At 37.1% G+C, this 57,671-nt stretch carries 54 protein-coding genes and 1 riboswitch (1 of these 55 running past the window's edge); of the genes, 8 read left to right on the forward strand and 46 right to left on the reverse strand.

Going from position 1 to position 57,671, the window contains the following annotated elements; all coding sequences use genetic code 11:
- Window positions 1–274: 274 nt before the first annotated feature.
- The 10 genes from BFJ97_RS19600 to BFJ97_RS19645 form a co-directional block, all read right to left on the reverse strand.
- The gene (locus BFJ97_RS19600) at window positions 275–3,355 is read right to left on the reverse strand and encodes an AAA family ATPase (RefSeq protein ID WP_068986331.1); all 3,081 of its coding nucleotides are present in this window, start codon (window positions 3,353–3,355) and stop codon (window positions 275–277) included.
- The gene (locus tag BFJ97_RS19605; RefSeq protein WP_068986332.1) at window positions 3,352–4,509 is read right to left on the reverse strand and encodes an exonuclease SbcCD subunit D; all 1,158 of its coding nucleotides are present in this window, start codon (window positions 4,507–4,509) and stop codon (window positions 3,352–3,354) included. The genes BFJ97_RS19600 and BFJ97_RS19605 overlap by 4 nt, the downstream gene beginning before the upstream one ends.
- A 67-nt stretch (window positions 4,510–4,576) precedes the next feature.
- Window positions 4,577–4,924, reverse strand: coding sequence for a hypothetical protein (locus BFJ97_RS19610; protein ID WP_068986333.1), 348 nt, complete (start codon window positions 4,922–4,924; stop codon window positions 4,577–4,579).
- A 152-nt stretch (window positions 4,925–5,076) separates the two neighbouring features.
- Window positions 5,077–6,015, reverse strand: a complete 939-nt coding sequence (locus BFJ97_RS19615) for an SGNH/GDSL hydrolase family protein (RefSeq protein WP_068986334.1) — start codon at window positions 6,013–6,015, stop codon at window positions 5,077–5,079.
- A 22-nt stretch (window positions 6,016–6,037) separates the two neighbouring features.
- Window positions 6,038–7,267 carry an aminopeptidase gene (locus BFJ97_RS19620; protein WP_068986335.1) on the reverse strand — a complete coding sequence of 410 codons (1,230 nt, stop codon included), beginning with the start codon at window positions 7,265–7,267 and terminating at the stop codon, window positions 6,038–6,040.
- Between the two features lies 1 nt (window position 7,268).
- On the reverse strand, window positions 7,269–8,417 hold the full coding sequence (locus BFJ97_RS19625; protein WP_068986336.1) for a DEAD/DEAH box helicase: 1,149 nt from the start codon (window positions 8,415–8,417) through the stop codon (window positions 7,269–7,271).
- Window positions 8,418–8,649: 232 nt separating this feature from the next.
- On the reverse strand, window positions 8,650–9,351 hold the full coding sequence (locus BFJ97_RS19630) for an aspartate/glutamate racemase family protein (RefSeq protein WP_068986337.1): 702 nt from the start codon (window positions 9,349–9,351) through the stop codon (window positions 8,650–8,652).
- Complete coding sequence (locus BFJ97_RS19635; RefSeq protein WP_068986338.1) at window positions 9,348–10,580, reverse strand: carboxylate--amine ligase; 1,233 nt, start codon at window positions 10,578–10,580, stop codon at window positions 9,348–9,350. The genes BFJ97_RS19630 and BFJ97_RS19635 overlap by 4 nt, the downstream gene beginning before the upstream one ends.
- A gap of 205 nt (window positions 10,581–10,785) precedes the next feature.
- Window positions 10,786–11,772 carry a C39 family peptidase gene (locus BFJ97_RS19640; RefSeq protein WP_068986339.1) on the reverse strand — a complete coding sequence of 329 codons (987 nt, stop codon included), beginning with the start codon at window positions 11,770–11,772 and terminating at the stop codon, window positions 10,786–10,788.
- Between the two features lie 221 nt (window positions 11,773–11,993).
- Complete coding sequence (locus tag BFJ97_RS19645; protein ID WP_068986340.1) at window positions 11,994–13,490, reverse strand: class I adenylate-forming enzyme family protein; 1,497 nt, start codon at window positions 13,488–13,490, stop codon at window positions 11,994–11,996.
- Window positions 13,491–13,805: 315 nt separating this feature from the next.
- Here BFJ97_RS19645 and BFJ97_RS19650 point away from each other — a divergent pair, with 315 nt between their 5' ends.
- Window positions 13,806–14,408: a metallophosphoesterase family protein gene (locus BFJ97_RS19650; RefSeq protein WP_068986396.1), complete on the forward strand. Its 603-nt coding sequence runs from the start codon at window positions 13,806–13,808 to the stop codon at window positions 14,406–14,408.
- Between the two features lie 52 nt (window positions 14,409–14,460).
- Window positions 14,461–14,616: a hypothetical protein gene (locus BFJ97_RS24895; protein ID WP_175401816.1), complete on the forward strand. Its 156-nt coding sequence runs from the start codon at window positions 14,461–14,463 to the stop codon at window positions 14,614–14,616.
- A gap of 84 nt (window positions 14,617–14,700) precedes the next feature.
- Here the strand turns inward: BFJ97_RS24895 and BFJ97_RS19655 are convergent, their stop codons facing one another.
- From BFJ97_RS19655 to BFJ97_RS19670, 5 genes are all read right to left on the reverse strand, one after another.
- Window positions 14,701–15,282 carry a DUF305 domain-containing protein gene (locus BFJ97_RS19655; RefSeq protein WP_068986341.1) on the reverse strand — a complete coding sequence of 194 codons (582 nt, stop codon included), beginning with the start codon at window positions 15,280–15,282 and terminating at the stop codon, window positions 14,701–14,703.
- A gap of 141 nt (window positions 15,283–15,423) precedes the next feature.
- Complete coding sequence (locus BFJ97_RS23865) at window positions 15,424–15,600, reverse strand: cysteine-rich CWC family protein (protein WP_083227108.1); 177 nt, start codon at window positions 15,598–15,600, stop codon at window positions 15,424–15,426.
- Between the two features lie 78 nt (window positions 15,601–15,678).
- On the reverse strand, window positions 15,679–15,876 hold the full coding sequence (locus BFJ97_RS19660; protein WP_068986342.1) for a hypothetical protein: 198 nt from the start codon (window positions 15,874–15,876) through the stop codon (window positions 15,679–15,681).
- A 15-nt stretch (window positions 15,877–15,891) separates the two neighbouring features.
- Window positions 15,892–16,101, reverse strand: coding sequence for a hypothetical protein (locus BFJ97_RS19665; RefSeq protein WP_068986343.1), 210 nt, complete (start codon window positions 16,099–16,101; stop codon window positions 15,892–15,894).
- A gap of 44 nt (window positions 16,102–16,145) precedes the next feature.
- A complete protein-coding gene (locus BFJ97_RS19670; protein ID WP_068986344.1) occupies window positions 16,146–16,379 on the reverse strand; it encodes a hypothetical protein in 234 nt (77 codons plus the stop codon).
- A gap of 157 nt (window positions 16,380–16,536) precedes the next feature.
- On the opposite strand from BFJ97_RS19670, the gene BFJ97_RS19675 reads away from it, so the two are divergent.
- Complete coding sequence (locus BFJ97_RS19675; protein WP_068986345.1) at window positions 16,537–17,031, forward strand: L,D-transpeptidase family protein; 495 nt, start codon at window positions 16,537–16,539, stop codon at window positions 17,029–17,031.
- A gap of 310 nt (window positions 17,032–17,341) precedes the next feature.
- A complete protein-coding gene (locus tag BFJ97_RS19680) occupies window positions 17,342–19,015 on the forward strand; it encodes a ribonuclease J (protein ID WP_068986346.1) in 1,674 nt (557 codons plus the stop codon).
- A 137-nt stretch (window positions 19,016–19,152) separates the two neighbouring features.
- Here BFJ97_RS19680 and BFJ97_RS19685 read toward each other — a convergent pair whose 3' ends face one another.
- Window positions 19,153–19,809, reverse strand: a complete 657-nt coding sequence (locus tag BFJ97_RS19685; protein WP_068986347.1) for a hypothetical protein — start codon at window positions 19,807–19,809, stop codon at window positions 19,153–19,155.
- 212 nt (window positions 19,810–20,021) lie between these two features.
- Here BFJ97_RS19685 and BFJ97_RS19690 point away from each other — a divergent pair, with 212 nt between their 5' ends.
- Window positions 20,022–20,411 carry a helix-turn-helix domain-containing protein gene (locus tag BFJ97_RS19690; RefSeq protein WP_068986348.1) on the forward strand — a complete coding sequence of 130 codons (390 nt, stop codon included), beginning with the start codon at window positions 20,022–20,024 and terminating at the stop codon, window positions 20,409–20,411.
- Window positions 20,412–20,583: 172 nt separating this feature from the next.
- Here BFJ97_RS19690 and BFJ97_RS19695 read toward each other — a convergent pair whose 3' ends face one another.
- From BFJ97_RS19695 to BFJ97_RS19715, 5 genes are all read right to left on the reverse strand, one after another.
- A complete protein-coding gene (locus BFJ97_RS19695; RefSeq protein WP_068986349.1) occupies window positions 20,584–21,459 on the reverse strand; it encodes a radical SAM/SPASM domain-containing protein in 876 nt (291 codons plus the stop codon).
- 345 nt (window positions 21,460–21,804) lie between these two features.
- Entirely contained in the window at window positions 21,805–23,208 is a 1,404-nt protein-coding gene (locus tag BFJ97_RS19700) for a SpoVR family protein (RefSeq protein ID WP_068986350.1), read from the reverse strand.
- A 57-nt stretch (window positions 23,209–23,265) separates the two neighbouring features.
- Window positions 23,266–24,423, reverse strand: coding sequence for a sporulation protein YhbH (gene yhbH, locus BFJ97_RS19705; protein ID WP_068986351.1), 1,158 nt, complete (start codon window positions 24,421–24,423; stop codon window positions 23,266–23,268).
- Between the two features lie 189 nt (window positions 24,424–24,612).
- Window positions 24,613–26,508 carry a PrkA family serine protein kinase gene (locus BFJ97_RS19710; protein WP_068986397.1) on the reverse strand — a complete coding sequence of 632 codons (1,896 nt, stop codon included), beginning with the start codon at window positions 26,506–26,508 and terminating at the stop codon, window positions 24,613–24,615.
- 213 nt (window positions 26,509–26,721) lie between these two features.
- Window positions 26,722–27,987, reverse strand: a complete 1,266-nt coding sequence (locus BFJ97_RS19715; RefSeq protein ID WP_068986352.1) for a saccharopine dehydrogenase NADP-binding domain-containing protein — start codon at window positions 27,985–27,987, stop codon at window positions 26,722–26,724.
- Window positions 27,988–28,149: 162 nt separating this feature from the next.
- Here BFJ97_RS19715 and BFJ97_RS19720 point away from each other — a divergent pair, with 162 nt between their 5' ends.
- Window positions 28,150–29,145, forward strand: coding sequence for a M23 family metallopeptidase (locus tag BFJ97_RS19720; RefSeq protein ID WP_068986353.1), 996 nt, complete (start codon window positions 28,150–28,152; stop codon window positions 29,143–29,145).
- Between the two features lie 266 nt (window positions 29,146–29,411).
- A complete protein-coding gene (locus BFJ97_RS19725; protein ID WP_068986354.1) occupies window positions 29,412–31,106 on the forward strand; it encodes a methyl-accepting chemotaxis protein in 1,695 nt (564 codons plus the stop codon).
- Between the two features lie 199 nt (window positions 31,107–31,305).
- On the opposite strand, the gene BFJ97_RS19730 is transcribed toward BFJ97_RS19725, so the two are convergent.
- The 3 genes from BFJ97_RS19730 to BFJ97_RS19740 form a co-directional block, all read right to left on the reverse strand.
- Window positions 31,306–31,989: a hypothetical protein gene (locus BFJ97_RS19730; RefSeq protein WP_068986355.1), complete on the reverse strand. Its 684-nt coding sequence runs from the start codon at window positions 31,987–31,989 to the stop codon at window positions 31,306–31,308.
- Between the two features lie 285 nt (window positions 31,990–32,274).
- Window positions 32,275–32,472, reverse strand: coding sequence for a hypothetical protein (locus BFJ97_RS19735; RefSeq protein WP_068986356.1), 198 nt, complete (start codon window positions 32,470–32,472; stop codon window positions 32,275–32,277).
- A 211-nt stretch (window positions 32,473–32,683) separates the two neighbouring features.
- Window positions 32,684–33,178 (reverse strand): DUF1456 family protein, encoded by a 495-nt coding sequence (locus BFJ97_RS19740; RefSeq protein ID WP_068986357.1) that lies wholly within the window; start codon window positions 33,176–33,178, stop codon window positions 32,684–32,686.
- Window positions 33,179–33,364: 186 nt separating this feature from the next.
- On the opposite strand from BFJ97_RS19740, the gene BFJ97_RS19745 reads away from it, so the two are divergent.
- Complete coding sequence (locus tag BFJ97_RS19745; RefSeq protein WP_068986358.1) at window positions 33,365–33,565, forward strand: alpha/beta-type small acid-soluble spore protein; 201 nt, start codon at window positions 33,365–33,367, stop codon at window positions 33,563–33,565.
- A gap of 423 nt (window positions 33,566–33,988) precedes the next feature.
- On the opposite strand, the gene BFJ97_RS19750 is transcribed toward BFJ97_RS19745, so the two are convergent.
- The 22 genes from BFJ97_RS19750 to pcrA form a co-directional block, all read right to left on the reverse strand.
- Window positions 33,989–34,375 (reverse strand): hypothetical protein, encoded by a 387-nt coding sequence (locus BFJ97_RS19750; protein ID WP_068986359.1) that lies wholly within the window; start codon window positions 34,373–34,375, stop codon window positions 33,989–33,991.
- 52 nt (window positions 34,376–34,427) lie between these two features.
- The gene (locus BFJ97_RS19755) at window positions 34,428–34,961 is read right to left on the reverse strand and encodes a hypothetical protein (RefSeq protein WP_068986360.1); all 534 of its coding nucleotides are present in this window, start codon (window positions 34,959–34,961) and stop codon (window positions 34,428–34,430) included.
- Window positions 34,962–35,388: 427 nt separating this feature from the next.
- Window positions 35,389–35,982: a hypothetical protein gene (locus BFJ97_RS19760; RefSeq protein WP_068986361.1), complete on the reverse strand. Its 594-nt coding sequence runs from the start codon at window positions 35,980–35,982 to the stop codon at window positions 35,389–35,391.
- A gap of 287 nt (window positions 35,983–36,269) precedes the next feature.
- A complete protein-coding gene (locus tag BFJ97_RS19765; RefSeq protein ID WP_068986362.1) occupies window positions 36,270–36,842 on the reverse strand; it encodes an imm11 family protein in 573 nt (190 codons plus the stop codon).
- Between the two features lie 318 nt (window positions 36,843–37,160).
- Window positions 37,161–37,838, reverse strand: a complete 678-nt coding sequence (locus tag BFJ97_RS19770; protein ID WP_068986363.1) for a hypothetical protein — start codon at window positions 37,836–37,838, stop codon at window positions 37,161–37,163.
- 594 nt (window positions 37,839–38,432) lie between these two features.
- The gene (locus tag BFJ97_RS19775; RefSeq protein WP_068986398.1) at window positions 38,433–39,395 is read right to left on the reverse strand and encodes a tRNA dihydrouridine synthase; all 963 of its coding nucleotides are present in this window, start codon (window positions 39,393–39,395) and stop codon (window positions 38,433–38,435) included.
- A 446-nt stretch (window positions 39,396–39,841) separates the two neighbouring features.
- Complete coding sequence (locus BFJ97_RS19780) at window positions 39,842–40,921, reverse strand: methyl-accepting chemotaxis protein (protein WP_068986364.1); 1,080 nt, start codon at window positions 40,919–40,921, stop codon at window positions 39,842–39,844.
- A 41-nt stretch (window positions 40,922–40,962) separates the two neighbouring features.
- On the reverse strand, window positions 40,963–41,676 hold the full coding sequence (locus BFJ97_RS19785; RefSeq protein WP_068986365.1) for a hypothetical protein: 714 nt from the start codon (window positions 41,674–41,676) through the stop codon (window positions 40,963–40,965).
- A gap of 44 nt (window positions 41,677–41,720) precedes the next feature.
- Entirely contained in the window at window positions 41,721–42,095 is a 375-nt protein-coding gene (locus BFJ97_RS19790) for a hypothetical protein (protein WP_068986366.1), read from the reverse strand.
- 143 nt (window positions 42,096–42,238) lie between these two features.
- Window positions 42,239–42,325, reverse strand: a riboswitch (cyclic di-GMP riboswitch).
- 430 nt (window positions 42,326–42,755) lie between these two features.
- Window positions 42,756–44,129 carry a 23S rRNA (uracil(1939)-C(5))-methyltransferase RlmD gene (gene rlmD, locus BFJ97_RS19795; RefSeq protein ID WP_068986367.1) on the reverse strand — a complete coding sequence of 458 codons (1,374 nt, stop codon included), beginning with the start codon at window positions 44,127–44,129 and terminating at the stop codon, window positions 42,756–42,758.
- Between the two features lie 220 nt (window positions 44,130–44,349).
- A complete protein-coding gene (gene cydS, locus BFJ97_RS25535) occupies window positions 44,350–44,472 on the reverse strand; it encodes a cytochrome bd oxidase small subunit CydS (protein WP_263297518.1) in 123 nt (40 codons plus the stop codon).
- Window positions 44,473–44,484: 12 nt separating this feature from the next.
- Window positions 44,485–45,510 carry a cytochrome d ubiquinol oxidase subunit II gene (locus BFJ97_RS19800; RefSeq protein WP_068986368.1) on the reverse strand — a complete coding sequence of 342 codons (1,026 nt, stop codon included), beginning with the start codon at window positions 45,508–45,510 and terminating at the stop codon, window positions 44,485–44,487.
- Window positions 45,507–46,853: a cytochrome ubiquinol oxidase subunit I gene (locus BFJ97_RS19805; RefSeq protein WP_068986369.1), complete on the reverse strand. Its 1,347-nt coding sequence runs from the start codon at window positions 46,851–46,853 to the stop codon at window positions 45,507–45,509. Before BFJ97_RS19805 ends, BFJ97_RS19800 begins: the two co-directional genes overlap by 4 nt.
- Before the next feature lie 315 nt (window positions 46,854–47,168).
- Window positions 47,169–48,083 (reverse strand): diacylglycerol kinase, encoded by a 915-nt coding sequence (locus BFJ97_RS19810; protein WP_068986370.1) that lies wholly within the window; start codon window positions 48,081–48,083, stop codon window positions 47,169–47,171.
- A gap of 100 nt (window positions 48,084–48,183) precedes the next feature.
- Window positions 48,184–48,744 carry a thioredoxin family protein gene (locus tag BFJ97_RS19815; protein ID WP_068986371.1) on the reverse strand — a complete coding sequence of 187 codons (561 nt, stop codon included), beginning with the start codon at window positions 48,742–48,744 and terminating at the stop codon, window positions 48,184–48,186.
- A 387-nt stretch (window positions 48,745–49,131) separates the two neighbouring features.
- On the reverse strand, window positions 49,132–50,559 hold the full coding sequence (gene gatB / locus BFJ97_RS19820; protein ID WP_068986372.1) for an Asp-tRNA(Asn)/Glu-tRNA(Gln) amidotransferase subunit GatB: 1,428 nt from the start codon (window positions 50,557–50,559) through the stop codon (window positions 49,132–49,134).
- Between the two features lies 1 nt (window position 50,560).
- On the reverse strand, window positions 50,561–52,024 hold the full coding sequence (gene gatA / locus BFJ97_RS19825; protein ID WP_068986373.1) for an Asp-tRNA(Asn)/Glu-tRNA(Gln) amidotransferase subunit GatA: 1,464 nt from the start codon (window positions 52,022–52,024) through the stop codon (window positions 50,561–50,563).
- Window positions 52,025–52,048: 24 nt separating this feature from the next.
- On the reverse strand, window positions 52,049–52,336 hold the full coding sequence (gatC, locus tag BFJ97_RS19830) for an Asp-tRNA(Asn)/Glu-tRNA(Gln) amidotransferase subunit GatC (protein ID WP_068986374.1): 288 nt from the start codon (window positions 52,334–52,336) through the stop codon (window positions 52,049–52,051).
- A gap of 270 nt (window positions 52,337–52,606) precedes the next feature.
- On the reverse strand, window positions 52,607–53,104 hold the full coding sequence (locus tag BFJ97_RS19835) for a hypothetical protein (RefSeq protein WP_139114490.1): 498 nt from the start codon (window positions 53,102–53,104) through the stop codon (window positions 52,607–52,609).
- 43 nt (window positions 53,105–53,147) lie between these two features.
- Window positions 53,148–54,281: a CamS family sex pheromone protein gene (locus BFJ97_RS19840; protein ID WP_068986376.1), complete on the reverse strand. Its 1,134-nt coding sequence runs from the start codon at window positions 54,279–54,281 to the stop codon at window positions 53,148–53,150.
- A 234-nt stretch (window positions 54,282–54,515) separates the two neighbouring features.
- Window positions 54,516–56,522, reverse strand: coding sequence for an NAD-dependent DNA ligase LigA (gene ligA, locus BFJ97_RS19845; RefSeq protein WP_068986377.1), 2,007 nt, complete (start codon window positions 56,520–56,522; stop codon window positions 54,516–54,518).
- Window positions 56,523–56,536: 14 nt separating this feature from the next.
- Window positions 56,537–57,671, reverse strand: the 3' portion of a protein-coding gene (gene pcrA / locus BFJ97_RS19850; protein WP_068986378.1) for a DNA helicase PcrA. Its footprint extends 1,118 nt past the window's final position; 1,135 of the gene's 2,253 nt are visible here — the last part of the coding sequence; the start codon falls outside the window, past its right edge — the gene reads right to left on this strand; the stop codon is at window positions 56,537–56,539.

Below are 57,671 nucleotides of genomic sequence, written 5' to 3' on the forward strand. Positions count from 1 at the left end.
GAAAATCGTAAGGTCTTTTAGTCGTGCGAAAATTTAGTTGTAGTTGGGAGGGGTACCCCTCCCAACTACAACTAAATCAAAAAACAAAAGAAATTAAAGAATTACACTTGACTGGAGGTAAGAAAAGAGGCTGGGATAGAACTCGATTATTTTGAAAAATAGCAAAAACAGATAATAACTTTTTCACTTCAATGAGTAGAGTGTTCCTTCCTAAATCAAAAAAATGTCAGACCAATTGCAATCGGTCTAACATTTTTTCTTTTTGTCTCAGCCTCTACTTTACTTCAAACCATGTTTGACTGTGACCATTCATTGTTTTTTCGACATGTAAAACTGCGGGCATTGTAGCTTTTAATTCTGCAACGTGTGATATGACACCAATCATGCGTCCAGAATCTTGTAAATCAATAAGCGTATCAATCGCCTTATTTAATGCTTCTTCATCGAGAGAACCAAAGCCTTCATCAATAAACATTGTTTCTATGCGGATATTCCCCTGAAAGCTTTGAATGACATCTGCCATACCAAGAGCAAGACTTAAAGATGCATTAAACTTTTCTCCACCTGATAATGTTTTCACATCTCGTAATTGATCCGTGTAGGCATCATATACATCTAGTCCAAGTCCACTTTGCTTAGCATGCTTTTCTAAACGATCTGAACGTCGGAGCTCAAATTGGCCATTGGATAAATGGTGTAGACGGATGTTTGCTGCCTCTGTAATTTTGTCTAAATAATTGATTTGAATATAACGCTCAAAGGACAGCTTTTTCGCATTCTGTCCATTTAACATTGCATAGAGCTCCTTCACTCGTCCTGCCTCTTTTTCAAGTAAGCGTATCTCTTGCTCCGCTTCCTCGACCTTTTCGATAAAGTCTGCGCAAGCTTGCGCAAATCCTTCCATCTGCTGCAAAACTTTAAAAGCTTCCTCATATGTTACACGAAGCATCTCTAACTTTTCTTCCATTACCGTTAAATCTTGTTTTTCTTGTCCTTTAAGATGCTTTGCTCCCTCAGTAATTTGTACCTGCAACGTATTTATTTGCAGAGCGTAATCACTACAAGCCTTCCGTAAAGTCTCTATTTGTAACACGCTACGCTTCGCCACAGCATACTCTTCGTAGCTTTCAAAGCCTGCTTCCTTCATACTTACTGAAAATTGCTCACGCTTTTCATCCATTTTCAGTTTTAATTCTTCGTAAGCTTGTTTAGTTATTCCTAGGGCCATTCTAGCATTATTTGTTGCTTCTTTGGCCGACTGTAAATTTTGCTGACTAGCATGCCAAGCAGTTTGTAAAGCCACCTTGTGGGAACCTATATCGGCAATCGCCTGCTTTAATGATTGTAACGTCTTAAGGTTTTCTGGAATTTGCTTTTGTTGCTCTTCCACAATTGCTTGTTGCTTTGTAAATTCCTTCGTCTTTTCAGCTAAATATTGCTCTAGCTTTATTTGCTTTTCTTGTAGCTGCTCCATTCGTGCACGATAATCCTTTTGTTGCACGCGTACATTAGCTAATTGATTGCTCACTACTTTTAAAATTGTAATTTGTTGCTCTATATTTTGTAAGGAAGCTACAATTTGCGCTTGATTCGCTTGATCAATCTCATTAGATGCTAACTGCTCTTGCGCCTCTTGTAAAAGTTGCTTTGTAGAATTTAATAAAGCTTCTTTCTCTAAAAACTTGCGCTCATCAGTAGCCGCCTTTACTCGTAAAACTTCTACTTGTGCTAATTCGATCATCTCTAATTGTTCGCGATGTGTTTCAAGATGTGTTGTACTACCACACACTGGGCAAGGCTCCCCGTCCTTCAGCTGCTGCGCTAAAATACTTGCCTGACTTGCAATCCATTGCTGCTCTAACTGTTGAAGAGCCTGCTTACTTTCTTGATAGTGGGCGTTAGTAGTGCTTACTTCGTGCTCCGCAGTCTCAACTGCTCTAGTGTATTTTTCAACTTGCGCTAGTAAGGATACTTGCTCTTTTAGCTTCGGTAGCTGTTCTAAATACCCCTCATATGGCTCCAATTGTGTTTCATATTGCTCCATTGTTGTTGTGAGTTGCTGAAATTGCCTTTGTTCTTTTTCTACGATTGTACTATTATCGTCTACAGCTCGCTTTGCTGTTACAACATATTGTTCAGCTATTTGCATTTGCTGAACGTTTTTCTCATAGGCCTCAAATTTCGGCAATAATGCTTGTAGCTGTAATTCCTGTTGTAAAACTTGCTGACGTTCAGGCTCTTTCGCCTCTTCAATGGTAAATTTCTCTTGTGCTATTTTTAACTGAGATTCTGCGTTTTGCTGTTCGACCATTGTTTGCTGATAGGATTGTTCTTTACGATTTTGCTCGGCACGTAAGTCGATGCATTGTTGCTCAAGTATGAGGAGACGCTCCGCTTGCTCTGCCAATGCAATTTCACGTTCTTTTGCACTATATATCTCTTGTTCTTGTAGCAATGCCTGCAGACGGTTCTGACGATTGATTTGCTCGTCAAATTGGTCATTGAGTGTTTTCGCTATACTATAATATTCTTGTTCTTTTTGATGATGCACATAAGCTTCTTTATAGCGCTGCTGTTCTACTTGTATACATTCAGTATAGTAGACCTGCTCCTCATCTAGAGCCTTCTTCAGCTGATGCATATTTTCGGTATTATTATTAATACAAGTAAATAAAGATGATGAACGCTGTGGTAAAGCCCCTGCAATTTGGCCAAGAAGATGCTCCTTTAATTGTTTAGCACGAAGCAAATCACTTTCAGCTTCTTTTCGTTTCGCATCAAGTCTTTTTGTCATAGCACCAAAGCGGTCTGTTTTAAAAATTTTGCGCAAAATCACTTCTTTATTTGTAGAATCCGAGGTTAATAGCTTGCGAAATTCACCTTGCGGCAGCATCACAATTTGGCTAAACTGATCTTTTGTTAGACCTATTATTTCTTGTAGCTTTTTATCTACCTCAAGCGTTTGTTGCTTTTCTACAATACTAAAATCAAGTTTGTCTTCTTTAATTTCAGCCAGTTCAATTTTCTTTCCAGTAACACTTTTATTTTTGGCTTTAATATGACCCGGCTGACGTAAAATTTGATAAGCCTTACCATGCATTTCAAAGATGAGTTCTACAGCAGTATACACATCATCATCTGCAAATCCACTTCGTAGCATAGCAGTATCCTGACGATCCTCACCGCTACCCGCTCCATAAAGTGCAAAGCAAATAGCATCAAAAATTGTCGTTTTCCCCGCACCTGTTTTTCCGGAAATCGCAAATAAACGATGGTCACCGAGCTGTTGAAAATCAATCACTTCTGTGTTTTTATATGGACCGAATGCAGTAATCGTTAACTTTAATGGCTTCATTTTACTGTCTCTCGCTCCTCATCTAATAATTCCTGCAGCATCTCTGTAAATAGACGCTCTGTATCTTGATCTGGCTGTACACCAATTATATCTTTAAAAAATGATCGCAATAAATCGATGTCTTCTACCTTTTCCGTCTCAACCGCTTGAATTTCATGTTGGATTTCTTGGCGTAATGCTTTACGCTCAACATGCATTGCATGAGGAAACACTGTCCGGATACGTTCCATCGGCGAAGCTACTGACGTCGTATCTGTTAAGCGGACAAATACATAATCATCACTTGGTGATAATTTCAATAAATCATCCATTAAACCCTCTACCACACGTAAATCTCGTCTCGGTACAAGCTTTCGTTTTGTTACAGCGATATCTCCCTGTGCATCTAGCTCAACGATTAAAAAGCCCTTCTCATGTAAGTGCTCAGATAATGAATACTTCAATGGAGAGCCAGCATAGCGAATCGTGTCATTCAATACAAAATGCGCTTTATGTAAATGCCCAAGCGCCGTGTAGTTGAAAGACTTAAATAACGCTGCATTTATACAATCCGAACCTCCTATCGATAGAGGGCGCTCAGAATCACTAGTATTTGCTTCTTCCTCACCATACTTCGTTACAAATGCATGTCCAATAAAAACATTACGCTTTGTCGTATCCATACTTTGTACAATATGATCAATTATTTTTTCCATAGCATCTTGATGAGATCGAATGGAATCATCATCTAAAATAGTCCTTACTGAAGCTGGTTCTGCATATGGTACGAGATGAAAATGTACTTCACCATTCGCATCATGTAAAACGATCGGTGCATGATCTTTCGTAAATTGACCTTTAATATGTAAGCCACTATCGCTCATTAAACTACTGCCAAAGTTCAATCGACCTGCACTATCGTGGTTCCCGGCAACTGCTAACACCGGGATTTTCTTCTCAAGTATAATTTCCGCCAAAATATCATTTAGTAAATTCACTGCCTCTATAGGGGGCATCGAACGGTCATATAAATCACCTGCTATAATGATTACATCCGGTTTTTCCTCATCAATAGCTTGCATAAATTGCTGTAAAATATAATGCTGATCCTCCGTCATGTATACGCCTTGTACAAGCTTCCCTAAATGCCAATCTGCTGTATGAAATATTTTCATTCTTTGCGCCTCCTGTCTATTTCATTTTATCATGGCTGATAGATTGATTGTTTTTCCTTTTATTAGTTTAAAAATTATAATTAGGCTCCTTGCCATACTGTGGGGACCTGAGGTGTCGGGGGAACTGTCGCTCTGAGGGTTCTTTCCGTCGCTTCGGTTCTTGCCGTCGCTCTGAGGGTTCCTTCCGTCGCTTCGGCGATTCCTTCCGTCGTTCTGTGGTTCTTTCCGTCACTCCGACAATTCTTTCCGTCACTTCGGTTCTTTCCGTCGCTCTGAGGGTTCTTTCCGTCACTCCGACAATTCTTTCCGTCGCTTCGGTTCTTTCCGTCGCTCTGAGGGTTCCTTCCGTCACTTCGGCGATTCTTTCCGTCGTTCTGTGAGTTCTTTCCGTCACTCCGACAATTCTTTCCGTCACTTCGGTTCCTTCCGTCGCTTCGACAATTCTTTCCGTCGCTCCATCGATTCTATCCGTCGTCCTGAGATTCTATCCATCACTTTTATCGATTTACATAAAAAAGAGCATCATTGCCGATGCCCTATTGTAAATATTTAATATTGAAATGTTCTTTATGACAGAATTGCTCTAACCTTCTCCATAAAAGCAGCATATCCAGTAAAACCTTGAATGATGCTTGCAGCAGGACTTGGCTGTTCTTGTTCTTGTTCTTTTTCTTGTTCTTTTTCTTGTTCTTTTTTCTGCTCAGCCTTCTCTTGCTGCTCTAAAATCTGCTCAAATGATATCGGGTTTGGTTTCGGCAGTTCATTTGAAGAAATAGCTAGTGCGTTACTGCCACTATATTCATGTAAAAATGCATTAGCCATTTGACGATAGCCTTCAAAATTTGGATGTACATCAGAGATATTAGGTAAAAGGTTCGTCGCGTTTAACCCGAAAGCATCATACACGTTTACATAAGTTGCACCAGCATGTTCTGCCTGTTGCTGTAAAATTGTATTTAGCTTGATGAGCTGTGCATTTGTGCCTTCTTTCTGCGTAGCGTGCACATTGGGATAGGCAAAATAATAGCCCATGACAAAGATCTTTGCTTTAGGCGCTCGCACTTTCAATTCCTCTAAAATCTCTACCATATTTTTTCTGACAACATTTAATGCATAATCAGTTTGCAGCTGTGAAAAGGCTAATGTGCCCGCAGTCGGATTGACCTGTACGAGACGTAGTAAATCATTGGCACCTGCCGAAATAGTGATAAGTGTTGCATTAGCTAATAAACCACTTGCTTCCTCTGACTTTACTCGTTTCAAAACATCAGCTGTAGTGAAACCTGGGAAAGCGAGCTCCTTCGTATAGAAACTCAATTGCCCAGTCATCCCTAATCTCATGGCGATTAAATCACTATAGCCTGCATCAATCTGTCCATAAGGTGTTTGACCAGCCGCCAATGAATCGCCAATTGACAGATAGTTCTCACTCTGAGCAAAAGCAGATGAAACACCAAATACCATCGTAAGTATAACTGTACCAATTAAGCTTAGTAATCGTTTCATCTGCTCAACTCCTGTTCTTTACTTAAAATGCCCAGCTACCTTTGCGGAAAATTGGCTCTACAGTTCCATCTGGTAAAATACCATCAATGTCCATCTCACCACTGCCAATCATAAAGTCCTCATGTGTTACTGAAATATTTGCTCCTAATGCTTCAAGCTGTCCATTTTCCAAATCTCTTCCACCCTCCAAGCAAGTTGGATAAGCTTCGCCAATCGCTAAATGGTTCGATGCATTTTCATCAAATAACGTGTTAAAATATAAAATTTCTGATGCTGAAATTGGTGATTCATGTGGTACAAGTGCTACCTCACCTAAATAGCAAGAACCTTCATCTACATGAATAAGCTCCTGTAATAAATCATGTCCTACCTGTGCTTCAGCCTTAATAATTTCGCCTTCTTCAAATGTCAGTTTAAAGCCATCAATAATATTCCCTTGATAAACTAATGGTTTTGAATTGCTGACATAACCATTTACACCTTGCTTCAGCGGTAACGTATAAACCTCTTCCGTTGGCATATTAGCAATAAAGACCGTATCATCTGGCGTTTTACTACCTCCAGTAAGCCATTTATGCTGTGGCGCTAACGCAATTGTTAAATCAGTGCCTGGTGCTGTATAGTGAAGCTTCGCGTATTTTTTACTATTTAGTAGGGCTGCACGAGATTCTAAATTCTTTACATGTTCACGCCAGTTTTCAACAGCGTTCCCATCACCGATACGAACCGTTTTAAAAATAGCTTCCCATAGTGCTGGTACTTGTTCTTCAACACCTAAGTTCGGGAATACTTTCGCTGCCCATTTAGGAGAAGGTACAGCAACAATCGACCAAGCTATTAAATCCTTCATTACGGCGTTGCGATAGTTTTTCAGTGCAGCTCCTGACACCTTTTGATGTGTTGCTAGACGGTCTGCTGGAATACCTGCTAATTTATCAGGATCTGCAGCATCAATCCATAATAGTGCCCCTTTACGTTCAATCAGCTCATCACGCATTTTAACTACCCATTCAGGGAAACGATTAAATTCCTCATCTGAGGCATGCTCAAAATAAGCACGATCCATTTCATCATCTGATAAGTTTACATGGACACGACCTGCTCCAGCCTTATAAGCCTCTTTCACAACTAAACGTGCAAAGTCCAGTGCATCCACTGATGTATTGACTAATAAGTATTGCCCTGGCTGAATATTGACACCAACTTTTACTGCAAGCTCTGCGTATGCTTGTAATTTTTCTTCAAAAGTCATATTATTTCCCTCGCTTCTGTGAAATTGTTTTTGAATTACCTTCCACTAGCTTGCTATCGTGCCATATTTTTTGCACAGGCTTGCCAGGAATTTCTCTTGTCCATTTTTTATACGTTTTTTCATCATGATAAGATAATAACGTCAATACTTCACCATCTGCTCCAGCACGACCTGTGCGGCCAGAACGATGCAAATATTGTTCAATTGTTCGTGGGACATCAACATGAATAACATGTGTTAAACCTGCAATATCTAAACCACGTGCAGCAATATCTGTCGCAATTAAAATACGCGCCTCTCCTTTACGGAAAGCATCTAACGCTTTTTTACGTTCTTCTTTTTTCATATCAGAGTGTAATGTCACAATCGGTGCAGAACGGTATTGTAATTTCGTTTCTTTCATCAGCAATTGATCAATATTGTTGACGAAAGCCAATGCACGTAATCCTTCCGTATGCGATAGTCGGCGTAGGAAATCGGTTTTATCTCGCTCCTCCACTTTCACGAAAGAGTGCACAACTTTACCAACCTTTAACATATCTTCAGGCTTAATTTTGAAGCGTACTGGCTCGAACATCATACGACTAGCCACTAGTTCAATTTCCTCGGTAATTGTTGCAGAAACAACAACTACTTGTCGCCCATATGCTGAACCTTCGATAAAGGATTTTACGACAACACGATATTCACGACTAAGTAACTGATCACACTCATCTAAAATGACTGTTTCAATTTCTTTTAGCTTTAATTTCCCAGCACGCGCTAACTCATTTAATCGACCAGGTGTTCCTACAACGATTGTCGGTTTTTTCTTTAACTTTTCGATTTGACGTGCAGAGTTTGCACCACCAATTAATTGTTGAACTGTAATATCAGAACCTGCTGTCCATTCACGGATAACCTCTACAATTTGCATCGCTAACTCCTGTGATGGGGCTACGATAAGTCCTTGTGTTTGTTTTTTTGAGCCGTTAACTTTATTTAGTAATGGCAGCACATAAGCTAAAGTCTTCCCCGATCCTGTCGGCGATTCAGCTACAATATCTTTGCCATCAAGCATTGCTGGAATCATTTCTTCTTGAATTTTCATCGGTTCTTCAAATTTCCATTTTGCTTGTAAATCTTCATTTAATAAATTTATTACTGACATGTAATTTCCCACCTTCTATCTGCTTGACACTAGTTTAACACACTAATCATTTTCCTACTTCATATGTACGTAAACCATTGTTTAATCGTTTCAATAAAAATTCTTTAAACAAATAAATCTACTCACTCATACACGGTATTTGTAAGCTCTAAAACCCTTTCACTTGAGCTGCCTTAAAGGCTAGAGGCTTACCCGCGAAAAGCGAGCAGATTTTATTTGAATCATTCAATTGTTAACCTACTATGTCATAGCCACATGCTAAAATAGCGCGTTCTGCTAAAACAATTAATGAGTCAATATATTTATCACTTAACTTTAAATCTCGATTGACGATAGATAATTCTGTACATCCTAACACGATACGATCACAATTAAGTGCCAGCATCGCCTCTTCTATCGGCTGCCAATCCTCCTTAGAGACATCCTTTCCAGCCTTTACGTAATCGTAAATGATAGACATAACTTTTTCTTTCATAGTATCGTCTGGGACAACTGGTGTTATACCAAATTCCTCTAACGCATCTTGATACATGCGTGAAGTTAATGTACCTGTTGTCGCTAAAATGCCGACACGCTCTGCCCCTAAGTCATAGGCACGCTTTGCGGTTTCACGAATCATATGCAACACGGGAACTGGGGAGCCTTCAACGATATCATCATAAAAGGTATGTGCTGTATTGCACGGAATAGCAATCATATCTGCTCCGACAGAAGCAAGCTTTTTAGCATCTGCGACTATCACTGGAACCGGATTTTCCTTTGTATTATCTAAAATAAAGGCAGTACGATCAGGGATATTCGTATCATTATCAATAATTGTATGTAGATGCTCCTGATCCTTCGTTGCCTTCGTACGTCTTACAATCATTTCACCAATAAACATTGTTGCAAGTGGACCAACGCCACCAATAATACCTAAAGTTTGTTTTTTCATGAGTTAGACAGACCTTTGTTGTTAAAATATTTCTTATATTTGCGATAAAAGCTTAAATTATCGATCGTTACATTCAACCAACGTTTGGCATTCATATCCTTGTAATTAAAAATAGAATCTGTTGCAAGTCCTTGGCGAATAAGACTTTTTGCTTCTATCACCAGTTGTTCATTTTGTACATATTTAAAGAGTACACCGTTTGGCACAATTGTCCAAAGATGCTTGTTCTGCACATATGTTAGCTGTTGCTTGCTACCACGAATGAAATCATCGGCAACATATTGCATTAAGTTATAGCCACTTGCTGTCACATAATAATTCGAAAGCTCATTATGTAATTCAATACTTAATAATTTATATTGACCATCACGTTCATCAAACTTCATATCGAACGTAGCAAATCCCTGGAACTGTATTTCCTCCAGAAACGATTTCACACAATCCATTAAATCCTTATCATATGTCGTCATAATTGCTACATAGCGTCCAATACCTTCTGGAGAATGCTCCTCTAAAATTGGGTTACCTATAGAAAGTAGCTTTGCCTTACCATCTTGTCCAACATAAGCATTTACGACACGCATCTTCGCATCTTCGCCAGGAATATATTGCTGGATCATTAAGTCATCTCGGTATGCCGATTCTTTATAAATCGCATGGAAAATGGCATCCTTTTCCTCATGATCACGTGCAATATACACATTTTTCTTATCAGGGAAAATACATGACGCATACTTTGTCATATTCAAAGGCTTAATGACAACCGGATAATCAAAAGGTATATCAAATTCCTCATAATCATTCACTGTGCAAACATGCATCGCTGGATATTGAAAACCAAAATCCGCACAAAGTTCATACATACTCTCACGTGTTAATAGCTGATTAGCAAGCTTGGCATCAACATATGGAACTACAAAATATTTAGCTAGTTCCTCTTTATGTTGGACAATTTTCTTCACATAAAATTCATCACAGGCTAATAACAGTAGTTTTTTACCTGCATATTCCTCCGCAATTGCCTTTAAAGCGACTACAAATCTTTCATCAATATGAAGCCTTGGTACTTCACGGAATGTTAATAAGTCACTCTGTTGTATTTTCTCCATATTAGTATGGTTTAATGCTAGTGGTTTAACTCCATATGACTCGTAAAATGCTCTCGCCATGCCGTAAGCATTCATTTCATCTCCTAATAAAACCGGTAAAAAAGCGTGCTCAATGGCCATTCTGCTCAACTCACTTTAGCTTTTTTTTAGGCTGTTCACCATAATGTGGGGTTGATTTCCGTTTCGACTAAGCGCTTTCTTGGGGGCACCTAGCCTTCTCTATACACGGTATACATTTAAATAATTGTCTTCCCTAACTTTTAGTGATGAGCCTTTTTTATTAGTGTAACATACTTTCCTTGTACTCCTGATAACTCTCTAGCATCTATTTATGAACTGCTACAGCTTGTTTACCTAACTCTTGATAGCTTTTAAAAAATTGATCCACATTATAAGTGACAAAGCCTTTTAATGGATCCATAACGACTACTTTATCGCCTAAATGCCCTGTTAAGACAACCGCATGCAAGTTCATGTACGCTTCATGTGGCACTGTTTCACCTTCATAGATCCAGCCCTTACCTGGATCTTTTTCAGGAGTTGATAAATCCAATGTCACCCATGTCACCACTGGTACTCCCTCTTGGACAAGCTGTAAGATTTCATCCTGTGAGGCATTACTCATATTTGTGACACGTAAATCTGCTTTTTTATCTGCTATAACTGCCTCTGCCGCCTTTACAATCGGTGCGGCAAAAACATACATACCGTGTGTTTTTTCACGGGGATTCCCTGCAAAAGCCTGGTCTGGATTTGGACCAACGCGTTGTCCTCCTACAGTACGTATATCTTGCTTTGGTAAATACTTATCAGCCATTTCAAGCTTTGTAACATTCATTCCATAATAATTTAAGACAGCTGTTAACGATGTTATTTCACAGCCATGTGGTAGTTCAGGATTTTGCATAACAACTGGGACACCCAGCTCTTGCTTGTCCCTTGAAAAATATGTCTCCAATCGATAATACGGCTTTGTCGAATCATATGTAAAATTTTCGATTGTCGTATAGCCATCGTTTTTCTTACTATTTTCAAGCGTAGTTGCAGCAATAGCATATTCCCGTCCTTCTTTCAGTTTCGAAAATTTCGCTTCTCCCTCATCAGAGCCAACCACATCCTCAACGATTTCACCTGTCTCTACATCTGTGACAGTTACGTAAAGGTTAGGAATCGGTGCACCACTATTAAACTCTACCGTTAATACAGTTAATTCACTCTTTTGCCTTTCCTGCTGAGAAAACTGATTACAGCTCGAAAGTAGCATGGTTATCGTTATACCTATTAGTAAAAGGCGTTTATTCCTCGTCCACAAGACAAATTCCGCTCCTATCCAGTTTGAAGATCATCACTTCACTTCTATTATTTCAATTTGTCGTAGACTCTATTATACGCTAGTTTCATAGACGTTCCTATTTTAACTTGGTTCGCCCTTTACATGTAAAAAAATGACTCAGGTTTTAGCCCTCATTCAGCAGACGACCAAATCAATTACTGATTTTGCTACTTTCGAGTTTCACAGTTTACATGCTCAATTTAGAGTGTACTTACTTTTGGACGCAATGTATGCTTTAACACTTTACCAGAAGCATTACGTGGCAATTCTTCTAAAAATTCAATTTCATGTGGCACTTTATATTTCGCCAACTGATTCCGACAATAAGCCAATATCGCCTCTTCATCAAGGGACTTTCCTTCCTTCAAAACGACAAATGCTTTCGGAACCTCACCATATACTTCATGAGGTAAACCTACAACTGCAGCTTCAAAAATTTCTGGCAGTTGATATAAAACCTCTTCTACCTCGATAGGATAGATATTTTCGCCACCACGAATGATCATATCTTTTTTACGATCGACAATATAGAGATAGCCTTCTTCATCAAAACGTCCTAAATCTCCTGAATAGAGCCAGCCATCTTTAATTGTTCTCGCTGTTTCTTCAGGATTACGTAAATAGCCTTTCATCACCTGTGGTCCTCTGACACAAATTTCTCCTACTCCACCTGCTGGCACAGTTTCGCCAAAGCTACCCACAACACGAACGTCTGTCTGTGCTAATGGTTTTCCGACTGATCCAATCTTTGTCAATGCATCGACATCTAAAAGGGAAGTGGCAGCAGGAGAATTTTCAGTCTGTCCATATAGGTTTTGTACTTTCACATTAAGGAACGTCTCTTTCACTTGCTTAACAAGCTCGTATGGCATTGGTGCTGCCCCGTAACATAATAAGCGTAAATTTTTAAATGTATGTTCCTTAAAGTCAGATGTATTTAAAATAATCGTATACATGGAAGGAACACCAAAGAAAATTGTCGCTGCTGTTGAAGCAAGCTGTTCTAATGTATTGGTCGAAGAAAAAGCCTCTTCAATTACAATAGTACCGCCTTTATAAAACATCGGCATCGCAAATACATGAAGCCCTGCACAATGAAATAAAGGCGTACAAATAAACATTCTATCCTCATTGGTCATATTCATAGATAACGACCATATTTCCGCTGAGGATACAATATTTTGATGTGTTAACATAACGCCTTTTGGTTTACCAGTCGTACCAGAAGTATACATAACAACCGCTGTATCATGAGGCTCCAAATTGACAACTTGCCTTTGACCTGTATAGTTCTTAATAACTTCTTTCATTTCTTTAAACCCTACAATATGTTGAAATGGATATGAAATATCTGCGAGTATATCTTCTAATCTTTCATCATAAATAAGACCTTTAGCTTCTGAATGGTTAAAAATAAATTCGACCTCTGGGGCAGCTAATTTTGTATTAATAGGCATCACCACAAATCCAGCTAATTGAACACCAATATAAGCGATTAAAAATAAATCCGAATTAAGCGTATAGAGTGCAATCACATCATCTTTTTCATAGCCCTGCTCTTGTAAGTACGCTGCAAATTTTTCTGCACATTTATAAAAATCACTATAGCTCATCTTTTTGCCATCGTATAACGTTGCAATTCCTTGTGGTTGTTGTTTAGCGTAGTTTTGAACAATTTCTGTCATTAACATCGTCATCAAAAGCCCCCCAATTTTTAATATGCATCCCCCTCATATTGCGTAGAATCTCCATAAAAGAAGAACCGTTACGATAATATGAAAATTCAGAAAATTATACTTACATTTTATCAAGCTATTAAAAAGTTAGCAATTTTTCTACACATAAGAAAATATGAGTCTCATCACAGAAAGTTAAAGATAACATTTTGCTAAGCACCAGTCGGAACGGAAATCAACCACACGTTATGGTGATGAACCAAACCTTTCACGTTTCTATTAAGTTCTGTTAGGTGTATGATAGTTGTACATATTTTTAGGAAAGGCATGGTTAAAATGCTGTATGCACTTTTAGGAGATTTACATTCTAATATAGAAGATACGAAGGCAGTTTTAGCCCATATTGAGCAAACTGCGAAAGATGCAAGGATATTAGGATTAGGTGATTTATATGAATGTACTGTCAGTAAAATAAAGGCACAAACAATGTCCGCTTTACCGCTTCAAAAAGCTGCAATAGTGGAAAATGATTTTGAAGAGCTACTAACATTCCCCTCTATTCGCGGCAATCAAGAGGAGCGTATTACACATGTAACGGGCATCAAACGTTTTACAGAACTACCTGAAACAATCGAAATTGATGGTGCCACACTTATGCACGGACATCAATTTCAATGGAGTGTGACATGGCAGCCTACATTTCCCCTATTCAAAAAACCGCTTCTTTTCTTCGGACATAGTCATGAGTCAGGTATTTATCATCAAAATAAAAAGCTACCTATTCATATTCGCTTTGGCCAACCGATCGCATTACAAGAAAAGCACTACGGCATCAATGTTGGCTCTGTCGTCGATCACCGTGAGTGGTGTCTCTATGATAGTGATAAACGAACAGTAACATTTATGTGCGCCTCTTCTGTCAATAAGGTTCGCGTTTAAGATTCACGCAAGTCTACATACGACAATTGCCTTGCTTACCGTAGCGTCGCAGATGAGACCCTGGAGCGCTAACGAAGCGGCTCATCGGACGCCCCCAGGAAGCTTTGCTCTGCGCGAAAGCGAAGCGTCAGCGGCATTGTTTTATCTGCGCGAAAGCGAAGCGGCAGCAGCAAGGCGCCCAGTCAGAACGGAAATCAACCACACGTAATGGTGATGCGCCTACTTTTTTGTAAATCATCACATCCACAAAAAAACGCTAAAATCGACTTCGACTCTAGCGTTTTTCACCAAACTAGCAATATTCACAGTCCTGTAAAGCATCGAGTAATTTTTCCATGTCGCAAATTTGATCGCACATCGTTTGAATCATATTTTTCAGGATGGGTATTAATTCTTGGCAAATACAGAACCTTAAAACATTTTGCGCTAGTCGAACTCCTCCCTGATGGTGAACAATCATTTCTCGAAGATAGTTTATATTAATGTTATTAGAAACTGGTGGTAAGCTCATTGCCTTGAACATAGCTTCAGTAATTTCTTTATAGGCACACATATATTCGTATAATTCATATTCTGAATTTTGTACGATACAGCATCTATTTTGGATCGCTTCTAGACATTCAACAACCTCTGCACTTGTATCTATTATTTCTAATGCAAGATTTTGTACAGGTATATTTGTTGTGTATCGCAAAACATTTTCTGACATTTTAATAGCAGCTACTTGATGCGGTAAAATTTGCTTAATAAAATTTTCTGAAATGCTACAGGTAAGGGTCACATAGGTCATGCCCTGAATCATTTTATCGAGAATCCTTTGGTATTCCGCTAAATAAGCCTTTGTAACATTACTGAGTTCAATTGGTTTAGTCATTAGACACACTCCTTTCAGAGTAATGTATGCCTGATCGGTTGTAGTGTGGTAGACAATTGTACCAACTGATGATATTTATTCCCCATCGTTTTTGATAGCAATATTTTATGACTAGCAATGTGCTTTTGCCACAAAAACGAACTATTCTTCTTTATATTTATCCAAGCATTTTTGACATATACATTTATTATGCTCTTGAGGCACTGCGTCAAAAATTCTCTCAGGAAAACTTTCTGTCATACACCAGCAATCATTTTGCCCTTTTGCTACTCCACAATGATTTTCTTGTCCACATAACGGGCAACAGTTTCCCTCCATTCTTACACCTCCCTTACCTTTCTACATTGTAAAGGAACAATAGAGGAGTACTCAATTTCATACCCCTCCCACAATAGCTTATTGCTTTTTCCCATGAATCTGTTGCTTTACTTCTTCCTTGTTCGTATCACTATATATTGCTGTACCAACCCCACCACTTTGGGCTAGCAGCTTTTTCACTTCATTGTAAGATAAACCAGCTTCTGCATTTTTTCTTTTTACTTCATCAATATCTGTTCCAACAGAAGTAAACGGAGCTTCGTTATGTTCAGTCATACAAATCCCTACCTTCTATAATTCATCAGGCTGCATTTCGATTAATTCATCGCCTTCTCTTTTCACTCTTTTATTTAGTTCTTTAATCGGTATAGCATCTACTGTTTGCATATCTTCATGTAAATCGAAAAGACTAATAGTATCTGAGTCAACCATGTCTGGTTTGTTCTTGCTTGCTAAATTCATAAATATCTTTTTCTCATGTGGTACGTTTTCTATGTCCATCATTTCACACTCCTTTATCCATAGTATGAGCAATGTTGAACAGGTTATGTGGCTTTCGTTTTTGCATTTTTATCGACGCGGTGATATTCAGAGATTTGAATGACCCGAACATTTCCTGGATGCAACTCATGATAAATCCCTCTACTATCTGTAAAGGATATATATTGATCTCGTTCACTTCGAACTAAAGCCTCTGCTTTTTCTTGTGATTCGATATGAATAAATCTTCTTACATAATGCATTTCATCAAAGAAATAAGTTATTTTAAATTCCTTCACTTATAAATAGCTCCTCAATTACTGGATTTGACGTTTGTTTACTGCTTATCATATCCAACTAACTGCAGTTGCTATCCTCAAAAAAATATTTTCGGTATTTTCTATAGGTCATGCATAACCTATATTAAAGCAACTATTTTTTTTGGAGGTGATGATTGTGATCCATACAGTTAAAGCAGGAGAAACATTGTCTCAAATAGCTAGAGATTACCGAACACCACTATCGTCCATAATTGCAGCTAATCCAGGGATCAATCCAAATGTACTTTATATCGGACAACAAATTGTTATACCTGGGTTTCCTGATCCAAATACAATCCCTTATAAAATTGATATTTCTACTGAAAATCGTTGGCTACGGTTATATAAAGACAATATTCTTCAAAAACAATACCCAATTGCAGTTGGTAGAATGTTACACGATACGCCTATCGGCAATTTTATTATTATTAATAAGGCTCCAAACCCTGGAGGTCCGTTTGGGACAATGTGGATGAGTTTATCTAAAGAGCATTATGGTATTCATGGAACCAATGATCCTAGCTCTATCGGTCATGCAGTTTCACGTGGCTGTATTCGCATGCATAATCAGGATGTCGAAGAACTTGCACGCATTGTTCCAATTGGCACTGGCGTTTTTATCCATCCTTAAAATCAACTGAGGCTATCTATTTGTGAGATAGTCTCATGTCGTAGAAAAGATGGACAAGGAAATTCGCAACGGAAGTGAATCTAAAAACATTCCTAAGATTTTATCGGAATGTTTTCCAGTTTTATCGGAACATTATGTAGAATTATCGGAATGTTTTCCAGTTTTATCGGAACATTATACTGATTTATCTAATGTTAATGCTCCTTGGGAAGTAAGTTTCCGTATAGGATGAAACGCTTAAAGCTATACTACATAATGCTGAAGCAACGCAACAAATTCAATTTTCATTTAGAATTAGGAGGGGATATGCTTGTCCACAAAAGACAATATATTATCTATTTTCGCCTTAGGTGGCATTAATGAGATTGGAAAGAATATGTATGTAGTACAGTATGGGAATGATATTTTAATTATCGACTGCGGCGCTAAGTTTCCAGACGAAAGCTTACTAGGTATCGATTTAATAATTCCTGATATTACGTACCTACAAGAAAATAAAGAAAAGATTAGAGCATTAATCGTGACACATGGACATGAGGACCATATTGGTGGTATCCCTTATCTCCTAAAAAAGATAAATGTTCCTATTTATGCGACACGTTTTACGCTTGGCTTAATCGAGTTAAAGCTAAAAGAACATAAGCTTTTACGAGAGACCGATTTAATAGAAATTCATTCCGATTCATCACTAAATTTAGGACAAACTGATGTTAGTTTCTTTAGAACAAACCATAGTATACCTGATTGCTTAGGAATCGTTATTAATACACCTGAAGGAAATGTGGTCCACACTGGCGATTTTAAATTTGATTTAACCCCTGTCAATAATCAGTTTGCAGATATTCATAAGATGTCTGATATAGGATCTGAAGGCGTGCTAGTCCTTATTTCTGAAAGTACGAATGCCGAACGACCTGGATTAACTCCTTCAGAGAAGCTTGTCGGTCATCATATTGAAGATGCATTTTTACATGCCGAGCGTAAAATCGTTATCTCTACTTTCGCTTCTAATGTTAATCGCATACAGCAAATTGTAAATGCTACGATTGCTACAAATAGAAAGCTTGCATTGCTTGGACGTAGTATGGTGAATGTTGTAGATGTTGCACTTGAACGAGGCTATTTAAACATTCCAGAGGATATGTTAATAGATGCACGTGAGGTAAAGTATCTCCCACCTGAAGAAGTAGTTGTACTATGTACGGGTAGTCAGGGTGAGCCATTAGCTGCACTTTCTCGCCTAGCAAATGGCAATCATCGCGAAGTCAAAATTTTACCTGATGATACAGTTATTTTAGCTTCATCCCCTATCCCAGGGAATGAGAAGGGTGTTTCACGGATCGTCGATAATTTGTTCCAGTTAGGTGCGAAGGTTATTTATGGCTCTTCTAGTCATACAGGTATGCACGTTTCAGGTCATGGTCACCAGGAAGATTTAAAACTAATGCTGACGCTCATGAAGCCCAAATTTTTCATTCCGATTCATGGTGAATTCCGTATGTTACATCAGCATCGTTTGCTAGCTGAGTCCGTCGGTGTTAAAAGAGGGCATACGTTTATTATGAAAAATGGGGATGTTGTTGATATTGAAAATGCAATGGCTAGGCAAACGCGTAAAATCCCTTCAGGTGATACGTATGTCGACGGTATCGGTATTGGTGAAGTCGAAGGAATCGTCTTACGAGATCGCAAACAGCTGTCAGAAGACGGTATGCTTGTTATCGTTATAACACTTAATAAAATAGATGGTGCCTTTATTTCAGAACCAGATACAATTTCGCGGGGCTTTGTTTATGCCAAAGACTTTGAGGAGCTGTTAACGAAAGTAAATATTCTCGTCAAAGAAACGATTAATGAACTTCAGGAAGAAAGTAAGCAGCCAATCCATGTCTTAAAAAGAGAAATCAAAAGAGCAGTCGGTCAATATCTATTTACACAAACAAAAAGAAAACCAATGATTTTACCTATAATTATCGATATTTAAAAAAGTCGGTGTGAAGGTTCTTTTCCCCTTTTGCACCGACTAAATTCATTTTATAAACATTAACTGCTCCTAAAAGCCCCAATTGATACAGATTTATCAAAGAAATTAGTTTTTACTTTCGGATTACTCCATCTTTTTTAAAGTTCAGACCCGTGCATTTCTTTGTAAAGCTCTCCCTTAAATATTTTATGAAGCATAACATCGTAAAAATAATGAACCTGATTGAATCCATGCTGTAAATGTTGCGAGTGATTTTCTATTTGCCTAGAAAATTTGTCAAAATGCTGTGGTAGTCCTTCTACTGCGGTTATCAATGATTCTTTATTTTTTAATAAAAGCGGTATCGTATTTAAAAGCTGTACCACTTTATGTTGGATATCAATCATCGGAATATCAATAAGTATATGATACAAATGATGCCATTCTTTGATTGGATACCAACTGAGAAAATGCAATAAATAATCACTTAAAATAATCGTTTCATTTGGCATAATAGCCACGACATCATTTGCAATACATACTTCATTTTCACATTGATATATAGATTTATTCGTTTCCTTCAAATGAGCTCTCGTAAGAATGATCGTTTTAGCTGGTACTGGTGCACACTTTAAACATTTATTAAATATCATATTAATCTTTGGTACTTGTTCAATATCACCATTTAGCATTAACTGTTTTAAATATTCTGCTGTCACTAAGGGCAATCCGACATTTGTAAAATACTCCTCCCTCGGTACTATTTTTCCCTCTTTTATTTTAGCAACTTCATCTAGTCGATAACGCTTTACCATGCCTGAATCCTCCAATCCTTAACTTAGTTATGTATAACCAAAATAAGCCACTGAAGAATCATCAACACTATTTTCCACGAACTTTTTTCCTTAATAAAATCTTCCTACCCACAATTGTACCATTTTACAATAACATTTTCTCTATTATACCACTATAATAGTATAGGCATTTTTAATTTTTTTCACTAGCTTTTTACATAGAGGTGAATCATATGTCAGACTTTTTAAAGCTAGTAGGTGAACAGCTCCGTATTATTAGGGTTTCCAAAGGGCTTAGTCAAGAAGAAGTGGCTGAAAGAACGGGGAAGTTAGGTTTTAGTAAAGGACGAATCTCAAATATTGAACATGGGCAATCTAATATCACATTGAGCACTTTAGAAACGCTGATGAAAGCATTAGACATTGCCCCTGAGGAACTTTTTAATTTTCAAAAATTATCTGGTGTTACTGATATTAAAGAAAAGAACATCATGCTTGACATACATCGTTCCGTATTAAGGGAGCGTAATTTAGACGAGGTAAAATACGTAGTACGCATTACAAAGGATTTTTTAGATACGATCGATTCACAATCAAAGAAAAACAGCTCCAATAGTCAATGACGTTGGAGCTGTTTTGACGTCTACCTACAAATTCCTTTTTTACTTTTTCTAGCTCATCGCCATAACGTGTGGTTCCACAACTTTTGGTGAAGAGCTTTTTTCTTTCATTTGACTTTCCCTTATTTTGTCCATATAAAAAATCCATTTAGTCTACACCAAATGGATTTTTTTCTTACATTCCAAACTTTTGACGATAGCCGCATTTTCTACATAGCTCTTCTACGGCCTCTCTTCGTGAAAATCCGTCGACAATATTGTTTGCACGCTCACCCTGAACAATGTCAGTGAAGGATTTCTCGTTCACATTCCCCAAATTAATAACGCCCTCACCATCAAGACAGCACGGCACTACTGTACCATCCACAAGAATAGCTGCTTGGCTTCGAAGTGCATGGCAAAAGCCTTTTCCTTCATCCTCAGGCTCAAGCAAGCTTGGCCATCTGAATTCATGATCCTGATTTAAATAAATATTATTAGCAATCTTCACGCCTTTACCGGGCTGTACTGTTTCTTCGATACGATAATCAAGATTATATTCATTTTCTAAAATATTGAGCGTTTCCCTATTTCTTCTCGCTGCAATATCCGATACATGATCCTTTTGTAAATTCCATAAACGATATGAAATAATCGTATTATATTCTCTCGCAGCACGAACAAAATCCAATATATCCCCTAAATATTTCTCACGATTCTCCGACCCCTCATGACCATCGAAACTATGTAAAGAGAAATTAATTTGGCGTAAGGCTGGTTTCCCTAATATCTTTTCACGATTCTTTTTAATCAGTGTACCATTCGTTGTAATATTAACTTTAAAACCTTTCTCATGAGCTGCGTCAAGAAGCTGATCAATACGTGGATGTAAAAGCGGTTCCCCTTTTACATGCAAATAAATATATTTCGTGTGAGGACGTATTTCATCCAAGATTTTATTAAATTGTTCCACTTTAATAAGTCCCTTTGCACGAGCCGTTGGAGGACAAAAGCTACATGCTAAATTACAGACACTCGTTATTTCTATATAAACTTTTTTAAATGTTCTCAACGTTGATTCACCGTTCCAGTTCTATAATTATTAAAACTCTATTCATTTTAACAAATTTTACGATAAGGAACAGCCTTTCAGTCTCCATCCCTTGCATTATTTATATCTCTCAAGGCTCATCACCATAACGTGTGAGATAGAGGAGCGAAGGCTAAAATCATCACGTCCTTTGATAACGCCTTCGCGCAAAAACAGTCGGAACAGTAATCACCCCCAGATTATGGCGATGAATCTTTATGTAAGACTGTTAAAAATTAAAACTTCTATCTGCAGCAATTTTTCATTGTAGCAGATAGAAGTTTTTATCTTCATTATTGGTGAAAGCCGAGTGTCTGCTCTTTCACCTCACACATTACGTTTATAATTTTTTGTACCATCATATGAATACAGCATTGGCTTTCCATCCACATATGTTTCTAAATGAACAGGACGACCCCATAGCTGATAAATATATGGCAAAACGTTTTCTAAATAGCGTGGATCTAGCTCCATTCCCTCATACCCATGCAATAAATAGAGCTCTCCGTTACGCAGGTAATCGCCATTTTTAACAACGATATATGGGAACCCCCCGTTTACACGCATCGATACGAGCTGATCTCGTACCATTTCATGATCCTTATCTGTAATACGATACTCATTGCCCTTCTTCTGGAACAAATAAAGATCCTCTTGCTTTGTTAAATCCTTCGTTAAATAGTTGCGAATAAAGGAGATATCCGACTCTATCTCTCTTACCTCAAACATTTTCTCTCGACCTGAGTTCGGTTGAACCCCTAACTTTATCATCTCTTCCGTTGGATGATTATAGCGATGTTCAATATCCTCAAAAATTTTCACGCCAAGGTAATAAGGATTAATGGATGTTTTTGAAGGCTGCACAACACCTGCATTTAATTTTGCATATTCAATCGTCTCCGCTGTTGTTAGCTTAAGCTCACGCATTATACGTTGGTGCCAAAAGGAAGCCCAGCCCTCATTCATAATTTTCGTCTCTAATTGTGGCCAAAAATAAAGCATTTCCTCACGCATCATCGTTAATATATCTCGCTGCCAGTCCTCCAGTTCTCGACTATGCTCCTCTAAAAATAGCAATAAATCTTTTTCGGGTCTTGACGGGAAGTTCTTTATTTTTCGCCTTATCAATTTATATTCTTTTTCCTTATCATCTAAACGCCATAGATCATCATACGGTGATTTTGCTGGGAGAATTTCCTCTTCAGATTCTACCTCCGTATTCCAAGACAATTTTGGTCGTAAAAGGGATGGGTCGATATGCTCCTGAATCGCTAAAACAGCATCTAAAAACTGTTCGACCTCATCCTTTCCATATTCCCTTTCGTACCCAGCTATCCGTTCAGCTGTTGCAGTCATGCTCTCCACCATATCTCTTCTAGTATTGGAGAAGCGTACATTATTTTTAAAGAAATCACAGTGCGCTAATACATGCGCAATAATTAACTTATTTTGTGTTAACGTATTTGTATCAAGTAAAAATGCATAGCATGGATTTGAGTTAATGACTAGCTCATAAATTTGGCTTAGCCCTAAATCATATTGAAGCTTCATTTTATGAAATTGTTTGCCAAAGCTCCAATGCGAAAATCGAGTAGGCATACCATATGCGCCAAAGGTATAAATAATATCTGCTGGACAAATTTCATAGCGCATTGGAAAGAAATCTAAGCCAAAGCTTGAGGCAATTTCTGTAATTTCATCAATTGCTCGTTGAAGCTCTTTCATTTCCATTTTTCCGCCCCCTCCCTTGAACATGATTACTTACCATAATTCAACTTCGGTCACCATTTAAGGTTCATTTTTTTTAAAAAAGCTCTTTAAAGCATCGTAAACATCGCCTTTTTTCCTCAAAATATGATACCTAAATTTAGGGTCATCTATTTTTTTGTATGTGTACATAAGTGTAGAAAAGCGATTATGCTGATTGACTTCACCATACCCAAACATGCTCGATACGTTCATTAACTCTCCGACTAGCTTCAAGCACTTTTCATTGTCCATTGAAATATTTTCACCATCAGAAAAATGTACTGGATAAATATTGTAGCGAGCAGGATTATACTTTTCCCGAATTAGGTCTAATGCTTTTATATAGGCAGAGGAGCAAATGGTTCCTCCGCTTTCTCCCTTCGTGAAAAATTCATCTTCTGTCACTACTTTCGCCTCCGTATGATGTGCAATAAACTCAATTTCTACAGTTCCATACTTTGAGCGTAAAAATTTCGTCATCCAGAAGAAGAAGCTTCTAGCACAATATTTTTCGAAGGAGCCCATCGAGCCACTTGTATCCATCATCGCAAGAACCACTGCCTTCGATTCAGGTTTCTCCACTTCATCCCAAGTTTTAAAACGTAGATCCTCATTATGAATCGGCGTAATTTCTGCTTTACCCTGCATCGCATTACGCTTTATCGCATTAAGAATTGTGCTCTTTTTATCAACATTCCCCATTAAACCTTTTTTCCGGATATCGTTAAACTCAATTTTTTCCGTTTTAATATCTGCTTTTTCTTTCTGTTGTAAGTTTGGTAGTTCAAGCTCATTAAATAGCACATTCTGAATTTCTTCAATGCTTACTTCAGCTTCATAATAGTCATGACCTGGCTTGTCACCAGCTTCTTTTCCTTGACCATTAGCCTGATTGCCTCTGCTAGCATCACGTGCAACCACATCACCTACATTACTATCTCCTTGTCCTTGCCCAACATGCTTGGAATTATCATAGTTATATCGAATTTTATATTCATCAAGTGAACGTATAGGAATTTTAATAACCTCTCGACCATTGGACATCACAATACTTTCCTCGCTAACTAAATCAGGTAAATTATTCTTGATAGCATCTTTCACTTTTTCCATATGACGTTGCTGGTCCTGGTGCCCTTTACGATGGAGGGACCAATTTTCCTGAGAGATGACAAAGCGTTTATTTTCGTGTTCAGTCATTTTTATCCTCACCCATCTATCAAATTTGCTTTTTCTATACTATGCTAGTAATTGGCTTTCTTGAACTTCTTTAGTAAAATCAATTACACTTCGTTTTTTTAATGAAGATAAAAGGAGTGCCCTAAAATGGGACACTCCTAATCACTCCTATCAATAGTCTTCATTTTCCCATTGAATAGGTCAAAGCCATTAACGGTTTAACAGACTACCTACATATTGCAATAATTCATTAGCAGACGTTGTATTATAGCCATGTTCATCAACAAGTCTTGCTACAACCTCATTAATTTTCTTCAGCTGTGATTCATCCGGCATTTTCGAGGATGTTGTAATTTTTACGACATCCTTGAGATCCGCAAATAGTTTCTTCTGGATTGCCTCTCGTAATCTTTCATGAGAATTATAGTCAAAACGTTTTCCCTTTCGAGCATACGCAGAAATACGAATTAATATCTCCTCACGAAATGCCTTTTTTGCATTTTCCGAGATGCCAATTTGTTCCTCAATAGAGCGCATTAATTTTTCATCAGGATTCATTTCTTCACCAGTCAAAGGATCTAAAATTTTATTTTTATTACAAAACGCCTCTACATTATCGAGGTAATTATTCATCAATGTCTTTGCAGACTCTTCATACGAATAAACAAAAGCTTTTTGTACTTCGTTTTTGGCAATATCATCATACTCTCTTCGAGCAACTGCAATATAGTTCATATATTTTTCTCGATCTTCCGGAGAGATCGAAGCATGCTGGTCAAGCCCATCCTTTAGTGCTCGCAGAACATCTAACGCATTAATAGATGGTACCTCTTTTCGGATAATAGCAGAAGAAATACGATTAATAATATACCGTGGATCAATACCGTTCATGCCTTCGTTTGGAAACTCTTTTTTAAGCTCCTCTAAGTCAACGGAATTAAATCCCTCCACATTTTCTCCGTCGTACAGTCGCATTTTTTTAATAAGATCCACACCTTGCTTTTTCGGTACTTCAAGTCTTGTTAGAACCGAAAAGATTGCTGCGGCCTTTAATGCATGTGGCGCAATATGAACATGTGACATATCACTTTCTTTAATCATTTTTTCGTAAATCAGTTCTTCCTGACTCACTTTTAAGTTATACGGAATCGGCATGACAATAATACGTGAATGCAACGCCTCATTCTTTTTATTTGAAATAAATGAACGATATTCCGTTTCGTTTGTATGTGCAACAATTAACTCATCTGCACTAATTAATGCAAATCGACCTGCTTTAAAATTACCTTCCTGTGTTAAAGACAGTAAATTCCACAAGAATTTTTCATCAAGCTTTAACATTTCTTGGAACTCCATCATACCTCTGTTTGCCTTATTTAGCTCACCGTCAAAGCGATAAGCACGAGGGTCAGATTCTGAACCAAATTCTCCAATTGTTGAGAAATCAATACTACCTGTTAAATCGGCAATATCCTGTGATTTTGGATCTGATGGCGTAAATGTTCCTATGCCCACACGTTTGTCTTCAGAAAAAGTAATACGTTCAATCATCACATTTTCAATACGTCCATCGTACTCTTTTTCAAGACGCATCGTATTTAAAGGCGATAAACTTCCTTCAATTCGTATACCATACTCCTCATAAAAATCATTACGCAAATGATGTGGAATTAAATGTAGAGGATCTTCATGCATTGGACATCCCTTAATGGCGAAAACTGCACCTTCATCTGTTCTCGAAAATTGTTCGAGTCCGCGTTTCAACAAGGTCACTATTGTTGATTTACCACCACTAACTGGTCCCATTAATAACAAAATACGTTTTCTAACATCCAATCTTCGCGCTGCCGGATGGAAATATTCCTCCACCAGTCTTTCAATTGCTGTTTCAAGCCCAAAAATTTCTTGCCCAAAAAACTCATACATTTTTTGCCCATCGCGTTCCTCTACACCAGCACTTTTTACCATATTGTAGACGCGTGAATGGGCTGTTTGAGCAACTTCAGGTCTTTCCTTGATGATATTTAAGTAATCTGCAAATGTACCTTCCCACTTCAGCCGATTTTCTTCTTCGCGATAGCTTTTCACTTTATCTAAAATGTTGATAGCCTTCCCTCCATTCAGGGCTTGATTTATAACATAGTATGAAGGAAATGGCATTATGATACCCAATACTTTTTTGCATTCTTTAAAGATTTCTATGCAAAATGCCTAACTACACCATTTACTAAAGGTTTTTACGTTAAAAAATCATCCTATTACCCTGAATGAAGATAAAAAATCCATCTACATTTTGTCCAGCAGATGGATTAAAATTATTTAACGTCGTCTCCTAATTCGTTCTAATAATAATCCATCCGACTGATTATTTTCACCTATGACAAAATCCTTCATATAGTAAGTTAAGTAGTCTCCAAACTGATTAGTTGTATTTTTCAATAGTTCATCAACATAATAAGCACCTTTCTCAATATTATCTTTTAGTAAGACAGCTAAAGATGCATATACGCCACATGCAACTTGAAAATACGTAGCATTCGTTTGAAACTGAGAAAAAATCTCTTCGTTTTTCATAACATTGTACATATATTTCTCCCGTCCTTTATAGACAAGCAAAATACCGCATAAATCCTCTCCATCCAATGGAGCATTCAGTGGGTCAAGCACTTCCATTTCAAAATTCCATAATACATCTAAATCATCAATATTAGATGTTATTAACTCAGTAGTATGCTCATTAACTTTATAAAGAAACCCACTTTCCACATTCAACATTTTTCCTAAGCTATACACTTCTTCATGAGGCATTAAACAACCAAAAAATTGTATATCCCCTAGCGTCACTTTAAATTCTACATCATACACTTTTTCATATAAAAATAGAGGAGTTCTTTGACTCATGAACATGGGATAGCTCAATATAGCTTCATCTAAAAAACATTCCGGTGACCAAGTTGTATAAATAACATTTTTCTTGGCTTTGCTTTTATCCTTAAAGAAAGAAGTATCATGCTCAACAATATAGCAAGCTACTAATGAATCATCGTCCACTTCCTTTTGCAATTCAAATACCATCCATTGTACAACACCAGGATTCATACCAGAGCACACTATTGCAACTGCATTTGCAATTTCCTCTTTGTGTTTTTCTAAATGCCTAATCCTTTCAATCAATCCAAAACCCTCATACAATTCCTCATTTTCATCTATAAATGGATTTTCTAATGCTGTATTTACATAATTAATGCCAAGATCATTACAACATTTCATCACTTCTACTGTATCCGCCCAGGAAACATCAATGACAACAGTAGTATTTGTTTTTTTAAAATGTTCCATTAATGCTACTTGATTAATTAAATCAAATTGATGAATGACAAGCTGATTTTTTAAATTTGGATATGAATGCGCAAGAGACTTCTGATCAATTTCTCTTTTGTCTACTAAATGAATTATGCTTTTTTCGATAATAGGATTAATAGGATCAGACTTGTCTTGAACTGTTTTATTTAATATCGCAAGTACCGCTTTCGCAACACCTCCGCAGCTACCTAGTATCGTAATAGAATTGTTATATACTACCATTCTATCACCTCACTTTCATATAAATAGCATATGTATTTGAAAGCATTTGACTTAGGTAGTAACCTTTCAAATAGGCGTTATAGATTGGCAATTTATGATGTGTAAAAGGACTTATGAAAAAATTTTTTTCGGTTATTCTAACTGTAGAAAGGAGGTCCATTATTGAATCGGCATTTTATTTTCCTGTTATCATGGATACTTTCATTGAGCTTTACTCTCCCCACTGTTGCTTTAGCAAAAGAAGAACCAACCCAAGAAGAAATTGTGCAGGAACGTATGGCCTATTACGTACAATTTGACGAGTTACTTATCCCATGGCATTTCTTAGCAGCTATTGACCAATATGAGCGAAATTTGCAATCTGTTCGTAAAGATATTCCGAAACGAGATGGTATCGTTGCCATTCAATTTTCTGATGAATATTGGTCAGGTGCTTTAAATCCTGTACGAGATGATACTCGTCCAGAAACAATTAGTTACTTTGGCGGGATGGGACTAGATGGCAATGGTGACGGAGTTGCCAGCCCAAAAGATGATGTCGATATAATTTTCTCCATGGCTACATTTTTAAGTAGATTTGGAACAAGTGATGAGGATTTTAAATTAGCTTTATGGGAGTATTACGGAAGTGAACAGGCTGTAAATCAAATCTTCACCATTTCCAAAATGTATAGTCATTTCAAAACAACTGAGCTCGATGCCCACACATTCCCCGTTCCTACTAATTACGATTACAGTTATCGGAGTACATGGGGTGCCAATAGGGGCTGGGGTGGACGCCGTATTCATGAAGGCACAGATATTTTCGCTAGCTATGGTACTCCAGTACTTTCTACCTCCTATGGAGTCGTCGAAATAAAGGGTTGGAACCAATTTGGTGGTTGGCGTATTGGAATTCGAGACAATCATAACTCCTATCATTATTATGCCCATCTCGGGAGCTATAATAAGGAGATTGAAGTAGGAGACATTGTTGAACCAGGAACTGTTCTCGGTTATGTTGGTAGCTCTGGCTATGGTAAAGAAGGAACATCCGGAAAATTCCCACCTCATCTTCACTATGGCATATATAAGTTCAATGGACGTACAGAATGGGCATTTGATCCGTATCCATCATTACTACAATGGGAACGACTAGCAAAAAAAGCAAAACAATAATTACAAAAACATTTTAGAGTACTTACTGCATTTTTACAGTAAGTGCTCTTTTCATTAGGTAGGTAAAAATTCATAAAGGTATTAAGTAATTTTCAGAATTTTTATAAAAATACATACATTTAACTACTCGCATCATTCACATCAAAGTGTTATTGTACTAAAAAACTATTTTTATTTTTTCCACCAAAAGTACTTATTTATAAATAGATTTAGTTATAAAATAATATTTGTAATATAACAATTGAAAAAGGAAAGGATGGGAAAAGATGAAAGGGATTTTTCAGTTTAAAACACTTAAAGCCCGAATATTAAGTGCATTTATTCTTTTAATCGTATTAGTTGTTTGTTTTAATACCTATACTTACATTTCCAATTCTAAGATGGAAAAACAAGCTGAAGATTTAGTAAAGGAAGATTTAATGGTCTTAATGGCAAGTAAAAATTTAGCATTGTCTGTGAACGTTCGTCTCTCTGCAGCTTTAAGCTATGTTGTATCAGGTAATGAAAAATACATAGAAACTTTTAATGAATATCGTAAAATTGCTGAGGAAAGCAATAGTATCATGGAAAAATACGATAAAAATCCTGAGCGTGAGAAGCTGGTAGAAATGGCACGCGAGTGGAGCAATCGTGTCAATACTGAGGTATTCGATGTCTATAAAAAAGGCAATAAAGAATTAGCAATAAAAAATTTAACGGCTACTAATGATCTTGTAACTGAAGTTCGTGATGGTTATGAAAAATTAGCCAATACTCGCTCAGATGAAATTACGAAAGTAGGAGAAAACGTAGTATCTACAAGCTTAAACAATAAAACAATTGGGCTAATTGTTAGTATAGTATTGACAATTGTAGGTATTCTAATTGCCATAATCACTGCTAGCCAAATTTCTAAGCCAATTACGATTGTCTCAAAGCGTATGAGCGAATTAGCCAACGGTAATTTACAACATGAACTACTTCCAATAACTAACCAAGATGAGATTGGTCAATTAATGCTTTCAGCGAATGAAATGAATGAAAAATTAAAGCAAACGATCAGCTCTATTCATACTGTTTCCGAAACAGTAGCAGCTAGTAGCGAAGAGCTTGCTCAATCTTCTAATGAAGTACAAACAGGCACAGAACAAATTACCGTGACTATGCAGGAACTAGCCTCTGGTACAGAAACACAAGCATCCACAGCAGGTGATTTAGCCGAAACAATGATTTCTTTCCAACAGAGTATTCATGAAACAACACAAGAAGGTATTGAATTAAAAGAGCACTCCGATCATGTGCAAAATCTAACAACTACAGGTAAAGAGTTAATGGTACAATCCACACAACAAATGGCTGCCATTAATGAAATTGTTTTAGATTCAGTGAAAAAAGTTGAGGGCTTAAATGTACAGTCCGCTGAAATTTCCAAACTTGTTTCAGTCATTGACGACATTTCAAATCAAACAAATTTACTTGCCTTAAATGCTGCCATCGAAGCTGCACGTGCCGGAGAGCATGGAAAAGGTTTTGCTGTAGTAGCCGATGAAGTTCGTAAGCTTGCAGAACAAGTCCAATTTTCTGTCACTGATATTTCAACAATCGTCAACCGTATTCAAGGTGAAACGGGCAATGTAACAACTGCTTTACAATCAGGCTATGAGGAAGTAAAAAGAGGAACAACACAACTAAATCAAACAAATGAAACATTTGAACAAATTTCGGTAGCTGTTGAGGATATGATTCTTAATATAAATACCATTTCAGGTAATCTAAATAAAGTTGCTCACAATTCCAAATCCATCAATGCCGCCATTGATGAAATGGCTTCTATTTCTCAAGAGTCTGCAGCTGGCGTCGAACAAACAACAGCAACGGTAGAGGAAACAGCCGCTACTATGGACGAAATTTCAAAGAGCGCAAATCAGCTCGCTGGAATGGCTGAGGAGTTAAACTCACAACTACAGCAATTTAAAATATAAAGTATAAGTAGCTCATCATCATAAAGTATGGTTGATCTCCGTTCCGACTGGGGGCTTTCCTGGAGGCGTCTGATCACTTATTTGATGCTCCCGAGCACTTTGAGATGATACCTGATCATTTCTCTGGCACACCTGAGCATTTACCAAAAAAAGCTATCTCGACATTACGTTCGAGATAGCTTTCTACTTGTAGATAATCTTATTGCCAATGTCTAATTGGTACCCTTTCAAGCTCATAGCGTTTAATAATAACACTAATTTTCTGAAACCATTCCTCACATAACTCTAGCGCTTCTTGATAGTCATCCTCTTCCCGTGATATCGGCTCACTGTTATCCATAAAAACATATTCTAAAATAGGGTCAGATAAGTTATCAGCTACAATTTTCAACGTCAATTGAGATACTTCGTTATCCTCAGCGTCCTCTTCATCTAATTCCTCTTCTATATCGAGATCTTCACCTAGTAATGAGCTACTTATTAAGTTATTACTAGTTCTTGCAATATACATTTCGTCCTCTACTATAGCAACTTCATATATTTTATTAAAAGGGATTTCTTGTTTAATCAATTCCTCTTCTAAATGTTCTCTACTTGCGAGGAAAAGTGTATTTGTAGGCTCATTTAATAATAAAGCACTTAAACAATCATTTGATATGATGCAATGTGTATGAGGAATAGCCATTAGCTCCTCCTCACTTGCCTCTTTCATTTCATTCAACCAGCTAATATAAACATATCGTTCTTTCACATACCGAATAACACCTGCTATTACTAGCCCTAAACCAATTAAGAAATAAACCTTACTAAATATGGCTGTTCCGACTGCATTTGCTAGTAATAAATAGATAAACCCTAGAAAAAAGAGAAAAAAGGTTTTCATCCGTATCCCACCTTCAAAAGATAATCAATAGAAAAATTGCATCCATATTAGTAGAAATTTTATTCTAACGATTATCTTTTCATTCTTAATTTCTGTGGGAATTATCTACATTGCTAACACTAACATCAAACTTTAAAACGGATTGTAAATCTTTGAGATATCCCCCTCGATTTTATTCAGGGCGTAAAGAAAAAACAGCTACAACGCAATTATAAAACGTTGTAGCTGTTACTATGATTTTTTAATAATCATTCACCCCTAAATGATTATTCGTATAAAAGTTAATTATCCATTTATTGTCATAACTAGGACTGCCGGTACAAATGATACAGTAAACATACTCACATACCACAAAGATGTACGGCGTAATGAAAAACGAACTTGTTTCTTTTCTGCATAAAAGATATCTAACATAACTGAAGCAACAACAAGTGGGATCGTAACACATGCGATAGCAACTAATAAAATATCTAAACCAAACATAAAAACACCCCTCTGTTCGTGAACATTTATTTTCCCTTTGTGACAACTTTGTGTCAATTACAGTGTACACAATTTCGCCACATTTTGTCAACTAGATTTAATTAAGAAAATTTTGTTTTTTACAGTATTTTTTTACCCAATCGAGAAATTTACGTAAAACCACTTACAAAAAAGCAGCTGCAAAATTGCAGCTGCTTTTTTAATCATTATTTTAATCTCTATATTTATATGTCAGCCCTCTTAAAAAATTCCTCACGAATCGATCGCCACATTCCTTATAGTTGCGATGACCTGGATTTCTTAAAATGGCACCTAACTCGCCCTTCGAAACGCTAACGCCCCCATCATATAAAAGATCTAACATGTCTTCGCTCGTTAAGGCTAATGCAATTTTCACTTTCTTTAACAGCATATTATTAGGGCTTTCTTTCCCTGAAACAGGTAGTGGTCCTTCAGGCTCACCAGGCTTAGGCTTTTGTGGCCCTCGTTTAAATGTAATAAATCCATTTAAGAAAGCCTCTACCATTTTATTATTACATTTGATGTATTCTTCAGGTGCTTCTTCCTCATCATTAATTTTAATAAGCATGTTCAATACTTCTTCCTTTGTAAAATCCATGCCACCTAGCTTAAAAATTTCAACCATGTCCTTATTTTTAATATCTAGCGCATATCGCAAACGAATTAATATATCATTATTCGTCATTTAAAAACCTCCTTTATGTATTAATAAAGCCTAAATTATAAAATGCCAGGCTTAATTATAACAGAGAGCATCACTTTTTCAGCTAGCTTTCTGAAATTCCTATTATATTTAGACTGCGCATTTCCTTCTTTTTAAATGTATGAAAAGTAAACTCTCGACCATTCTAATCACAAGGAGGTGAGAAAAATGGCTAACAATAATCGTAGTTCAAATAAACTTCTTGTACCTGGTGTACAACAGGCTGTAGATCAAATGAAATATGAAATTGCCCAAGAATTTAACGTACAGTTAGGGCCAGAAGCTTCTTCTCGCGCAAACGGTTCTGTTGGAGGAGAAATTACAAAACGCCTCGTAGAAATGGCTGAAAAGCGTTCAAGAGGTTTATAATAAGAACAAATGCGTTAAAGCGCTAAAGAGCCCGAAGCAAAAATAAACGCTCTACCACTTTTACCCGAGGGATCGAAGTGACCTTGGGGATGTAGCGCTTTAGCCTAGGCGACAACGCGCTATTAAAGCTTCCTAAAAAGAACGAATCCCCTTTGATTGGAATTCGTTCTTTCGTGTTTTCATTATTTTATTTCAACCGGTTGTAAATCCTCATTTGAACCCTTTTTTAAAGTCAGCATCACGATAAAGGAAATGCAATATAAAGCAGCTAAGTAGATCATATACCGTCATATCATAGCTTTAAAGAATATAACCTACAAAGAGCTTTTTAAGGCTTCAGTTACAGTTGACGAATTATTTTGAGAGTAGGTTGTAAACACATCAATTATCCAATTCCATTTATAGTAAAAATGTATATTACTCTTATTCTTCATTGAGTGTGATTAGAAATATTTGTTGTTCTTTTATACCTACTATCAAATAGACCCCATCATCACCATAAGCAATTTGAATAATAGGAACATCAGAATTTTCCTCAAAATTCAAAGAAAATGAAACAATGTGTAATTGCTTAAATTCGTTAACATCTACATTTTCAGGTAATTTTTCTTCAATTAGATCCATCAGCGTATCAACACTTTGTTCTAACCAAAGTAAGTTTTCTTGGATCAAAGGAAAAACTGAATTAAAATGAGCATCTGTACATGCTTCTTTAAAAGATACTACAGAGCTATAAGTTATTTCACCTAGGTTATAAATAAATCTAAAAAGATATTCACCGATTCGGTTAAAATCGTTAATTGTAATCATATTTATTACCACCTTCTGTTAATATTTTCGAACACTATAATAGCTAGGTTGTTCAAGAGCATTGCCAGAAACCAGCAATGACCTCTCCTGTTTCATTATGCCTATATAGATATAACGCACCGTACATAAACACATAATCCATATTAGCACTATAGCCTTCCTCCTCTATTTGCAGAAAAAAGGAATAATTATTATTTTCTAACTCTTTATAATAATAACTTTTAGGTTGAATAAGACGTGGTTCTCCCAAAACTTTAATAAACAAAAAATTATTCCCTTGGTTTTCCGAATAATCGCTTATTGAGTTCATACCTAACTCTAAAATACTTTTACCAGAATTGCTTCTAATTTCGGAGTATTTATGCTCTATTACTCTTACTTCAATTGAAGGATAAATATTTTTTTCTAATAAAGTATCAAAATTCTTATGAATAATAATAGAAAGCATACCATTCTCCTTTCCTGGATGAACTAGAGTTGCATAAAACCTGTAATCATCAGGTATTTGTTCTTCAATCAATTTTGGAGGATTACCACCTATTCTACCTCTCACATGATCATCAAAAGGAATGCATTGAGCAAACAATTAAATCCCCCTTCCATTTTATTAGATGTAAATATATATTTTTTTACAATAACCACCGAGTTTTTTAATCCTTACGAATCACATGTAATGTAAAAACATGCGACTGTTCGTCTCGTTTTGAAACAGGGCGCTTTTTGTTATGTTTAAATAAAGCAAAAACAAAGGGCAATAAACCCTAATTAATGAATTTATTGCCACTTCTAAGTTTATTTATATAAATTGAACATCTAGTGATTTTTGCAAGTATAGATACCCTCTCATTTTTTGCATTTAAAACATTTTAATATTCTTGGTCCCATATATTTCATTTCCAACTGTTGCTATCGGCATGAAATTTTCGGGCATATGATTATACACGAAATCTCCTCATTATAGTTCTATAGTTATTTTTTTCATCTGTCAACTTCATAGGGAGAATACCAGAGAATCAAAAACCAAAGTGCTTTTTGTAAACATCCTTTATTATTATTTCCTCTGAAATAGCATTAAAATCTACTGATTTGTGATAACTACTGCTATCGGCATTATATTTCTGCTCTTCAAATGGTGCGGGAAAGGGAATACTATTGATATAAGTATAGTTTAACCCTTTTTTCGACTCATCCATTTTCTCCTTAGTTACTTTTTTTGGGAAACTAGCCACTAAAAAAGAACCGAACATATCATAGACTATATCTGCATAATCTGAAGGAAGTATTATCGCAGATATTTTCTTAGAAACAACTCTAATAGAAACTTCCTTTACCCCATTAATTTTTTGGGGTTTTGTATCTGGTCGAAAATTATTTTCTTCTGTATTAAACGGAGTTTCATAAAAAAATTTATGTAACTCTGAGTCGAATACTACAAAACTAAGTGTGAAACTATAATCAACTTTATCATCCTTCAAAAGTTTATTGGGAATGAGAATGTTTTCTTTTATATAATCGAAAACATACTCACTAATTTTATATGATACCCTTGGTCTATTGAGTAGTTCATTCGGCTCATGGCTAAAAAGCCTACTAATTATATATGTCATATTTTTTTCCTTTCTGTAAATAGAGGTTACTCACTCATGTTTTTGAGCACGGAGTGTCATATGGATTAAACACTAAATACACAGCACATTAATTTCATCTCTAATACACAAGAAATCAAAGGCTACTTGCGTATGATTATCTTTCGCAAAAACAATATCGTCATAGGCCTTGTACTTTAATTGAACATCGTCAGAGAAAAAGCAATAAACCCTGCCAATGGATTTATTGCTAAAAATTAATTACATTGATTTAAATCGGTTTATTATTTATCTTTCCTTTATTATATCTATAGATATTCTGGACGTTGCAAACTGCCCTCTTTAATAAAAGTTACTCCATTAATTTTATTTTCTTTACACAAATTCACAAAAACTTCATCCACAATAATCAAATGTTTAGATTCTTCCATTCTAACGATATGATGCACACCGAGAGAATCAGGAATATATACAACATGGTTAATACTAATCGGACCATCAGGTATTGATTTTATCGATGGTTTATACTCAGATTTTTCTTTATTAAGACAAACTACAGAGTTTGAAACAATCATTGCAAAAAAATCATTATTGTGGTCTTTTGTTTCTGTTGATTTTATTTCAACTGGAATAAAGATACAATCATTTTCACAATGTCGTTCAATTATTTCTTTAAATTTTACACTTACTAAAGGTGGACCTACAGTTGGTAAAATATCATATGCCAATAGATAAGTGTCAAATTTATCCACAATATATGTTAGATCCCCATCTACTTGACAGCGATTTCCTTCCTCCAATTCTCCCCTATCGTATCTATTCTCGTCGCTATAAAAGAAGAACACATCCCTTTTATAAAAACATGATAATTTATGATACATAATCATCCCCCCTCGTATCCTTACAGCGTAGTTTGACTTTCCCATGTCTTAACTCTTCTCTTTGTTCATTTATTAAATCCTGTATAGCCTGTGATTTCCACCCGCTAGTTCCGTTGATTCGGGTTATATACTTACTCTCCGAATGATAGTGTGGTGTTCACGAAATACATGAATTAAACCAGTTCCATTTCTAACAAAAAAAACATGTAGAAAAGAAAGTTTATTCTTCTCTACATGGAGTTTTGGAATCAGATCCTACCGCATCCGCTAATTACAATTCCTTACACTCTAATCTTAATTTCCTATTTTCGTTTCGCATTACCTGTCTCTGATTCCACTGTTTATTTTTTTTGCCTTTCTAGAGGTATACAATAGATCTTCAACAACTTTTAGATTTTTTTTCAATTGTTTCGAGTAAATAAGTACATCTCCATTTACATACTCAAATCTAAATGTCCTTGTGGGTAAAATTTTTATTTTTTCTTCAAAGAAACCGTCTCTAATAATAGTATGAACAGTCGAATTGTCGTTATATGAATATCTATCAACCATAAACGTTTCTTCGTCCATATCATCGTCCCTTGTGTAGAATAATATTTTTTCTATCACAGATCCTTCATATATTATACAATAAACTTGACTTATAACCATTTCGTCATCATCGTTATTTAGAAATCTAAGACAAATTTTCTTTTCAACTTCATTTATAATGAAAGAACTTCCCCAGCCCTTATTTTCAGCATGATAAGAAAAATACAGTTCATTGTTTTTTAGCCTATTCACAATAATTCCTTCCTTAGATTTCGGTTCCTTTTTATAAATTTTCGGTTTTGGTAATTGATCTAATTCATATTGATATGGGTATAATTCTAGATAAGAATTGCTCCAAAGAACTGTTTCATTTCCTATATCTTCAACTTTATTAAGTAACACTTTATATAAGGATCCGTATTCTTCGAAAATTCTTAAAATTATCTCGTAATCTTTTTCTATCATCGTGTACACTTCCCTAATTTTTTAGTTGTTATTGTTTCCCATGTCCTTCCTTTGTACAGTTCTTCATTAATTCATTTTTTTGCATCCTATATCAAAGTTAATTACATATATGTTAATCACATAATTATTTAGGTATTATTTGGTTATTTTTATCTGTAAATATGCTATTAAACCATAGTTAAAAAGTCAACATCCATACGAACTATTATTCTGAATAAACAAAAAAATAATACTGAAGGTCGGGAAAATTTGAATTTTAGTAGTTAGATATACTGTGTGAGAGAAGGATCAAGTGATACTTTAAGCAGTGGGGGTATCTTGCTTTACAGACAGTTAATGTGGGATCAATCAGAAGGGCTTCATTGCAAAAGAAAATGGCACGGAAGATATTTCCGTACCATTAAAAAAACAAAAGCAACAGCTTCTTTAATTTAATATTAAATTAAAACTAATTATTGCTAAAGGCTTTACTTTCTTCCTTTTAAAATTAGCTTTCTTACGCACTCCATATGCTCAGAGTGGTGTGGCAACATAAGGATGCTGGTGGGTTTATTACATTCTTAAGAGTTACATCATTTCACTGTCCCCGTCCCATCAACATTCTTTTTCAAAGTTATCAAGCAATGCACGCACTTCATCTGTTGATTTCGTGTTCATCAATTGATTTCTTAATTCACCAGCTCCACGGAATCCTTTGACATAAATTTTGAAAAAGCGATGCAGCCCTGTGATTGAACGTGGTAGTGCTTCCGCATATTGATCTTGAAGATCGAGCTGCAGTCTTAAAAGATCAAGGTACTCTTTACTGCTATGTTCTTTTGGCTCTTTTTCAAAAGCAAAAGGATTTTTAAAAATACCTCGCCCGATCATAACGCCATCAATCCCGTATTGTTCAGCAAGCTGCAGCCCAGTTTGACGGTCAGGAATGTCTCCATTGATTGTTAGTAGCGTATTTGGTGCGATACGGTCACGTAATTTTTTGATTTCCGGAATTAGCTCCCAATGCGCATCTACTTGGCTCATTTCCTTTCTTGTACGTAAATGAATAGAAAGGTTCGCAATATCCTGTTTTAAAATATGCGTTAGCCACTCTTGCCACTCATTTACATCGTTATAGCCAAGTCGTGTTTTCACGCTGACAGGTAGTCCACCCGCTTTCGCTGCTTGAATAAGTTCTGCCGCAACGTCAGGACGCAGAATAAGGCCACTACCTTTCCCTCTCGATGCCACATTCGGTACAGGGCAACCCATATTAATATCGATACCTTTAAATCCTAGCTCTGCCATACCAATACTCATTTGACGGAAATATTCGGGATTATCCCCCCAAATATGTGCCACCATTGGCTGTTCATCTTCTGTAAAAATCAAACGACCACGCACACTTTTCATGCCCTCTGGATGACAATAGCTATCCGAGTTTGTAAACTCTGTGAAAAATACATCCGGTCGACCTGCTTCACTTACTACGTGACGAAAAACAACATCTGTCACATCTTCCATTGGTGCAAGTACAAAAAATGGTCGTGGTAAATCACGCCAAAAATTATCTATCATTTCAAACTCAAATCCTCTCACTATGGATACACCTTCAACTCTCAATCAAAAAGATAAAGCCAAATGTTCCACTTCTTTTACACTTATATCATGCTTAATAACTTATTATCAATACAAGTACATATGGACATTTATAATTTGTGAAAATCGGCAATGTTTATTTTAACGAAAGTCGGTGCTGAATGGTAATTTTTCTATATTAACTGCTTTTCTATTATACCAACCAAGCTATCCCTTCACATTGTGGTGAGACTAGCCAGTTGCGGTACTGTAAAATAACAGTAAAAGCAGACGGCCTATTAGAGGTGCAATATCGCATTTCTAAACCGTCTGCTTTTTAATTTCAACGAATATTAAGTTAGCTATTCCAAGTTACGAACAGCATTCACTATGTGCTGAGTGTTTGAGGCAACATAGGATTGCAGGTAGCTTTATGTAACCGGCTGCTAATCATTACTTCCATGATTTAATGAAGAAAGTAATTTTTCTGCATCATTTTTTAAATCTACAAGATACTCTGCTTCTTGAACTAGTTTTTGCATTGTATTTAATTCATCATCGCTAATTCCAACTAACTCTTCAAACATTTCTACTGATTCTCGCGAAATGAAAGAAATATCCTTCATTGCTTCCATAATTTGCAGAGAGCTTGAAGAAAGTTCTTCTGTACTTGCAGATGATTCCACATTATTTTCAGCAATAATTTTTGTAGTATCTACAATTTTTTCGAACATATTCCCGATTTCTAGTATTTTAGTATTTGTTTGTTCAAACTCTTCTGTTCCTTGCTTCATTGATATGACAACTTTGTTCGTCTCTTCTTGAATATTTTTTACAATATTCGAAACTTCATCAGCTGACTGACGTGATTGTTCAGCCAATTTACGAACCTCATCAGCAACTACAGCAAACCCTTTACCGTGTTCTCCTGCACGAGCTGCTTCGATAGCTGCGTTCAATGCTAATAAATTTATTTGCTCTGAAATCCCTGTAATTACTTTAACAATATTACCAATTTCGTACGATTTTTCTCCAAGTATATTGATTGCATCAAATGTCGTATTAATCGTTTGATTAAAATGCTCCATTTTCACCAACGAATCTTTTAACTTTTCATTTCCTTCTTGCGTTAATTCTAACGTCGTATTCGATTGTTCTGAAATTTGGTTAGATCTTATAGATAGCTCTTCAATAGCCACTGTGATGTCTTCGATAGAAGTAGCACTCTCTTCAGTAGCGACTAGTTGCTTTTTTAATCCTTTACCGACTTCATCGATTGCGGCCCTTACAGTATCAGCCTTCTCAGTTGCGTAATCTCCATGTTCTAAAAGATTTTTACTTTTTTCATTCACATTATTTGCGAATTTATTAAATTGTTCACTTACTTGACCTGCTGATATTTCATGCATTCCATTTAGTGCCTCTTTATTTATATGGGAATGACGTTTAAGTGAAAAATATCGGTAAGCAAAATACAAAGATGTACATAATAAAACTACAATAATTCCTAGCATAATAGCTTCCATGAAAAATTCTCCTATTCTACTAACGTATTAGTGATGAAATTTTATAGTTCTTTTACAATGATGTAAATTCCATCTGCTACAGTCGGTGGAATACTGCTTAGATTTTCATTGCTTTCATATTTATGAACAATAAAATCCCCATCTACGTTCACATATTTTGTCAAGCCATGATACTTCTCCAGCACACGCATTGACTTTGGATTTGTCGCTTCAGCTAATACTAATCTTAAGCCTTCTTCTGTTGCTTTCTTTATTAATACATCGCCTAAATTTTGTACTATATCATGACGATTATGCTCACCAATTACACCTAATAAAAATAAATGTAATACTTCTCCATCTTCCATATCTTTTCCATAACGATTTTTATAATCTTCTAGGAAACGTTCATCAATATCCTCTAATACACGCATAACAATATTCATATCTGCAAACGTGCCTTCAAAAATATCCTCTTTGATAATTTCAAAGACATTCGTATCTCCAACTAATGCGCCTACAACATTTTGCTCTTGATCTAGTGCAACAGCACAGTATCCTTGATGAACATTTGCTTCAATATATTCCTTCGTAAATTGATAGAAATCTTCGTAAGGTAGTTTTAAGGCGTACCCGATAATCGGTTCTTGCACCCATTTGCCAGCAACCTCTACCCCAATAAATGTTTTTGCTAAACATTCTGCTGTCTTTTCAATTAAATCTGGTTGGTCCTTTGTAAGGATTTCATAAGTATATAATTCTTGAATTGTTTGCATCCTAAATTCCTCTTTTTCAAAATGTGATTATAGTTAATTAAAGACTAACGCATTGGTAATTGCGAAACATTGTCGACTACGGTTCCTGGGAAATTAACTCCCTCTAAAGCATTTCGCACTTGCACATAGGCAATTTTAGAGGTTGGATTAACAATAAATATATCTTTAAAGCCTAGTGAAGCATAAAACATTAATGTTTGTCCTAGCTCTGCAGAAATCTTTGAAGGGAGGGGTGATTGATGTGTTGCATCAACAACAAATGTATAGGTATTTTTCTGTACTTTTGACCCTGTCTCTGTCAAATCTTTTAAATAATCCTCTACAAGCGCTGGTTTTATAAACCCTATTATTTGGACGTGTACTTCTTTTTTTGCTTCATAAATCGCCATTTTATATTTCTCTTTATCAACGACTATCATCTCAAATCTCCTTTTTATAATTTTCTTAAAGCTGTTAGCATTTTTGTAATAAATATTAATAAATACCTATTCAGTCCTTTGATTTTTTCCACAAAAAAACTATCCCTGAACATAATTAGGATAGCCAAAAAATCGCTTATCATCTTGGCAACCCGACTATCATTTTCCAAGAGGATTTTAGACTCGTAGCTTTGCGTCCTTACCTTTCGATAAGTTTGCCGTTTTCAATTTATTAAAATTACGCTGACATAATACTATTAGATTATAAATGTTTTGTAAATTTTTGTCGACTGTAGGTATTTTTCTCTAAGTAATATCGGAAGATTTAGAGAATTTTTCCGTATATTTAAAGGAATGGACAAGAAAATACTGTTTGGTGATTTTTTTAAAGAGGGAATTTCTAATCATGCCCAGATTGTAGGAAAAGCAAATGGCTGCCTATTCTTTCACATTCATCTAAGAAGAATCAACTTCATTTTTCATAAATGCGTTATGTAACGATAAAAAAGAGTGGAATTTAGGCTACATCCTAAAATTCCACTCTTTTTTATAACGCTACTCTTTTCAAAACTTCATTACTTGTACTCACAACGGTAGTATTCATTACGCCTTTGTGAGTACAAGTAATATATACAGTGTATCGAAAGACAACTGCAAATGTTAGATACCTTCTTTTAAAATGAGTTGCGAGACACACTCCACATGCGTTGAATGTGGGAACATATCCACTGGCTGAATCTCCTGTGTTTGATAGCCCCCATCCTCCAAAATACGGAGATCACGCGCTAGTGTACCTGGGTTACAGGACACATAAACAACACGTTTAGGACGTTGCTCTAAAATCGTCTGAAGAAGAGCCTCATCGCAGCCTTTGCGTGGTGGGTCCACTACTAGGACATCCGCTTCCTTGCCTTCCTTATACCAGCGTGGGATCACTTCCTCTGCTGGGCCGGCCTCGAAATACGTATTCGTAAAGCCATTTAATGCTGCGTTGCGTTTTGCATCTTCAATAGCTTGTGGGACAATTTCAACCCCCATAACAGCCTTTGCTTTTTCTGCAAGGAATAATGAAATGGTACCAATTCCACAGTAAGCATCTATTACTCGTTCATCACCCTGCAAGTCAGCGTAGTCTAATGCTTGTTTGTAAAGGACTTCCGTTTGCTCAGGGTTTACTTGATAAAATGAACGTGCTGAAATTTCAAAGCGAACATCACCAATTGTATCGATAATAACGTCCTTGCCCCACAGGTTCACGGTTTCATCACCGAAAATAACGTTCGTTTTGTCGCTGTTAACGTTTTGCATAATGGATGTGACATTCGGGACAAGCTTCTGGATTGTCGCAACAGCTGCTTCTTTTTGCTGGAATTTTTTCTTTTTCGTTACGAGAACAACCATGACTTCACCAGTTGCTCGTGCTTTACGAATAACTACGTGGCGTAGCATTCCCTCATGTGTTAGCTCATTGTATGGTCGAATACCGATTGCCGCTAATTCCTTTTTCAAGCCTGTAAGAATAGCATCCGCTTCACCTGTCTGAATTAAGCAACGCTCCATATCCACAATGCTGTGAGACTTCGTTTTATAGAAGCCAGCAATTGCTTGTCCTGCTTCATTCGAAGAGAAAGGAATTTGGGCTTTATTACGATATTGCCAAGGCTCTTCCATGCCTTTCACAGGTAGAACAGGCGCATCAATTTTACCAATACGTTGCATGACATTTCGCACCATATTCTCTTTCCATTTTAACTGCCCCTCATAAGACAGATGTTGTAATTGGCAACCACCACATTGCTTGAAATATTCACAAGGCGCCTCTACTCGATCTGGCGATGGCTTAAGAATATCTACAACTTTCGCAAAGCCATAATTTTTTAACGTTTTTAAAACATGAACTTCCGCTGTCTCATTAGGAAGTGCCCCTTGGATAAATAATGGATAGCCGTCGACCTTTGCAACGCCATTGCCATCATGTGTTAAATCTTCTATATAAACTGTTAATCGGTCATTCTTTTTCACGGGTGCTGACATTCGTACATCCTCCATTTCAATCTCTTTATTGTAGCATGTGTTGGCGGATGAAAAAAGAACAAGACTTGATCTTGTAAGCTATTTGCCCAACATCCATGACCTAAGCAGTACGACACTCTCCCGAGCACATTCTCCTTCCACCTGATCACTTCCGCACACGACCCGAGCAGTACTGCAAAATGCTCGAACCTTCCAAAGCATAAAGTAGAAAAAAGAGCCGCTATTCGCGACTCTCTCCTTCCTCTTTTGTTACATGGTGATCTTTTGGTGCCCACCAGAAAGCAAACACAATTCCGAGGATGACTACTATAAATGGCGCATAAAACATGAGAAATTTCTCCATCACTCTAACCTCCTATGCGTGATTGTCTTCTTTTCCTGTCACGTAATTTTTGTTGAACAGGAATAATTTCAACAATAAAAATAGTGATGGAATAAGCAGACATAGACCTAATATAAATGCGATGACGAGTGCAATCGCCATTTGTGTACTTGTAAAGCTATCGTAAATTGTTAAATATGGATACAGTAAATATGGATATTGTGCGATACCATAAGCGAAGAATGCCAAAGCAAATTGGGCAATCAATAGTCCTACTGCAAGGCCGTAATTTTTTCGCATCCAAATGAACACCACAGTAATGATAAATAGTACGGCTGAAATGGCGAACACCCACCATAAATTAACCATATTATTGTAAGTTTCAGGATTGATCGATTTCATTTCATACATAATACCAAGCGCACTCACCATTAAAGGTATCGCCCAAACAAGTGCGTATTTTCGCATTAGTTTTGTTGCTTCTACATCCTTTGCTTTATGAGCATACCATGTTAAAAACACAGCTGAAATATAGAGTACCGCTGCAATGCTCAAGACGACAATACTCCAAGCAAACGGGCTCGTATACAATGTCCAATAGTTTAAGACCGGTTGCCCGTCAACCATATCAACATAGCCACCTGCAGCAATCGCAAAGACAACAGAAAGTGAGGCCGGAATGAGTAATCCTGCTATACCATACGTTAGCGTGTATCCGATATGTCCACGTGAGCCATATGATTCAAACGCATAGTAGGAGCCTCGTATGGCAAGTAGCACTAGCGAAATACTAACTGGCACAAGTAAAATGGTTCCATAATAAAAGGCTGTTTGTGGGAAAAACCCAACAATCCCAACAAAGAAGAATACTAAAAAGACATTCGTTACTTCCCAAACAGGTGATAAATAACGTTTAATAATATTTGTTAAAATATGATTTTTGCCAACGAGTAAACTGTAGGCATTGAAAAAACCTGCCCCAAAATCAATTGAAGCTACAATGACATAGCCGAATAGGAAAATCCACAAAACTGAAATACCTAAAATCTCTAATGTCATAAGATGTCACCGCCTTTTTCAGAATGGCGATCTGCTAATTCACGCTCAATTGGATTCTTTTTGAACATACGAACTAAAACTACAATACTTCCTACGCCCAATACAGCATACACACCTGCAAACAACAGCAGCATTAAATCCACATGGTCACTCGTTGTGGCCCCTTCTGGTGTTCGCATTAAACCATATAAGACCCAAGGCTGTCTACCAACCTCAGCAAGCCACCAGCCCGCTTCAATTGCAATAATTGAAAGTGGTCCACCTGCAACGACAATCCATCTAAACCAACGTGTATGAATAAACAGCCAACCACGCGCTTTCCCGACTACATAAAGCAATGAAACTAATACCATAAACATGCCAATAAACACCATGAGATCAAAGAGATAATGAATATACAGTGGTGGTCGATCTTCTTCAGCAAATTGATCTAAGCCAATTACCTCTGCGTTTGGATTATTATGCGCTAAAACACTTAGAGCATAAGGAATTTCAATTGCATATTTTACTTCGTCACCATCTAATACACCCAAAAGAATAAGTGAGGCTTTATCGTCTGTTTCAAAATGCCACTCAGCTGCAGCTAGTTTTTCTGGCTGATATTCTGCTAAGTATTTTCCTGAAAAATCTCCAATAATCGCTGATGCAATGGAGAAAATCAGGCCAATCTTCATAAGTAAAAATAATGATTTTTTATGGTACATATGCTTAGAACCTCTTAGCATACGGTATCCTGCAATGGCCGCTAACACAAATGCAGCTGTCATATAAGCGGTAACGAGAACATGCGCTACCTTTGTCGGCATTGCTGGATTAAACATTGCTAAAAAAGGTTGAATATTTACAAGTTCTCCGTCCACAATGTCAAATCCTTGAGGTGCATTCATAAACGCATTCACAATTGTTATAAACACAGCTGACATCGAAGCACCAACAGCTACAGGAATTAATAGCAGCATATGCTTTTTCTGACTTTCAAAGCGATCCCAAGTATATAAATAGATGCCAAGGAAGATGGCTTCAAAGAAAAACGCAAACGTTTCCATAAAGAGCGGTAATGCAATTGTTTGGCCAGCAAGTTGCATAAAATTCGGCCATAGTAAAGACAACTGTAAGCCAATTGCTGTCCCTGTAACAACTCCGACTGCAACTGTAATAACAAAACCTCGTGCCCAACGTCTTGCCATTAAAATATAGTGCTCATCATTCTTTTTATATCCAGTCCATTGAGCAATCATAATCATTAACGGGACACCTACACCAATCGTTGCATAAATAATATGGAACGATAACGTCAGCTCCGTTAATACTCTACTCCAAAAGACTGCTGATTCATTCACCATTTCATTGCCTCCTAACTACCAAATATTCTTCCAAGCATGGAAAGTAGCATAATAATTGCAACGCCAAAGCTTAGCCATATGAGCTTTCTTTCCTGCGACTTATACAAAGTCAACACTTCCTTTCTTACCCCATACTCATATTTTCCACTATTGCCATGAAAAAAACCTTTATAATGGACCGATATTTCGGCCTATTATAAAGGTTTCAAATTTTGTTCAAGTAATATACGCACATTTGCCAAACATTTTTCTTAATTCGTTCACAATCCTCATTATAGACAATTCTTATGGTAAAAATAGTCAATATTTAGGCACTTAGATACGGTCTTCCTCACGAATATCCTCAATGGGAACAAAAATTTCAATATGGCGCTTTAAGTTTTCAAATGTTGCAGGTGCATCCCCACCATACTCACCGTCTAAGTTTAAATGTATCTCGTCTTCAGTAGATACTTTTACAACACTTGCCTTTTTATAAATTACACGATCATCATTCAAATGCTCGCCCCTTAATGCCATTGCGGCAAGCTGAATAAATTCAGGTAAGCTTACTTTTTTCAATACTAATAAAGTAAAGTAGCCATCATTAATGCTTGCGTCTGGTGCAAGCTTTTCAAAGCCACCTACTGAATTGGTTAAGCCACATAAAAACATCATGGCATCCCCATCAAACACTTCATCATCATATTCGATACGCATATGGGAAGCTTTGATTGATGGAATCATTTCTACTGCTTTAAGGTAATAAGCTAACTGTCCTAGCATTGTTTTCATTTTACTTGGCACTTCATATGTTAACTCAGTAATACGTCCACCAGCGGCAATATTGATGAAATAGCGTTCTCCATTTAATAAACCAACATCAACTGGTAACGTTTCACCTTTAATAATAATCTCAACAGCATCTGCAATATTACGAGGGATATGCACTGCACGGGCAAAATCATTCGTTGTGCCCATTGGAATTAGACCAACTTTCGGACGATTTTCAAATGGACTTACACCTGAAATAACTTCATTTAATGTGCCATCTCCACCAACGGCAATGATTATATCAAAGCCACGTTCTACTGCATTTTTTGCTGCAACGGTTGCATCGCCTTCGCAAGTTGTTGCGTGACATGATGCCTCATAGCCTGCTACCTCTAGTTTTTCCAATACTTCTGGTAGATGCTTTTTAAATGCTTCACGTCCAGATGTAGGATTATAAATGATTCTTGCTCGTTTCATAACATACCTTCCTGCTTCATAAGATTCTATTTCTTCAACGAATTTTACGTTTAAATGTTGCACATCCTAATTCTTTGACATGCAGCCTTGTAATCTACAATTACTGCAATGCAGCTGTCACTTGCTTTTTGAAATCCTCATAAACAAATGTCCAGTATGATTTATTCGTCATATTCTCTTCACGAATTTCTGCATACAATGCCTTTTGTGCATCTTCAAATGTAGGATCTTCTTTATCAGGTAAACTAGCTCGTTTGCTCACTACTAGTTCCTGTAATTCTGGTGCACGTGGTCCCCATTTTCCAATCACTTGACCAACATCATCCAATAAAATATAAATTGGAATTGCACGACCACCGTTTGTTAAATAGCGATCAATTAAATCTGTATCCGCATCGCGAAGTACTGTGCGTATTTCTAAACCTGCAGCCTCTGCTACACGACGAATAATCGGGTTATTTAACATTGCGTCGCCGCACCAATCTTCAGTAATTGTTAAAATTTTTGGCTGCTTGTCCTTTAGTAGCTCGATAAAGCCATCGTTCGTTGGCACTTCAAAGCCATCATAAATACGGAAGCTCTCCTCTTTCAACGTCGTCATATTATCCATATATTGCTGAATCGAAATCGCATCTTTGAAATATTGTTGTTCAGTTTTCATTGATTAACCCCCTAATGTTATTTCATGTTCTATTCTATATTTTGCTATGAAAACTTTTTTTAGACAACCATAAAGTGTTAAGTTGTATTTTTCAGCTCATCACCATACCGTGTGGTTGATTTCCGTTCCGACTGGGCGCTTTGTTGCTGCCGCTTCGCTTTCGCACAGAAAACTTTTGTTGCTGCCGCTTCGCTTTCGCACAGAAAACATCCGCTTCGCTCCAGGGTCTCGGGCCAATCGGCTGAAATGTCAGGGCATTCACTTCACCTTAAATTGTATGGATACCTCAAACAAAAAGAATAGTACCTTTAGTATGTATTACTTTTTAAAAATAATAAAAAGCCAAGAAAGCGAATTTGCTCTCTTGGCTTTCTGTTGCAAATGCAATTAACGTTTTGCCATTTCTTGTTGTAATAATTTATTAACCATTGGCGGATTTGCTTGACCTTTTGTTGCTTTCATAATTTGACCAACTAAGAAGCCGATAGCACGATCCTTACCGTTTTTGAAGTCTTCGATTGATTGTGCATTGTTATCTAGAATTTCTGTAACGATAGCAAGTAATGCACCTTCATCAGAAATTTGAACTAAACCTTTTGCTTTAACGATATCTGCTGCAGAACCGCCTTTTTCTACTAGTTCAGCAAATACTTTTTTACCGATTTTAGAAGAAATTGTACCGTCAGTGATTAATTTCACCATTTCAGCAAGGTTTTCTGGTGTTAATGCAGTATCTTTAAGATCTTTTTGTTCTGCATTTAAGTAAGCAGAAACATCACCCATAAGCCAGTTTGCAGAAAGCTTTGCATCCGCATCATTAGCTACCATAGCCTCGAAGAAGTCTGAGATTTCTTTTGAAATAACAAGAACTCCTGCATCATATGGCGTTAAGCCTAATTCTTCAACATAGCGTTTTTTACGAGCGTCTGGAAGCTCTGGAATTTCTGATTTTACACGCTCTAACCATTCGTCATCAATTGATAGACGTACTAAGTCTGGCTCTGGGAAGTAACGGTAATCATCTGTTCCTTCTTTAACACGCATAAGAATTGTTTTACCTGTTTTTTCATCAAAACGACGAGTTTCTTGCTCAATTACTCCACCTGACAGAAGTACGTCTGCTTGGCGTAATTCCTCGTGCTCTAAACCACGACGAACATAGTTGAATGAGTTCAGGTTTTTAAGCTCTGTTTTCGTACCGAATTCTTCTTGACCGTATGGGCGGATTGAGATGTTGGCATCACAACGTAAAGATCCCTCTTCCATTTTACAGTCTGAAACATCTGCATATTGGATGATTGATTTTACTTTTTCAAGATACGCGTACGCTTCGTTCGGTGTGCGAATATCTGGCTCAGAAACGATTTCTACAAGTGGTGTACCTTGACGGTTAAAGTCAACTAAAGAGTGGTCGCCACTGTGAGACAGTTTACCAGCATCTTCTTCCATATGAAGACGTGTAATACCAATACGTTTTGTGTAACCATCTACTTCGATATCAACCCAGCCGTTTTTACCAATTGGCTTATCGAATTGAGAAATTTGATAAGCTTTCGGATTATCTGGATAGAAGTAGTTTTTACGGTCAAATTTTGTTTCTTGTTCGATTTCCATGTTAAGTGCAAGTGCTGCACGCATTGCGAAATCTACAACATTTTTATTAAGTACAGGAAGGACACCAGGATAGCCTAGGTCGATTACTGTAGTGTTTGTATTTGGTTCAGCACCGAAGTGAGCTGGTGCTGGTGAGAAGATTTTTGAGTTTGTTTTTAACTCAACGTGTACTTCTAAACCAATGACTGTTTCAAAGTTCATGTTATTTTCCCTCCCAAATTTGAGGAACTTGTTTATGGAACTCCGTTGCTTGTTCAAAAGCATGAGCTACACGGTAAATTGTTGCTTCATCGAAATATTTACCGATAATTTGTAAGCCTAGTGGTAGTCCATTTTCAAAGCCACATGGAATTGAGATGGCTGGTACACCAGCTAAGTTCATAGGAATCGTTAAAATATCGTTCGCATACATCGTCATTGGATCATCGACGTTTTCACCAATTTTGAATGCTGGTGTTGGAGCAGTTGGTCCAATGATTACATCAAAGTCTTCAAATACTTTGTCATAGTCTGCTTTGATCAGTGTACGTGCTTGTTGTGCTTTTTTGTAGTAAGCATCGTAAGTACCTGCACTTAGTGAGTAAGTACCAAGCATGATACGACGTTTAACTTCATCACCAAAGCCTTGTGCACGTGTTTCTTTATAAAGGTCCATTAAGTTATTAACGTTTTCTGCGCGGAAACCATAACGGATACCGTCAAAACGAGAAAGGTTAGAAGACGCTTCTGAAGAAGAAAGAATATAGTAAGCTGCAAGTGCATATTTAGAGTGAGGTAGTGATACTTCTTCTACTGTAGCACCTAAGCCTTTTAATACTTCTAATGCTTCAAGCACTGATTGACGTGCCGCTTCGCCAACACCTTCACCAAGGAATTCTTTTGGCACAGCGATACGTAAGCCTTTTACGTCACCTGTAAGGGCTGCTGCGTAGTTAGGTACTTCTACGTTTGCAGAAGTTGAATCGTTTGGATCTAATCCTGCAATTGCTTCAAGTAAAAGAGCGTTGTCTTCAACATTACGTGTAATTGGTCCGATTTGATCTAAAGAAGATGCAAATGCCACAAGACCAAAGCGAGATACACGACCATATGTAGGCTTCATCCCTACAACACCGCAATAAGCTGCTGGTTGACGGATTGAACCACCTGTATCAGAACCAAGTGAGAATGGTACTTCACCTGCTGCTACTGCTGCTGCAGACGCACCTGAAGATCCACCTGGTACGTGGTTTAAGTTCCATGGATTTTTTGTTGTTTTATAGTATGAGTTTTCATTTGAAGAACCCATTGCAAACTCGTCCATGTTTAATTTACCGATAGTAACCATACCGGCTTCACGTAGTTTGTTAACTACTGTTGCATCATAAATTGGCATAAAGCCTTCTAGAATTTTAGAAGCACAAGTTGTTTCTAAGCCTTCTGTAACGATGTTGTCTTTCACACCGATAGGAAGACCAAAAAGTGGTCCACGCTCTTCAAATGGCACTTTGTCCATTTCAGCTGCTTGTGCAGTTGCTTTTTCTTCGTTTGAAGCAAGGAAAGCTTGTACATCGCCGTCAAGCTTCGCCATACGTTCGTATGCTTCTTTTGTTAAGTCAGCGATTGTTAAGTTACCCGCTTTAATGTCAGCTTGTAGCTCCTTAGCTGAACGTTCAAATAACGTCATGAGGAATCCTCCTATGTTTTAGTATTACATGATAGCTGGTACTTTTACTTGACCATCTTCTTGTTCTTTTACGTTTAACATCATTACTTCACGGTCTAAGCCTTTTATTGCCACGTCTTCACGCATTACGTTTACTAGTGGTAAAACATGAGTTGTTGGTTCAACATTCGTTGTATCTAACTCGTTTAATTGCTCTGCGAAGTCTGTAATTTTACCAAGTTGCTCAGCAAATTTCTCTGCTTCTTCTTCCGTAATTGCAAGACGTGCTAAATTAGCAACGTGCTTAACTTCTTCTTTTGTTAGTTTTGCCATTTTTTACACCTCCAAATACTCATTCAATTTATTGCTTTTGTTGATAACAATAGGGTTGAATAAACTTAACCATGCAAATAATCATAACATTTTTCAAATTAAAAATCACAACTTTCACCAAAAATATAGAAACTTTCACTACTATGACGAAGTGTTGTCTCTAGTGACTGTTTTCAGCTTTATAAGACTTGTTTCCCACGGGCAAGTTGGAAGAGCTCGGAATTACGTTCTATCCGTCATTTCGTTATTCTATCCATCATTTCGATAGTTCTATCCGTCAGCTCTTCTATCCATCATTTCGATGGTTCTATCCGTCACTTCAGCTCTTCTATCCATCATTTCGATGGTTCTATCCGTCATTTCAGCTCTTCTATCCATCATTTCGATGGTTCTATCCGTCATTTCAGCTCTTCTATCCATCATTTCGATGGTTCTATCCGTCACTTCAGCTCTTCTATCCGTCATTTCGATGGTTCTATCCGTCACTTCAGCTCTTCTATCCATCACTTCGATGGTTCTATCCGTCACTTCAGCTCTTCTATCCGTCATTTCGATGGTTCTATCCGTCGCTTCAGCTCTTCTATCCGTCATTTCGATGGTTCTATCCGTCGCTTCAGCTCTTCTATCCATCACTTCGATGGTTCTATCCGTCGCTTCAGCTCTTCTATCCATCACTTCGATGGTTCTATCCGTCGCTTCAGCTCTTCTATCCATCACTTCGATGGTTCTATCCGTCATTTCTGCTCTTCTATCCGTCGATTCTTTCATTTCTTTTCCAAAAAAATATAGTCAGCACGAGGCTGACTATATTTTAATAGATATGGACGAATGGTTCCTTTTCGTTGGCTTTCTTAATGATTAAAGCCTCTGGACCGTTCATAGAGGTAATACTTACTTCAACGTTTATGTTATCAAATTGATTGATCAGAACACCTGTTAAATATTGAGTAAAACCAGTAATTTCAGCCTTGCCGAAGAATTGGATTGGGATTTCAATCGTTAGCTTTTGAATTTTTTTGTTTTGATAGAAACCTGTTCCTATCACACTAGTATAGTTAGAAAAATATTTATCTACATCTTGTTTGAAATTCTTAAAGTTATTGCTAACATCTCGATAGACATCCTCTGATTCATCCGTTGGGAACAGTACATACTCTTCATCAATAGCTGTCCAATCAGCAATGTCGTTTTCTCCAGCTTTTGCTACGCCATAACTAAAATACGTTCCTGGAATAATGTCATTGCGAGCTTTCTGCTTAAACAAACCAACTACAATCGGTACATCTTTCAATTCATCTTGAGTTCTTAGGCGGGATACAATTTCCGCAGCCATCTTCTTCCCTTGTTCAACAAGCTTCGCCTCTGGAATTGGTTCCTCATAGTACTCCCCATATTTTTCTTTTTGATAATAGTAAATAGAGTTTAAGGAAAGTCCTATCGAAATACCACCTAATTTCACTTTATTATCATCTGTTTTTGTTAAATAATTTTGCTCAACAATATGTGATAAATAGATTGGAGCTTTCTTTGCACGTTCCTCTGCCGGCATTGAATCCGTCGTTGGAGGGTTTAATCCATTCTTCTTTTGCGAACTACGCGCCAGCCATTCAGTCACTGTGCTTTCGGCTAAATATTGCCCTTCTTGGAAGTAGAAGTCTTTTGTATCAAACTCATTTTGAGAAAGACGCATTAAACCGGTTTCAACTTCCTTCATATCATATTTAGTATAAATATTTGAAACTACTAATCCCCTGCTAGCACTTTCTTTATAAGGAATTAGCGTTCTATAATGTGTATCATCAATGTTAAAGCTTGGAATAATCGTTGTTTCCGCTTTTTCCTGTTGCGTCTCCTGTGTAAGCTCTGTTTCCTTCTCTTCAGAAGGCACACAGCCGACTAGCATTGCAGCAGCGATAATTGCTGGAATGAGTCGAAATGACTTCATTATTTTAAGACTCCTTTACTGAAATTAAATTTCTGCTCGACGAATTGTTCATACCTACCTATGGAAAGGACAATTCATCTTACTTTACTATAATATTGGATCATCACCATACCGTGTGATTGATTTCCGTTCCGACTGTACGCTTTCCTAGAGTCGCCCAGTCTCCACTCCAATCAACTATACATTTTAACAAATGTCATCCACAACTTTTGGTGATGATCCTGATATTTCCCATTATTGTACGAGGTTAAGTTGTTCAATCAGGCTGTCTTCATTCCAAACTTCAATACCTAACTGCTCGGCTTTTGTTAGTTTAGAACCTGCTTCTGCTCCTGCAATAACAAGGTCAGTTTTTTTGCTGACACTACCTGTAACAATACCACCTAACTCTTCTATTTTCGCCTTTGCTTCGTTACGTGTCAATTGCTCAAGTTTACCAGTTAATACGATTGTTTTACCTGCAAAAGGATTATCTCCTACAGCTACCTCTATCTTTTTACCTTTATACGTCATATTGACGCCCACTTCAGCAAGGCGACCAATGACTGCACGTGCATCCTCATTTGAAAAATACTCGACAAGCGATGAAGCCATCTTATCTCCAATTTCGTGGATTGCTACCAGTTGCTCCTCTGTTGCTGTCATAACCGCTTCCATCGTTTCAAATTCCTCGGAAACAATTTTCGCTGCCTTTTCCCCAACATGTCGTATACCTAGTCCAATTAGTAAACGCTCCATCGAATTTTCCTTGGAAGCCTGAATCGCATTGACTAAATTCGTAGCAGATTTTTCACCCATTCGCTCAAGCTCAACAAGCTGCTCTACAGTTAAGTGATACAAATCAGAGACATCATGAATTAAATCTGCACGTAATAATTGCTCAACGACCTTATCCCCAAGACCATCAATATTCATAGCATTACGTGAAACAAAGTATTTAATGCTCTCCGCAATTTGTGCAAAACATGCAGGATTTACACAACGTAATGCTACTTCACCTTCAATACGAATAAGCTCACTATCACAGACAGGACAGTTTTTAGGCATGACGAATGGAACTGAATCCTCAGGTCGTTGCTCTACTAACACACCTACAACTTGTGGAATAATGTCGCCAGCTTTTCGGATTATGACTGTATCACCTAAGCGAATATCCTTATCTCGAATTAAATCCTCATTGTGTAACGAAGCGCGTTGAACCGTTGTACCTGCAACTTGAACAGGCGCTAAAATGGCAGTAGGTGTAACAACCCCTGTACGTCCAACTGTTAAATCAATATCAAGTAATGTTGTGACTACTTCCTCAGCAGGGAATTTATAGGCAATTGCCCATCGTGGACTCTTTGCCGTATAACCAAGTTCATCCTGCTGTGCGTAGCGGTCTACCTTAATGACAATGCCGTCAATTTCATAGGCTAAATTCGGACGATTTTCAGTCCATTCTTCGATAAAGGCTAGTACCTCCTCAATCGTTGAACAGCGTTGACGCTCTTTATTTGAAGGACAGCCTAGTCCCTCTAAATAATCGAGCATCTCTGCATGACCGTCAATACCATATGCCTCTCCATCTCCCCCAATCGCATAAATAAAGGTTGATAGTTGACGACTCGCTGCTATTTTAGGATCTAACTGACGTAAAGAGCCAGCAGCTGCATTACGCGGATTGGCAAATAACTCCTCACCATTTTCAGTACGCTGAGCATTTAATTTTTCAAATGATTTTTTAGGCATATACGCTTCACCACGAACTTCAATTGTGATAGGCTCCTTCAATCGAAGTGGTATTGCCCGAATCGTTTTTAAGTTTGTTGTAATCTCTTCCCCTACAACACCGTCTCCTCGCGTTGCCCCTTGTACAAAAACTCCATTTTCGTATTTCAGAGAAATGGCAAGACCATCAATTTTCAGCTCACAAACATAGGAAAAGTTATCACCGATTGCTTGACGCACTTTACGGTCAAATTCACGCAAGTCTTCTTCATTAAAAGCATTTGATAGACTTAGCATAGGATAATCGTGTGTCACTTTTTTAAAGCCTTCTACCACTGCTCCTCCAACACGCTGTGTCGGTGAATCCGGATAAATTAGTGACGGATTTGCTTCCTCTAATGCAAGAAGTTCATGTAATAATTGGTCATAAACACTATCTGCTACGACAGGTTTATCCAACACGTAATAGGCATGGCCATATTCATGTAACAATTTATTTAACTCCGCAATGCGCTGTTCTATTTCGTTCATTTAAGTTCCTCCGCTTACGCTTTTTCAATAGGTGCAAATTGTGCCAGTAATCGTTTAATACCGATAGGCTGTGGAAAGGCGATATCTAGCTCTGTACCATCACCCTCACCTTTTACACTGACAACCATACCTGTCCCCCATTTTTTATGGATTGCCTTATCTCCGGCCTTCCAGCCAAATTGATCTCCACCAGTTGTTTGTAAACGAGATGTCGCAGGTTGTGTTTTCTGAACCGCTCCAAGTGTACGTTTTTGATAGCCACCAGCCGAACGGTTACTAGAGGCAAACGGTACTTCAGGCTTCGCGCCACCTTTAGAGATTGATTCCGTAATATCCTCCGAAATTTCACGTAAAAAACGTGAAGCATTGTTATAACTTGAACGACCAAAAATCGTCCGACTTTGTGCACTAGTTAAATACAAACGTTCCTCTGCACGTGTTATGCCCACATAAGCGAGGCGACGTTCCTCTTCCATTTCATCCATATCGTCAAGTGAACGAGAATGCGGGAAGATATTTTCCTCCATTCCAATGATAAAGACGACTGGGAATTCTAAGCCTTTTGCAGCATGCATCGTCATTAAAATAATGTTGCCCTTCGATGTGTCCTCTTTATCAAGTGCATCAATATCTGCAATGAGAGCTAAATCTGTTAAAAAAGCAATTAAGCTCTTATCATCACTACGTTCTTCAAATGCCTTCGTCACTGATAAAAACTCTTCAATATTTTCTAAGCGACTTTCTGCCTCAATCGTCTTCTCATTTTGAAGCATTGCACGATAACCAGATTTTTCAATGACCTGCTCTACAATTTCAGTAACAGATAAATAGTCCTGCATTTCTGTAAAACCTTTAATCATCGCATAAAATTGCTCAGCTGAAGTAGCAGCCTTTCCTGATAGCCCCATAAACAAAAGATCATTCATTGCATCAAAAATAGAGCGATCCTGTTCAATCGCATAACGCGCCATTTTTTCAAATGAAGTGGCACCAATACTACGCTTTGGCTCATTAATAATACGTGCGAGTGATAAATCATCATCATTATTGGAAATAAGGCGCAAGTAGGCAAGTAAATCCTTAATCTCTTTACGATCATAGAACTTAGTACCACCAACTATTTGATAAGCCATATTGGACTTAACAAGC

It is taken from the genome of Lysinibacillus xylanilyticus, assembly GCF_001708185.1.
GTDB classification, from domain to species: domain Bacteria; phylum Bacillota; class Bacilli; order Bacillales_A; family Planococcaceae; genus Lysinibacillus; species Lysinibacillus xylanilyticus_A.

Coding starts and splice junctions, on each gene's coding strand:
- BFJ97_RS19600 (WP_068986331.1), bottom strand. CDS start 3,355: ATGAAGCCATTAAAGTTAACGATTACTGCATTCGGTCCATATAAAAAC.
- BFJ97_RS19605 (WP_068986332.1), bottom strand. CDS start 4,509: ATGAAAATATTTCATACAGCAGATTGGCATTTAGGGAAGCTTGTACAA.
- BFJ97_RS19615 (WP_068986334.1), bottom strand. CDS start 6,015: ATGAAACGATTACTAAGCTTAATTGGTACAGTTATACTTACGATGGTA.
- BFJ97_RS19620 (WP_068986335.1), bottom strand. CDS start 7,267: ATGACTTTTGAAGAAAAATTACAAGCATACGCAGAGCTTGCAGTAAAA.
- BFJ97_RS19625 (WP_068986336.1), bottom strand. CDS start 8,417: ATGTCAGTAATAAATTTATTAAATGAAGATTTACAAGCAAAATGGAAA.
- BFJ97_RS19630 (WP_068986337.1), bottom strand. CDS start 9,351: ATGAAAAAACAAACTTTAGGTATTATTGGTGGCGTTGGTCCACTTGCA.
- BFJ97_RS19635 (WP_068986338.1), bottom strand. CDS start 10,580: ATGGCCATTGAGCACGCTTTTTTACCGGTTTTATTAGGAGATGAAATG.
- BFJ97_RS19645 (WP_068986340.1), bottom strand. CDS start 13,490: ATGACGATGTTAATGACAGAAATTGTTCAAAACTACGCTAAACAACAA.
- BFJ97_RS19650 (WP_068986396.1), top strand. CDS start 13,806: ATGCTGTATGCACTTTTAGGAGATTTACATTCTAATATAGAAGATACG.
- BFJ97_RS24895 (WP_175401816.1), top strand. CDS start 14,461: ATGAGACCCTGGAGCGCTAACGAAGCGGCTCATCGGACGCCCCCAGGA.
- BFJ97_RS19655 (WP_068986341.1), bottom strand. CDS start 15,282: ATGACTAAACCAATTGAACTCAGTAATGTTACAAAGGCTTATTTAGCG.
- BFJ97_RS23865 (WP_083227108.1), bottom strand. CDS start 15,600: ATGGAGGGAAACTGTTGCCCGTTATGTGGACAAGAAAATCATTGTGGA.
- BFJ97_RS19660 (WP_068986342.1), bottom strand. CDS start 15,876: ATGACTGAACATAACGAAGCTCCGTTTACTTCTGTTGGAACAGATATT.
- BFJ97_RS19665 (WP_068986343.1), bottom strand. CDS start 16,101: ATGGACATAGAAAACGTACCACATGAGAAAAAGATATTTATGAATTTA.
- BFJ97_RS19685 (WP_068986347.1), bottom strand. CDS start 19,809: ATGGTAAAGCGTTATCGACTAGATGAAGTTGCTAAAATAAAAGAGGGA.
- BFJ97_RS19690 (WP_068986348.1), top strand. CDS start 20,022: ATGTCAGACTTTTTAAAGCTAGTAGGTGAACAGCTCCGTATTATTAGG.
- BFJ97_RS19700 (WP_068986350.1), bottom strand. CDS start 23,208: ATGGAAATGAAAGAGCTTCAACGAGCAATTGATGAAATTACAGAAATT.
- yhbH (WP_068986351.1), bottom strand. CDS start 24,423: ATGACTGAACACGAAAATAAACGCTTTGTCATCTCTCAGGAAAATTGG.
- BFJ97_RS19715 (WP_068986352.1), bottom strand. CDS start 27,987: ATGGTAGTATATAACAATTCTATTACGATACTAGGTAGCTGCGGAGGT.
- BFJ97_RS19725 (WP_068986354.1), top strand. CDS start 29,412: ATGAAAGGGATTTTTCAGTTTAAAACACTTAAAGCCCGAATATTAAGT.
- BFJ97_RS19730 (WP_068986355.1), bottom strand. CDS start 31,989: ATGAAAACCTTTTTTCTCTTTTTTCTAGGGTTTATCTATTTATTACTA.
- BFJ97_RS19735 (WP_068986356.1), bottom strand. CDS start 32,472: ATGTTTGGTTTAGATATTTTATTAGTTGCTATCGCATGTGTTACGATC.
- BFJ97_RS19740 (WP_068986357.1), bottom strand. CDS start 33,178: ATGACGAATAATGATATATTAATTCGTTTGCGATATGCGCTAGATATT.
- BFJ97_RS19745 (WP_068986358.1), top strand. CDS start 33,365: ATGGCTAACAATAATCGTAGTTCAAATAAACTTCTTGTACCTGGTGTA.
- BFJ97_RS19750 (WP_068986359.1), bottom strand. CDS start 34,375: ATGATTACAATTAACGATTTTAACCGAATCGGTGAATATCTTTTTAGA.
- BFJ97_RS19760 (WP_068986361.1), bottom strand. CDS start 35,982: ATGACATATATAATTAGTAGGCTTTTTAGCCATGAGCCGAATGAACTA.
- BFJ97_RS19765 (WP_068986362.1), bottom strand. CDS start 36,842: ATGTATCATAAATTATCATGTTTTTATAAAAGGGATGTGTTCTTCTTT.
- BFJ97_RS19770 (WP_068986363.1), bottom strand. CDS start 37,838: ATGATAGAAAAAGATTACGAGATAATTTTAAGAATTTTCGAAGAATAC.
- BFJ97_RS19775 (WP_068986398.1), bottom strand. CDS start 39,395: ATGATAGATAATTTTTGGCGTGATTTACCACGACCATTTTTTGTACTT.
- BFJ97_RS19780 (WP_068986364.1), bottom strand. CDS start 40,921: ATGGAAGCTATTATGCTAGGAATTATTGTAGTTTTATTATGTACATCT.
- BFJ97_RS19785 (WP_068986365.1), bottom strand. CDS start 41,676: ATGCAAACAATTCAAGAATTATATACTTATGAAATCCTTACAAAGGAC.
- BFJ97_RS19790 (WP_068986366.1), bottom strand. CDS start 42,095: ATGATAGTCGTTGATAAAGAGAAATATAAAATGGCGATTTATGAAGCA.
- rlmD (WP_068986367.1), bottom strand. CDS start 44,129: ATGTCAGCACCCGTGAAAAAGAATGACCGATTAACAGTTTATATAGAA.
- cydS (WP_263297518.1), bottom strand. CDS start 44,472: ATGGAGAAATTTCTCATGTTTTATGCGCCATTTATAGTAGTCATCCTC.
- BFJ97_RS19800 (WP_068986368.1), bottom strand. CDS start 45,510: ATGACATTAGAGATTTTAGGTATTTCAGTTTTGTGGATTTTCCTATTC.
- BFJ97_RS19805 (WP_068986369.1), bottom strand. CDS start 46,853: ATGGTGAATGAATCAGCAGTCTTTTGGAGTAGAGTATTAACGGAGCTG.
- BFJ97_RS19810 (WP_068986370.1), bottom strand. CDS start 48,083: ATGAAACGAGCAAGAATCATTTATAATCCTACATCTGGACGTGAAGCA.
- BFJ97_RS19815 (WP_068986371.1), bottom strand. CDS start 48,744: ATGAAAACTGAACAACAATATTTCAAAGATGCGATTTCGATTCAGCAA.
- gatB (WP_068986372.1), bottom strand. CDS start 50,559: ATGAACTTTGAAACAGTCATTGGTTTAGAAGTACACGTTGAGTTAAAA.
- gatA (WP_068986373.1), bottom strand. CDS start 52,024: ATGACGTTATTTGAACGTTCAGCTAAGGAGCTACAAGCTGACATTAAA.
- gatC (WP_068986374.1), bottom strand. CDS start 52,336: ATGGCAAAACTAACAAAAGAAGAAGTTAAGCACGTTGCTAATTTAGCA.
- BFJ97_RS19835 (WP_139114490.1), bottom strand. CDS start 53,104: ATGAAAGAATCGACGGATAGAAGAGCAGAAATGACGGATAGAACCATC.
- BFJ97_RS19840 (WP_068986376.1), bottom strand. CDS start 54,281: ATGAAGTCATTTCGACTCATTCCAGCAATTATCGCTGCTGCAATGCTA.
- ligA (WP_068986377.1), bottom strand. CDS start 56,522: ATGAACGAAATAGAACAGCGCATTGCGGAGTTAAATAAATTGTTACAT.